Genomic DNA, 55,866 nt, shown 5'->3' with positions numbered 1-55,866 from the left:
CTGGCGCGAGCACTCTCAGCTCCTGTTCGACATCCATTCAGGGCGGGCGACGATGCTATGAAGCTTCGCCGCCCTTTGAGCGATCAGCTGGCGGCGTGGATCGCGTTCCAGACCTTCTCCGGCGTTGCGGGCATCGACAGATCGTTATTGCCGATGGCGTCGGTGATGGCGTTGATGACCGCCGGCGGCGAACCGATGGCCCCGGCCTCGCCACAGCCCTTGATGCCGAGTGGGTTGGTGGTGCAGGCCGTCACCAGGGTCTCGACCTTGAACATCGGCAGGTCCCAGGCGCGCGGCATAGCGTAGTCCATATAGGAGGCGGTCACGAGCTGCCCGGCCTCGTCGTAATGGGTGCCTTCCAAAAGCGCCTGACCGATACCTTGGGCAAGACCGCCATGGACCTGGCCCTCGACGATCATCGGATTAATGATGTTGCCGAAGTCGTCGGCCGCAACGAACTGGATGATCTCGGTCGTGCCCGTCTCGGGATCGACTTCCACCTCGCAGATGTAGCAGCCGGCCGGGAAGGTGAAGTTCTGCGGATCGTAGAACGCGCCTTCCTTCAGCCCAGGCTCCATGCCGTCCGGCAGGTTGTGGCCGGTATAGGCGCCGAGACAGACCTCGTGCCAGCCGAGCTTCTTGTCCGTGCCGACGACCTTCACCTCGCCATTCTCGATGACGATGTCGCCCTCGTCGGCTTCCAATACATGGGCGGCGATCTTCTTGGCCTTGGCCTCGACCTTATCGAGCGCCTTGACGATGGCGCTCATACCGACGGCGCCCGAGCGCGAGCCGTAGGTGCCCATGCCGAACTGCACCTTGTCGGTGTCACCATGGACGATCTGGACATTGTCGATGGGCAGGCCGAAGCGCTCGGCGACCAGCTGGGCGAAGGTCGTCTCATGGCCCTGGCCGTGGCTGTGCGAGCCGGTGAGGATCTCGACCGTGCCGACCGGATTGACCCGGACCTCGGCCGATTCCCAGAGACCGACGCCCGCGCCGAGCGAGCCGACCGCCTTGGACGGCGCGATGCCGCAGGCCTCGATATAGCAGCTCATGCCGAGACCGCGCAGCTTGCCGCGTCCCTTGGCTTCCTCGCGCCGCGCCTCGAAGCCGGCGACGTCGGCGGCCTTCATGCCGGCCTCCAGCGTCGCTTCGAAATCGCCGGTGTCGTAATTCATGATGACCGGCGTCTGATGCGGGAAGGAACGGATGAAGTTCTTGCGCCGCAATTCGGCCGGCGAAAGGCCGAGCTCGCGCGCCGCCGTCTCGATGGTCCGCTCGACCACGTAAGTGGCTTCCGGACGCCCGGCGCCGCGATAGGCATCGACGGGCGCGGTGTTGGTATAGACGCCCTTCACATTGGCGTAGATCGCGGGGATGTCGTACTGGCCCGACAGAAGCGTGGCGTAGAGATAGGTCGGGGTCGCCGAGGAGAAGAGCGACATATAGGCCCCGAGATTGGCCTTGGTGTCGACCTTGAGACCAACGATCTTGTGGTCGGCGTCGAAGGCCATTTCCACATGGGTGACATGGTCGCGGCCATGGGCGTCCGTCAGGAAGGCCTCGGTGCGGTCCGACGTCCACTTGACCGGCACCTCGGTCCGCTTGGAGGCCCAGAGGCAGACGATCTCTTCGGGATAGATATAGATCTTCGAGCCGAAACCGCCGCCGACATCCGGGGCGATGACACGCAGCTTATGCTCGGGCGCCACATTGTAGAAGGCGCTCATGACGAGGCGCGCCACATGGGGGTTCTGGGACGTGGTCCAACAGGTGTAATGATCCTCGGCCGGATCGTAATGGCCGAGCGCCGCGCGCGGCTCCATCGGATTGGGCACGAGCCGGTTGTTGATGATCTTCATGCGCGTGATATGCGCCGCGCCGCTGATCGCGGAGGTCGCCGCCGCCTCGTCGCCGATCTCCCAATCGAAGCATAGATTGCCTTCCGCCTCGGGATGAAGCTGGGGCGCACCGTCGGCAAGGGCCGCTTCGGAGCCGACCACGGCGGGCATTTCCTCGTAATCGACCATCACGACTTCGGCCGCATCGCGGGCCTGCGCCCGCGTCTCGGCAACGACGATCGCCACCGGCTGGCCGACATAGCGAACCGTCTCGTCGGCGAGCGCGGGATAGGCGCCCATCTTCATCGGCGAGCCGTCCTTCGACGAGACCGCCCAGCCGCAGATGAGATTGCCGATCCGATCGGCCTTCAGCTGCTGCCCATCGAGGATGTCGATGACGCCGGGCATCTCCCGTGCCGCAGACGTGTCGATCCCCTTGATCTTCGCATGAGCATGGGGCGAGCGCACGAAGGCGCCATGCTTCATGCCCGGCACGCTCATGTCGTCCACATAGCGGCCGCGGCCCGTAATGAACCGCCGATCTTCCTTGCGCAGAACCTTTGCGCCGATACCTTCCACACCCATCGGGTGAACCTCCCTTTTGGCAAGACCCGCCGCCATTCGCGTGTCGGCAGCCAAGGCCCGTCCGTCAAATCATGAGATGAAGAGCGCCGGATCGTCGGCGACGATCACTCCGCCGCGATCGGCTGCTCGGCCTGGCTGCCGGACGACTTGGCGGCCGACAGGATGGCTGCGACGATGTTGTGATAGCCCGTGCAACGGCAGATATTGCCGTCGAGCTCCTCGCGGACCGTCTCCTCGTCAAGCGAGGCGCCATGGCGCCCGATCATGTCCACCGCGGTCATGATCATGCCCGGCGTGCAATAGCCGCACTGCAGCCCATGATGCTCCTTGAACGCGGCTTGGACCGGATGAAGCTCCTGGCCCTTGGCCAGACCCTCGATCGTCGTCACGCTCGAGCCCGAGGCCTGAGCGGCGAGCATGGTGCAGGATTTCACGGCCTTGCCGTCCACATGGACGACACAGGCGCCGCATTGGGACGTGTCGCAGCCAACATGGGTGCCCGTCAGGCCGAGCGTATCACGCAGAAAATGCACCAGAAGCGTGCGATCCTCGACATCGCCGGTCATGGTGCGACCATTGACGGTCATCGAAACTTTGCTCACGTCGTTCCTCCCCGAAATTCCTCAATTCGACGAGCCTGGCGAGGCATTTGCTCGCCCAACAATGCCGCTCGTCCTCCTTGCCGTCCCAGCGAAGGTGCAAGCTTTGACGGCCCTTCGCAAGCGCCCGGCTCGCCGAAAAGCGGCCGCACGATCAAGCGCTTCGCTCAACATATTGGAACAGTTCGAACTTTTCGCGGTATTGGACCTTCGACCACCCCGCTGCTCATCCAGACTGAAACACGGTCGGAAGCTGCCCCTTTCGCGCCACGCCGCGCCTCATGGTCGCTGTGGCGCGTACGGCACAAGCTCACCGGGAATCGGTTCCGACACGAAGGAAACGACGCGACTGTGATCACCAAGCGGTTGTCTTATTAAGCGTTGCGCTTTTTGCTAAGGCGAAGCGACGAGTATCGCGGGACCGGGGGCATGTGCCGAGGATGGCGCAAGGTTCCGCGCGAGTTTTCAAAGAGGCCGGCCATGAGAGCCGGCAACAAGTGGCGACGCCCCGAGCCGGGGCCGGCGCCGCGTTTTGGGGGTAGCTGTACGTGTTGACGACAAAACGTCGCCAGATGGCCGGATTCGCCGCAGCCCTCACACTGTCGATCGCCCTTGCCTGCTCCCCCGCCACCGCCTTCGAACTCTTCGGCTTCAAATTCTTCGAGAGCGAGGACGACAACGAACTCGCCGTCATCAATCCCATCAACTACACGGTGAATGTGGAGATGACGCCGGCGCCGGACGATGACGGGAGTCTGGCCGACAATCTCGAGAGCGCCTCGGTGCTCGTTTCCGACGAGGACGAGCCGGTCTCAGGTTCGCTCGGCCTGATCGCCAAGGCCAAGCAGGATCGCAAGCGCCTCGTCGCCGCCCTTTACGAAAACGCCCGCTATGACGGGCTCGTCTATATCTTCATCGAAGGTCGGAACATTTCCGACATCGCCCCGGACGCGACCTTCGACACGTCCCGTCCCGTTCCGGTGCTGATTCGCATTCTGCCCGGCCCGAAATACGCGCTCGGCGCGGTGTCCGTTGATACGGGCGGCGTCCCGGTCGATCCGTCCGAATACGGCTTGGTAACCGGCGGCTCGGCGGCCTCGACGGATGTCCTGGACGCGGAAGCCAAACTCTTTCGAGACCTTCGAAACGATGGGCGTCCCTTCGTAGCGGTCACCGATCGAGACATCCTTGCAGATGCCGCCGACGATCGCCTCGACTATGCGATCGACATATCCCCTGGCGATCGCGTTCCCTTCGGCGAGACTTGGGTGACGGGTACCGAAACCGTCGATCCGGGCTTTGTCGCCTATATGGCGGGAATCTATGCGGACGAGACCTTCTCGCCGGAAGAATTGGACCGCGCCCGCCAGCGCCTTGTCGATCTCGGCGTTTTTTCCTCGGTGACGGTGCGCGAGGCCAAAGCGCAATCGGAGGATGGACGTCTACCGGTTCAGGTCGAAGTGGCCGAACGTCAGAAATTCGGCTTCTACGGCGTCGGCGCGACCTATTCGAACACGGAAGGCGCCGGTTTTTCCGGCTATGTCGGCCATCGCAACCTTTTCGGCCGTGCCGAGAATATCCGCTTCGACGCCTCGGTCTCCCGCATCGGGGCGACAGCCGTCTCGGGCAATGCGCGCGAGATCGACGGCATCGATTTCGACACTTCTCTCGTCTTCAAGAAGCCGGGCGTGCTGGGTCCTGATTCGGTCTATGTCGGCTCGATCGCGGCCGGTCGCCAGCAGCCGCTCGGCTATGACCGCCTGTTCCTGACCGCCACCAGCGGCGTCGAATACAAGATCGACGACGCGCAGACGCTGAAGGTCGATCTCCAGGGCGAATATGAGGAGATCACCGACTATCTCGGCACGCGCGAATACATCATCGGCGCGGTGCCAATCCTCTATACCTTCGACAACCGCGACAACGAGCTGAATCCGACGGACGGCTTCTACGCCCAGGCGGCGCTTGAGCCATCCTATGGCATCGAGAATTCAGCCTTCTTCCTCAGATCGCGGCTCGATGGCCGAGCCTATTATTCGCCCCTCGAAAGCAACCGACTGATCCTTGCCGGCCGGCTCGGATATGGCACGATCTTCGGCACCGACGTTCTCGATATTCCGAACAATCGTCGCTTCTATGCTGGTGGCGGCGGCTCCGTGCGCGGCTACGAGTTCCAGTCGATCGGACCCTATTTCCCCTCGACCACGCCGCCGGGATCGGGCTTCAACGAGCGCTTCGAGGACACGCCAATCGGTGGTCTGGCCCTGTTCGAAGGATCGGTCGAGGCTCGCGTCAGCATTACGGAGAACATTCAGATCGTGCCCTTCCTCGACTTCGGCACGGTCTCGGACGAGCTCGTTCCGAATTTCTCCAACTTCAAGCTCGGGGCAGGCGTCGGCGCACGATATCTGACGAGCTTCGGCCCCTTGCGCCTCGACGTGGCGGTTCCGCTCGATCCGGGTCCGCGCGACGCCGACTTCCAGATCTATGCCGGCATCGGACAGGCCTTCTGATGACTTTTCTTGCCCGCCTCTTCCTGCTCCTTGCCGGCCTTCTCACCGCCGCGCCGCTGGTGATGCCGCGACCGGCTGCCGCCCAGGACTTCGTCGCGAGCCAGATCGAGAATCTGATCAATTCCGATACGCTCAAAGTCGACATTCAAGGCCTTTCCGGTGCCCTGACCGGCAATATCCGCATCGAAAGCATAACGGTCTCCGATCCGCAGGGCGTCTTCCTGACGGCGAGCGATCTCGCCATGGATTGGTCGCCGCTTTCGCTCGTGCGCTCCAACGTCAATATCGAGCAGCTGACGGCGGGCCAGATCGTCCTCGAACGTCTGCCGACCGGCCAGCCGGCCTCGGCGCCGAGCGAGGAGAGCAGTGGCTTCTCGCTTCCCTCGATCACCGCCAATATCGACACGTTCCGCATCGACGAGTTCATTCTCGGCGAGGCGATCGCCGGGACCAGAGCGCGGCTGTCGGCCAATGCCTCACTTTCTCTGTCGGACGATCCGGTGAACCTGGCCGTCAAAGCCGACATTCAGCGCCTCGACCAGCCGGGCCAGATCGCTCTCGACATCGCCTTCGCGCCCGCCGACAACCGGCTGACCCTCGACGTTCAGGCGAGCGAGCCGCAGGGCGGCCTCGTCGCGACGCTTCTCGACATTCCAGACCGCCCGGCAGTCGATCTGACCATCAACGGCTCGGGGCCGCTCTCGAACTTCATGGCCAATGGTGGTCTCACGGTCGGCGGCGAGCAGGCCGCGAGCCTAACGGCGCGGGTCGACGATGTGGATGCCGGCCGGCGCGTCGCGGCCTCGCTCCAGGTCGCTGCCCAGCGTTTCGTCCCGGAAGCCTATCAGCGCTATGTGGAAGGCGGCGCCGATCTCGACGTCCAGGTCGTCATACGCAATGACGGGCTCTATGCGATCGAGCAGGCCCAACTCTCTTCCGACGCGTTGCAACTCGACGCGCGCGGCACGGTCGATCCGAGCGGATCCGGCAACGATCTCTCCGTCGATCTGTCCGCGCCCGGCGGCGGCGCCCTGGAGCTTAATCTCGGCGGCGCCAACCTCACCATTGCCTCGCTTCAGGCCGGGCTTCGGGGCGCCATCTCGAACGCGGCCCTCGACATTGCCGGCACATTGCCGGCCGCCGGCTGGCAAGCCTATCAGGCGTCGAATGTTCAGGCCTCCGTCAAGAGCTCCGGCTTCGATCTGACGGCCTTCCAGGGACCGGTCCAGATCGTTGCGACCGCCGACGACGTCGCCGGTCCCGAGGGTATTCAGGACCGGCTCCTGACCGGCCCGGTGCGCATTGAGGCCAATGGCGCCCTGACCGAGAACGGCCTGCGATTCGATCCGTCGACGGCGACGACGAAGACGGTGACAGCCAATATCCAGGGCACGGCCGCGCTCAACTTCGCCATCTTCGACCTGACGCTCGATTCCACCTTCCAGACATCTGCGATTTCCGCCGCGCTGGTGCCCATCGCCGGCAACGAGTTGTCGCTCGCGGGCAATGTGACACGCACGCCGGACGATGCGATCTCGGTGTCGAATCTCGCGGTCAACAGTTCCGGCCTCACCGTTCGCGGCAATGCGCGCCTTGCCGGCGAGACGGTCACGGCGGATATCAACGGCACACTCTCCGAGGCGTCCAACGTCAATGCGGCCCTCTCCGGCGCGGCCCAGTTCTCGCTTCAGGCGAGCGGCCCCGTCGCCAATCCGAATGTCGATCTGACGCTCGACGGCAACCAGCTTTCCATCAACGGCCAGGAGCTCGCCAATCTCTCGGTCCAGGCGCGCGGCAATTTTGCCGGCGACACGCCGGAGGGGACGGTGACGATCACCGGGCTCCTGGACGGCTCCGAGCTTGAGGGCCGGGCCAATCTGCGTACCATGCCCAATGGCGAGCGCCAGGTGGCCGATCTCCTGATCCGCCAGGGCGACAACCGCGTCACCGGCGATCTGCGCCTCACCACGGCGCTTGCGCCGCTCGGCACGATCGACCTCGATATCCAGGATATCGGCCCCTTGGCCGCGCTTGGCGGTCTTGAGGCCTCCGGCGACGTGACCGGAACGATCGCTCTTGACCAAAGCGCCGACGGCACGCCGATCGCTCAGCCCGAGATTACGGCCGATTCTCTCTCGATCGCCGGTACCACCTTAAGCGGCGCCAAAATCGATCTCGACGTCTCCGACTATCTCGGCACCCCTTTCGCGACCGGCTCGGTAACAGCGAACGCGATCGACACTGGCGCCGTCGCAGTCACCGATCTCGATGTCATGCTGTCGCGCGAGAACGATTTCAACGCACTCAATGCGAATGCCCGCCTCGACGGCGTTCCGGTCGAACTCGCAGCGCTCGCGCGTTTTGCACCGGATGAGACGATGCTCAGCCTGCGAAAGCTGACCATGGCGATCGATCAGGCGCCGGTCGCTCTGCAAGACAATGCGACGCTGCGGATAGCCGATGGCGTCACCCGGCTCGACGGGTTCACCCTATCAGTCGGTGAGGGCTCGCTTTCGGCCTCCGGTTCCGCCGGCGAGACGCTCGACCTCGCCCTCGATATGAACGCCGTGCCGGCGGCCGTCGCCGGCCCCTTCATCGAAGGCGTCGAGCCGTCGGGGACGCTGAACGGCCAAGCGCGCGTGACGGGGGCGGCCAGCGATCCGAGCGCCACATTCGAACTGACCGGCGAGGCTCTGACGACGGACGATCTGACCGCGACCAACGTGCCGCCTGTCGATCTGTCAGCGGCCGGCTCTTACGCAAGCGGCGTTCTGACCCTTGCCCGCGCCAATGCGTCGATCGGCGACGGCTCGCTCTCGGCTTCCGGTACGATCGGCGAGACTTATGACCTCACCTTGCGCCTCGATGCCCTTCCCGTGGGCCTTGCCAACGGTTTCGTCGAGGGTCTGAACGCCAGCGGCACGATCTCCGGCAATGCCGAAGTGACCGGCCCGCGCGACGATCCCAATGCACGTTTCGACCTTGAAGGTTCGGGCATCACCACGCCGGAAATCGCCGATGCCGGCATCGAGCCCCTGCGGCTCAACGCGGCCGGCTCCTATGAAGGCGGCACCGCGACAATCCAGACGGCGGACATTCGAACCGGCAATGCGTCGCTGACGGCGGAAGGCACGATCGGCGAGACGCTGGACGTGTCGGCAAACCTCACCGAGTTCCCGGTCGGGATCGCCAATGGCTTCGTCGAGGGTCTCAGCCTGACCGGCACCCTATCGGGGACCGCGAGCGCCACTGGCCCCCTCGCCGATCCCGATGCCCGCTTTGACATTTCCGGCTCCGGAATCACCACGGATGAGATCGCCCGCTCGGGCATCGCGCCGCTTTCCCTGCGCCTCGCCGGCACATTCTCCGAGGGCACGGCAGCGATCGAGACCGGCGTGGTCAATGTCGGCGACGGGTCTTTGAGAGCGAGCGGCACGGTCGGACGGGCCCTTGATCTCGACGTCGATGTCAACGCTTTCCCCGTCGGCCTTGCCAATGGTTTCGTCGAGAACCTTAACGCCTCCGGCACTCTGTCGGGAACGGCGACCGCCACTGGTTCGCTCGACAACCCACAAGCCGAATTCGACCTGTCCGGCCAGGGTCTCACCACGACGGAAATCGCAGAGAGCGGGATCGAGCCTCTGACGCTCGATCTCGAAGGCTCTTACGCAAACGGCACCCTGCGCCTTGCCACAGCCGAGATCGATGTCGGCACAGGCTCGCTGTCGGCCTCGGGCACGGTCGGCGAGACGCTCGATCTCAACTTGTCGATCGACCAGTTGCCGGTCGGTCTCGCCAATGGCTTCGTCCCCAATCTGAACGCTTCTGGCACGATTTCAGGCACGGGCCGTGCGACAGGCTCCCTATCCGATCCGCAAGCCGAAGTGTCGCTGACGGGCAGCGGCATCACCACCGAGGATATCGCGCGATCGGGCATTGACCCGCTCAGCCTCGATCTTTCCGGCTCTTATGCGAACGGCACAGCCAGGATCGGCAATGCGCGTGTCACGGTCGGCGATGGCTCGTTGACCGCCACCGGAACGGTTGGAGACAATCTCGATCTCGACATCGCGCTCGACCGGCTCCCGGTGGGGCTCGCCAACGGATTCGTCGAAGGGCTCGGCGCGGAGGGCACACTGTCCGGCTCGGCCACCGCCACGGGTTCGCTTCAGGACCCGCAAGCCGAATTCACCCTGACTGGCACCGGCATCACGACGCGGCAGCTCGCCGGCGGCGACGTCCCGCCCCTCACCCTCGATGCAGCGGGCTCCTACCGCAATGCCACATTGACCCTCGCCAATGCCGAACTTGATGTGGGGTCCGGTTCCCTCACCGCGTCAGGTACCGTCGGCGAACGGCTCGACATCTCCGCCAATCTCGATGCGCTTCCCGTCGCTCTCGCCAATGGCTTCGTGGACGGGCTGGGCGCTCGGGGCACGATTTCCGGAACGGCTCAGGCGAGCGGCCCGATTGCCGATCCGAACGTCACCTTCGATCTTCAGGGTTCAAGCATCACCACCAGCCAGATCGCCCGCTCCGGCGTCGCGCCGATCGCCTTCGACGCTTCCGGTACCTATTCGGGGGGCACGGTTCAGATCGAGACCGCGCAGGCCGATGTGGGTGACGGCTCATTGAGCGTGACGGGCAGTGTCGGCCAGAGGCTCGACGTTTCGGCCCAGATCGACCGCCTTCCGGTCGGCCTTGCCAATGGCTTCGTCGATGGGCTCGGCGCGCAAGGGACCATCTCTGGCACGGCCGAGGCTACGGGGTCTCTCTCCGATCCGAATGCGACATTCGAGATCTCGGCGTCCAATGTCTCCGTCGCCCAGAGCCGCGCGGCTGGTGCGCCCTCGCTCGATGCCAATCTCGCGGGCAGCTATCGGGGCAACGCGCTCGACCTGTCGCAAGGCGTCGTGCGGGTCGGCGGCGGAACCATCACCATCTCCGGCACCGCGAGCCAGAACGCCTTGAACCTCGATGCGCGGATCCAGAACCTCCCGGCCTCGATCGCCAGCGCGGCGGCCTCCGGCCTCAATCCGCAAGGGACGATCAACGGCACGGTCTCCGCCAGTGGTTCGCCGGCGAGCCCGAACGTCACCTATGACATCCAGGCCAGCGGCGTCTCGGTTCAGCAAACGCGCGATGCCGGTGTCGGAGCCCTCGCTATCGAGACTTCGGGACGCTTCGCGAACAACACCCTCACCACCGACACCAGTCTGTCGGGGAGCGGTATCGGCCTGACGGCGAATGGCACGGTCAATATCGCCGGTACGCCGACACTCAATCTGTCCGTCGACGGCACGGCGCCATTGTCGCTCGCCAATCGCACTCTCGCCGAAGGCGGGCGCTCGGTACAGGGAACGGTCGCCGTGAATGCCCGGATCACCGGCCCGGTCAGCCAGCCGAGCATCAATGGCACAGTCTCGACGAGCGGGGCGAGCTTCGTCGATACCGGCGCAAACGTCGCTTTGAACGGGATCAACGCCTCGATCGCGTTGAATGGCCAGAGCGCGACCATCACCAATCTTTCGGCCAATCTCGTCGGCGGCGGCCAGATCCTTGTGGACGGCACGGTCGGGCTGCAACCGCCCTTCCCCGCCGATCTGTCGGTGCGGCTCATCGATGGGCGCTACAATGACGGGGAGATCGTCACGGCCCGGCTCTCGGCCGATCTGTCGATCACCGGGCCGCTGGCTGCGACGCCCACCATCTCGGGCGATGTCCGGGCGCAGGAAATCAACATCCTCGTGCCGGAAAACCTGCCTTCCTCGCTCGCCCGTATCGATGTCACCCATGTGAACGCATCGCCGGCCGTCTATAAGCAGGCGCGTGAACTCTTCCCCGAACAGGCCGCGGGCGCCGGGGCGAGTGGCGGTGTCAATTTCGACATCACCTTCTCCGCGCCGGGCCGCGTCTTCGTGCGTGGACGCGGGCTCGATCTGGAGCTCGGCGGTGAAATCCAGATCACCGGCAATGCGGCTTCGCCTTCCATTACCGGTGGCTTCGATTTGCGGCGGGGACGCTTCGGCATTCTCGGCCGCCGGCTCGACTTCACCGAGGGCACGCTCACTTTCACCGGCAATCTGATCCCGACCCTCGATCTCCTCGCGCGCTCGGACGCCGGTGACTATACGGTCTTCATCTCGGTGACGGGACCGGCCAACGATCCGAGTTTCACCTTCTCGGCCAATCCCGCCCTTCCCCAGGACGAAGTGCTCGCCCGGCTGATCTTCCAGCAGGGCACGACCGATCTGTCGCCGCTCCAGATCGCGCAGCTTGCCGAAGCGGCCGCAAGCCTTGCCGGCGTCGGCGGCTCGACCGGTCTTCTGGAGAATCTTCGCTCGCAGATCGGCGTCGACGATATCGACATCAAGACGACGGCCGATGGTCAGACGGCGGTGGGCGTCGGCAAATATATCAACGACAACATCTATCTCGGCGTCGACTCGACGGGCCGTGTGTCTGTCGATCTGAAGCTTGGTGGGGGGCTGAAGGCGCGCGGCGCGGTGACAACCGAGGGCGGCGGCGAAGTGGGCGTCTTCTACGAAGGCGAGTTCTGATCGAAACGCTGCGAGGACGGGTGCTGGATCGGTTTGCAGCTACCGATCCAGCCTGTCGCTGTTTGAAACAAAGGCGCGCGCCCTGCGTTTTGTCTTTCAATCAAATCAGAGGACTGGCGCCGGCGTGGCTGTCCAGGGACAGCGAACCCTCAGCGAAAGCCTTCGTTATGCAGCGCGGGTCACGGTCCTCGCACAAAGACGAAAGGCAAAAACCGATGGCGACCGAATCCTTGAAACATGCGAGCTTCGACCATCCGACCCATGGGCGTTTCGAAGACCCTGCGGAGGTCGTGCGCCATTCCAGCCTGACGCGCGAGGAAAAAGAAGAGATTCTCGCACGCTGGAAGGACGAAGTCGGGCAAGGCAACGAAGAGACCGGCCGCAAACCCGGCGACGCCCATACCGATCTCGATAAGGCCGTTAGCGATCTCGCGGCTTTGAAGATCTGAGATCCGGCCTATAAAGAAACCCCGACGAAGGCCATCCGTCGGGGTTTTTGCATGATGTACGGGCCACGTTTCAGCTTCGCACCATGAGAGCCGAAGGAATGTCTCGCTACGCTTTTCGCCTTACCGCTTGAACTCCCAGCTGGTGATGCGCTCGCCGGTCTCAGGGTCCTTGCCGTCCTTCAACTGAACACCTTGAGCGGCCAGCTCGTCACGAATGCGGTCGGCTTCAGCCCAGTTCTTTTTGCGGATGAAGGCGAGGCGCTGATCGACCATTGTCTGAAGCGCCGTTTCGTCAATCCGCGATGACCCGGCGCGTTCACGCATGAAAGCGTCCACATCGACACCAAGAAGATCGAGGCCGGCGCGGAGTGCGGCCGGATCGCTGCGTCGAAGACTGTGCAATTCCGCGATCGCGGCCGAGCCGGCGAGATCGTCGCAGAGGGCTGCGACGAATGCCTCTCCTGGCTTTGCCGCTGCCTCTACGCCTTTTAGCGCACGGCCCCACCCTTCGAGCATATCCTCGGCCTCTTCCAACCGCTTCACCGAAAAGTCGATCGGCTCGCGATAGTGCGTCATCAGCATGGCGAGGCGCAGTACCGGCCCTGGCCAACGCCGACCGCCAAACGTCTCGGTGTGGAGAAGGTCATGGATGGTGACGAAATTGCCGTCCGATTTCGCCATCTTACGCCCCTCGACCCGGACGAAGCCATTGTGCATCCAGACGTCCGCCATGGCTTCGGTGCCATGGGCGCAGCAGGACTGGGCGATCTCGTTCTCATGATGAGGGAAGATCAAGTCGAGCCCGCCGCCATGGATATCGAATGTCTGTCCGAGAAGCGCGGCGCTCATGACCGAGCATTCGATATGCCAGCCCGGCCGCCCCCGCCCCCAGGGACTTTCCCAGCCCGGCTCGGTCTCGTCCGAAAGCTTCCAGAGGACGAAATCGGCCGGATTTTTCTTATGGCTCTCGACCGCCACACGCGCGCCGGCCTGCTGTTCGTCGAGCTTGCGGTTCGAGAGCCGGCCATAGGCCGGCATCGAGGTGACGTCGAACAGCACCTCGCCGCCCGCCTCATAGGCATGGCCCTTGGCGATCAGCGTCTCGATCATCGACACCATATCGTGGCCGTCGGCGCGGCCCGTCACGAACTCAGTCGCCCTCGGCTCGAAGGTCGGCTCCAACGCGCCCAGCGCGGCGATATCGGCATGGAACTGGTCGGCGGTCGCCGTCGTCACCTTGCGGATTGCCTCGTTGAGCGGAAGACCCGGATAGTCGCGCGCCGCCCGAGCGTTGATCTTGTCGTCGACGTCGGTGATGTTGCGGGCATAGACGACATGCGCCTCGCCATAGAGATGGCGCAGCAGCCGAAACAAGACGTCGAAGACGATCACCGGCCTCGCATTGCCGATATGGGCAAAATCGTAGACGGTCGGTCCGCAGACATACATGCGCACGCAACGATCCGCCTCGGCGACGGTCCCTTCGCGCCAGTCGCGAGGCCGGAAGGCCTCCTTCCGGCGGGTCATGGTGTTGGTGAGCGTCAGTCCGCGAAAGCCGTCATCCATCTCCGGTCCTCGATCAAGCCTGTCCTGCGGTGGCCTTTCCACCAGCGGCAAAATGCCGGTCGAAACGCTCCCTGGCGTTAAGGAGTGTGGTCGAAAACCGGCGACGGCTTGGCTAGCGGACATCAGGCGGCTTGGCCAGAGGCGAACGATATTCATCCGCATCTTCGAGCCGAATGACCGCTTCCGCCTGTTTCGTTCTTCCGATTGCCCGAACCGAGGAACATTGTGCTCATTTGCCGAGAGGTCGCCGTGGCGTGATTGTCACGGCAAACCACTGCTGGTCACGTTCGAATCAAGGAAAGGTCAAATGCGCGTAATTGCCCCGAAAGCGGCATATTCCGTACCCATATCCAGATCGCAACGCAGCCAAAGCAGCCAGAAGGCCATGAAGCACAACGAACCCCAATTCCGCTCGAAGACCGAACGCGAGAACGAGGTCCGCCTCGAGAACAATTATCGCACGATCGGCATCTCCGCGATCAGCGCGGCGGCCCATGCGATGAAGACGCGCTCCGGCACGATCAAGCCTAAGCCGGCCGGCATCCAGCCGCTGGTTGCTGCTGAGTGACGGCAACTTCGCGGGACCGGTCTCCTGCGGCGAGCGGTCCCGCTGCTCCAAACCTGCCGACGATCGTTGGCGGAATGTGATGTGTGACTGCGGTTCATGACAGCTGAACTATCGGTCGCAGCCCCACTTCAAAGAAGCTTGAGCTGATCCGCTTCGCCGGCCTGCTCGCCTTTCGGCGTCTGTGCGCTCGCGCCCTTTCGGCCTGACAGATCTTGAATCCCCGGCTTTCGAGCGTCAAAGTCGCCAATCGGCGCCTGCACTTCGGGTCCGGCGTGGGCGACCTTGTTCACGGCCGTTCCGATCGACACGATCGAAAAATCCTTCGCGGCCGATGTGGCAACGATGTCGGCGACCGCTCCCGGCGCATTCGTCCGGCAATCGAGCCAACGCTCGTAATCGGGCTCCTCGACCACCACCGGCATGCGGTTATGGATCTCCGTCAGCGCGCCCTCAGCGCTCGTCGTGACGATCGCGGCGGTGTCGAGTTCGCCTCCGTCCGGCCCATGGGCTGTCTCCAACAGACCGGCAAAAGCGAAAGGCTGTGCGGAGGCGGGCCGAAACAGAAAGGGCTTTGCCGGCCCACTTCCCGTGCGCCTCCACTCGTAAAATTCCGTCGCCGGGATCAGGCAGCGCCGATAGGTCATGGCTGCCCGAAAGGAATTCTTGGTCGCGGCCGTTTCGGCGCGCGCATTGATCAGAAGCGGGAATTTCGAGGCGTCCTTCACCCAGGATGGGATCAGACCCCAACGGGCAAGCAGCGCCGTTCGCCCGGCCCGGTTCGCCTCCGGGCGGGCCTCTGCGCCACCGATGACCAGGAGGATCGGCTGTGTCGGCGCGATGTTGTAGCGAGGCGGAAAATCCTCGATCTCGTCGAGCGATAGAAGCTCGGCGACGCGTTCGGGACTGGCATGAAGGGCAAAGCGACCGCACATGGCTGCATGGGAGCCCGACCAGCGCATCCCGTCAAGGGCGTGTGCCGCCTTTTGCGGGCTATAGCGACATACCAATTTGCGCCGTTGCGCCATCATACGAGTCCTTCGCCATAGGCTGCGAACGACAAGCGAGGTGAGCCAGTGACCGACGAACATTCCGAACCGCGCCGCCCGCTTCTCGGTGTCTCGACCGCTGTCTTTCGGGAGGCCTCATCCGGGATCGAGGTCCTCTTGGTGGAGCGCGGGGCGCAAGGCGCTTTGGCCGGTCGTCTGAGCCTCCCGGGCGGAAAGGTCCGGCTGGGCGAACGCCTCGCCGAAGCCGCCGCTCGCGAACTCTTCGAAGAGACCGGCCTTTCCTTCGCGGCCGAAGCCCTTTCGCGTGTGCGCTTGCATGAGGCGATCGGAGAGGGTTATCACGCGGTCATCGCGGTTCACGGCGTTCGATGTTCGCACGACCGCCCTCCACGCGCGGGGGACGACGCGGCAAGCGCAGCCTTCCATCCTCTGCACGCCGTCCAAGACCTTGAAGTCGCGGATCGCACGACGCCAGGCCTTCCCGAAATCGTTGCAAAGGCCGCAAGCGTCCTCGGATTGAAAGGCTGATCGCCCGCCTCTTCTAGGCGCAAGCGCCTGTTGCCGAAACGACGCAAGGGTCGGCAAAGTCAATTCGGCGAAAGCTCCGTCTTGAAAAGGCCTAATGAAAGGTGAAACTCGCTTTCATGCATTTGGATGGATCGATTCTGCGCGTTTGCGGTCTGGCGCTGCTCCTTGCCTTGCCACTCGGCGGGCCGAGCCTTGGACAAACCGCAAATGGCGATGGCGCGGCGTCCGAAGGCGCAGGCGAGCCGGATCAAGCGGGCGAGACAAGCGAAGCACCGCCGAGCGACGGTCCGTTTATCGAGGCTTTGAGCCGCCTTGCGACGGTCCTCGGTTCCATGCATTTTCTGCGCACGCTCTGCGCGACGGAAGACCCATCGATCTGGCGCGACGAGATGGGCCGTTTCATCGCGGCGCAAAAGCCAGGCGAAGCGGACAAGCGCCGACTCATCGCCAGCTTCAACAATGGCTACAGGGCGTATGAATCGACCTATCGCAGCTGCACCGACGCGGCTCGGCTCGCCCACAACCGCTATCAAAGCGAAGGCGAAAAGCTGGCCCAGGACATCGTGACGCGATACGGAAATTAACGACGTGTAAACGCTCTTGCGAAATCGCGCAGGAATCCTGCCCGGAGCGTGCTAGGTAAATCTTAAGAGGACGTGAAGTCCGAAACGAAAAATGAGGGGTTTCCGGATGTTCGATCTGCCGAGCGTCGAATTGGACGAGATGATCCAGGCCGAAAAGAAGCAGGTGGCCCTCGAATATCACAGCGAGGCGTGGGCCGACGGCATCTCCGACGGCATCGAATCCGATATTCTGGCTGAGACCGCGATCACCACGGCTCTCCTCGAGCTTGTGCGCCTGCATGGCGAGGATCAGGTGGTGGAGATGATGGACGATCTGCGCCAGCGCGTTCGATTCGGTGAATTTCGCGCCGACCGCACCGTTCAGTAACGGCCGCGCAAGTCTACGCCCAAGCTCGGCGACGAGGGGGACGTTGCCGGGGATAGGTCACCGAGCGTGATGTAGCCTTCGGCACGTTTCGATGGCCCGACCGCGCGCCGCCTGAGAGCGGCGCGTCATCACGATCGACTGATCGAGGCGATCGTCATCTGCCTTCGTCTCGACATGCTGGGATGCTTTCGGGCGACGTTCAAAGGCTCGGCGCGGTCGCTTCTCCCGGTCGGCGCCGCGTCGCCGAGCATGATGCCGCCCCATCCGAAACCTTGCGTGAGGACGACATGAGCGTTGCCACTCATCGCTACCGCCAACACTGGCCGCTAAACGCATTCGCGCTGTCCTTTGCGCTGATCGCTGGGCTTGCGCCGGTGACGGCCTTTGCCTTTTCTCAGATCGTCACCGAAGAGACCGGCCAGCCGACCGAGACCCGCGAGGGTATCGTCGCGGTTCCGCTGCCGCCGCTGCCTGGCACTGCAGCCGAGTCAACCGAAGGCGACGCATCCTCGGCAACGATCGATGGTGAGACCCTGGCGCCCGGCCAGCCCACTGATCAGGAAGGCCCCCTTCCCGTCCCGCCCGCCACCGCGACCGGCGAACCGGGCCCTGCCGCCCCAACGGGCGAGCAGAACGCGCCAGCCACGCCGCTTCCGGCCAGCGATGCACCGGCCCCGAAGACGCAACCTCTTCCGGCTGACACGGCTCCAGTCAAAGCGGAGACACACGCCACCACCGGCCTCGGCGCGGACGAGAGCCCAACGACCGCTATGGCCGAGCCGCTTGCGTCCTCCGGTGTGCGCTACGAGGAACAGGGGCTTCCCGCTCCGGTGCGGGATCTTCGGCGCAAACTGATGGAGATCGCCCGCTCGGGCGATGTGGAGGCGCTGCGCCCCTATATCGACACTGGCGAAGACGGGACGGTGCTCTCATTCGGCGGACCGATCGCCGATCCGATCGCCCATCTGAAGTCGCTGTCCGGCGACGGCGAAGGTCTCGAAACGCTCGCCATCATGCTGGAGCTTCTGGAATCCGGTCACATGGAAATGGAGCCGGGCAGCGAGAATGCGATCTTCGTCTGGCCTTATTTCGCCCAGACCCGAATCGATTCCCTGACCAAGCCGCAGCTCGTCGAATTGTTCGAAATCGTGACGAGCGGCGATTATCAGGCGATGCTCGATTTCGGCGCTTACAACTTTTTCCGCCTCGGGATCACCCCGGAAGGGCGCCTCGCTTATTTCGTCTCCGGTGACTGACGGCTGTCGGCCGCCATCCGGCCGGCCAAGGATCTCTCACGCGCCACGGACCCCATCCAGCAGACCAGGGGCCATGTCCGAGCCATGAATGACGCTGATGTCGCCGGTGGTCTCCAGCACCACGGCGCGAACCTCTTCGAAATGCATGACATTGGCCCCACGCAACTTCGCCAAAACGTCGTCGCGTGAGACCCGGCTCTTCTCCATCGCCTCGTCAATGAAGACCCCGTCGCGCATGAGAAGAAGCGGCGCGTTCTCCAGGACCGAATTCGAAGGCCCTGTCGCCTTGCGGATGAAGGCGAGCGCCACCTGCAGCCCCATCAGAACGGCGATCGCGACCAGCGCCTGCAAGAGGCTCGGCCAACTCGACACGCTTCCGGCGCCGGTCGCCAGAAGCGAGCCGGTCGCCAGAGTGATGACGAAGTCGAAAGCGGTCATTTTGGAGAAAGAACGCAGGCCAACGACACGCACCAGAGCGACGATCACGCCGAGTGTCAATCCACCGAGGACGAGACCCCGAACCACGGCGTCCAACCAATCGGGCAATCCGAACATATGCTTCCCCTCGCCTTTGCATCACAGAAGCGAAGCGGATTCTCAAGAGCATTGACGGCGACCCGTTTCGCTACGCGTTCAACTCCGAAGTAAGGCGGAAGGCGCGGGCGTCAGGCCTTGGGTGGCCCAAGAACTTCTCAGCCGGCCAAAGGCGCCAAGGCTTCAACGAACTCGGCGGGCTCGCCACGCGCGCTCTCGTCGAGCTGGCCCTCCCACATGACACGGGCGCCGCGAACGAAGGTACCGACCGGCCAGCCGGTCACCTCGCGCCCGTCATAAGGCGTCCATTGGGACTTCGACCCGATCCAGCCATCACGGATGGTCTCGCGCCGCTTCAGATCGACGATGGTGAAGTCGGCATCGTAGCCAAGCGCGATCCGACCCTTCCGCGACAGGCCGAAAATGCGCTGAGGACCAGCCGATGTCAGATCGACGAAACGGGCAAGCGACAAGCGGCCATGAGCCACATGATCGAGCATGATCGGAACCAGCGTCTGAACGCCCGTCATGCCGGAAGGCGACTTCGGATAGGTTTGCGCCTTTTCCTCCAACGTATGGGGCGCGTGGTCGGAGCCGAGAACGTCGACGACGCCATCGGCGATGCCTCGCCAGATGCCGGCCTTGTGCCGTGCCTCGCGCACCGGCGGGTTCATCTGCAGCTTGGTGCCGAGCCGGCCATAGTCGTCGGCCGTCATGGTCAGGTGATGGGGCGTCGCCTCGCAGGTCACGTTGCGCTTGTGGCCTGCCAGAAAGCCGATCTCCTCCTCGGTGGAGATATGGAGAACATGGATGCGCGCGCCGGTCTCTTCTGCGATCCGTACGAGCCGCTCGGTGCAGGTCAGCGCGGCGATCTCGTCGCGCCAGACGGGATGCGAGGTCGGATCGTTCTCGACACGTTCACTCTGGCGCTCACGAAGCCGATACTCGTCTTCCGAATGAAAGGCCGCGCGGCGGCGCGTATTCGTCAAAATGGCGCGGACGCCCTCGTCGTCCTCGACGAGAAGCGAGCCGGTGGAGGAGCCCATGAAGACCTTGATGCCCGCCGCGCCGGGCAAGCGTTCGAGCTCGGCGACGTCGCCGGCATTCTCGCGCGTTCCGCCGACCCAGAAGGCGAAGTCGCAATGCATGCGATGACGACCGCGCTTCACCTTGTCGGCCAGCGCTGCTTCGGTGACGGTCAAGGGATTGGTGTTGGGCATTTCGAAGACGCAAGTCACGCCGCCGAGAACAGCGGCTCGGGAGCCCGATTCGAGGTCTTCCTTGTGTTCGGCGCCCGGCTCGCGGAAATGGACCTGGCTGTCGATGACTCCGGGCAGGATGGTGAGGCCGGTACAGTCGATCACCTCGCCGGCCGACTGCGCCGAGAGTTCGCCGATCGCCGCGATGCGTCCGTCGATGATACCGATATCGCGCGCCCCGGCCCCATCCTGATTGACGACCGTGCCGCCTTTGAGGATCCTGTCATAGGTCGTCGTCATGGCTTGAGCGCCCCTGTCGCTTCGTGACTTGTCTTCGTGTTGTCCTCCGATAGCCTAAGGGTGGATCAGCGAACAAGGATTCGGCGTTTCCAGACGAGACGCCAGAGGATGCCATCATGCCCATCAGTCGACTGACCGACCGCGCCTGCCTCCTGGTCGAGGGGGCCGAGGCCGAACATTTCCTGCAAAATCTGGTCACGGCCGACATTCCCTCGATCGCGCCGGGCCATATGCGCCCCTCCGCGCTTCTGACGCCTCAGGGCAAGATCCTCTTCGATTTCCTCGTCGGGCGGACCGATACCGGTTTTCGTCTCGAATGCGCGGCGAGCGTCAGGGATACGCTCGTCAAACGCCTGACGCTCTACAAGCTGAGAGCCAAGGTCACGATCACGTCCGTCGACGATGCGGTTCACGCGATCTTCGACCAGGCGTCGGCCGATGAGGCCAAGGCGACCTATGTGGACGAACGTTTCGCGGACGGAGCCGTTCTGCGGCTCTATGGCGACCTGCCTGAAGGCACCGAAACCGTGGCCGCCGGCGCCTATCACGACCGGCGGATCCGCGCCGGGGTCGCGGAGGCCGAAACCGATTATCCGGCATCCGATCTCTTTCCCCACGATGTCCTTCTCGACCAAAATGGCGGGGTGTCTTTCAAGAAGGGCTGCTTCGTCGGCCAGGAGGTCGTCTCGCGAATGCAGCATCGCGGCACGGCGCGTCGGCGGCTGATGCTGATCGACGGCGAAGGCCATCTGACCCCCGGCGCCAACGTCTCGGCCGGCGGGCTCGCTGCCATCGGCACGCTCTATGCGGCGACCGGGAGCGCCGGCTTCGCCGTTCTGCGCATCGACAAGCTCGCCAAGGCCCTGACCGACGGCCAGTCGGTCTCGGTGGACGGGGTGCCGGTGGAAGCAACCGTGCCGCCATGGGCAGGCTTTTCCCTCGCCGCGGCGCCAAAGGACAGCGAAGACGAGAGCGCATTGTGAGAGCCCCAAGCCGAAGCCCAAAGCCCATTCGGGCCTGGCAGCGCATGCTCTCGGGGCGAAGGCTCGATCTCCTCGACCCGTCGCCGCTCGATATCGAGATCGGCGATATCGCCCATGGGCTGGCACGCGTTGCCCGATGGAACGGACAGACCATCGGCGATCATGCCTTTTCCGTCGCCCAGCATTCCCTCATCGTCGAGGCGATCGTGGCAAAGGAGACGGACGATCCGCGCTGGCGCCTCGCAGCTCTCCTCCATGACGGCCCGGAATATGTCATCGGCGACATGATCTCGCCCTTCAAGGCGATCCTCGGTGGCGACTACAAGAGCGTCGAAGCCCGGCTGCAGCGGGCGATCCATATCCGCTTCGGACTGCCCTCCGATCTGCCGGAGACCGTAACCAAGGCGATCAAGGCGGCCGATCGCCTCTCGGCCCATGCCGAGGCCGTGACCCTTGCCGGCTTCACACCGGACGAGGCGAACACCTTTTTCGGCCGCCCGAAACGCCATCGCGTCAATCCGGCCGACCTTGCGCCCTTGCCTGCGAAGGATGCCCAGGCGCGCTTTCTGGAGCGTTTCGCGGCCATCGACGGCGAGTGCCTTCAGGCAGCTCGCCGGGCGAGCGAGACGATCCCGAACCGGGACGCCCTTGCCGAAACCGACCTTCGAGCCCAAGAAGGGTGACATGAGCTATCTCGTCGTCTCGTCTCTCGCCGATCTTCCCGAAACGGTCGCCCGCCATGGCGCGCTCGATCTCGTGACCCTGATCAATGCCGATACGCCGGTCCCACGCCCGGCGACGATCGAGGCGTCCCGCCACCTCTTTCTCGGCTTCAACGACATCGTCGAGCCGACCGAAGGCCTGACCGCGCCCGGCGCCCAGCATGTGGACGAGTTGATCGCCTTCGGCGCCCGCTGGAACCGCGAAACACCCTTGGCGATCCACTGCTTTGCCGGGATCAGCCGCTCGACGGCGGCGGCCTATATCCTGGCCTTATCGATCAATCCCGAACTCGACGCAATGCGGCTCGCCGACGAGCTGCGCAAACGGGCCCCCTCGGCAACGCCCAATCTGCGTCTCGTGACCTTTGCCGACGAGAAGCTGAAGCGCGAGGGCAAGATGATCGAGGCGATCCGCTCGATCGGCCGGGGCGAGGACGCCTATGCGGGAACGCCGTTCGTGCTGCCGCTGCAATTCGAAGACTGACCCGGTAGCCGTCAGCCGCGCGGTTTGTAGACATTGCCGGGCCCTGGAAAGCGCCGCTCCTTGACGGCACTCGCATAGGCACTGGCAGCCTCGTCGACGGCACCGGCCAGAGCGCCAAAGGTATGGACGAACCGGGGCACGCGTGGTGTCAGGCCCAGCATATCCTCCAGGACGAGAATCTGACCGTCGCAGGATACGGACGCGCCGATGCCGATCGTCGGGACACCGATTTGAGCCGTGATCTCGTCGGCCAGAGGTTCGACGACGCCTTCGACGACGACGGCGAACGCTCCGGCCTCAGCGACGGCTTGCCCGTCCTCCAAAATCCTCCTTCGCGCGGCCTCGTCATGGCCCTGGCTGCGAAAGCCGCCAAGCGCGTTCACGGCTTGGGGCGTCAGGCCCACATGGGCCATGACCGGAATGCCGCGATCGCTTAAGAAACGGATCGTCGGCGCCATGGCTTGGCCGCCTTCGAGCTTGACCGCGCCAGCCCCCGTGCCGGCCATGACCGCCGAGGCCGTGGCGAAAGCCTGCTCGGGGCTCGCCTCATAAGAGCCGAAGGGCAGATCGATGACGACGAGTGGCAGGCTTGTCGCTGAGACCACGGCGGCGCCATGGCGGATCATCATGTCGGGCGTCGCGGCAAGGGTCGAGTCCATGCCATATTCGACCATTGCGAGACTGTCGCCGACGAGAAGGAAATCCACATGCGGTTCGACGAGCCGCGCCATGACGGCGCTATAGGCCGTCAGCGAAACGATCGGCTCGCCGCCCTTGCGGCCTCGGATGTCGACAGCCGTCCGGCGCTTCGTTGCGGCCCCGGTACTCATGAGGCCATCTTGCGGTTGATACCGGCATGAGGCGCGGCGGCTTCTCGCTGGTCGATGAGAAGAACCTTGCCGAAGCGCGCCGTGATCAGCATGACGACCGGCTCTTGTCCGATCGTCTCGATCGGTGCCAGTCCGTTGCTACTGCGAATATCCAAAGAGGCAAGATCTGCGCGCGGCTCTTGGGCAATCAGGCCGCGCATTGCGGAGAGAACCGCTTCGACATCGCCCTCCCCGCCTTCGATCATCCTGGCGCCGAGATCCAAGGCCTGCGACAGGACGCGCGCGGCGACGCGGTCTTCCGGTGTCAGGCGGACATTGCGCGAGGACATGGCAAGGCCGTCCTCTTCGCGAACCGTCGCAACACCGACAATACGCACCGGGCTTGCCAGATCTTCGACCATCCGCCGAATGACCGTCAGCTGCTGGAAATCCTTCTCGCCGAAATAGGCGCGATGGGGGCCAACGATATTGAAGAGTTTGGAGACGACGGTCGCGACGCCGCGAAAATGCCCAGGACGCACCGCCCCGATCAGATCGCTCCCGAGCGGCTCGACCGAGACGACGGTCTCCATGGGGCGGGGGTACATCTCGTTGACCGGCGGGGCGAAGACGATGTCGGCGCCGGAGCGCTCGCACAAGGCGCTATCACGCTCTAGATCACGCGGATAGAGCGCGAAATCCTCGCTCTCACCGAACTGCGTCGGATTGACGAAGATCGAGACGACGACGATGTCGCATTCGGCCCGCGCTCGTTCGATCAAGGACAGATGCCCATCGTGAAGCGCGCCCATGGTCGGCACGAAACCGATTGTCCGGCCAGCCCGGCGGCTGCGTTCGAGGGCTGATCTCAGATCGGCGATACGGTCGAAAATCTGCATGTTTCTCGGCCCGCTGGTCGGCGTGAGGGTTGAGCAACCGCCTTCTACATGAGTTCGGGGCGCTTCGATACAGGAGCTTGAGGCTTCGATTTTCATCGGCGCCAACGGGCCGTCGTGAGACCAGTCCGGCTACTCTGCGGGCTGATTTCGCCCGAATTTCGAGCAGGGCGATCGTTGACGCCCGTTAAGATATCCTGCTGAGCCCCGTATTGAGCGCCTCCGCCAATCAACAGACATTCCGGTATCCAAGGCTGCGGCGGACTGCGTCTAGCAATCGCCATCCCCTTAGACCAGAAGAACACGAATTGCTATTATTGGTAATAAATCGCGGCCAGAGCAGCCTCGAATGCGAGGGAATTCCTTCGGGAGGCTTGCGAATGTTGCTCAAATATGGCTTCTTCTAGGCGGGGCTACAAAACGGTGTATACGATGCTGATCCAGTTTCCTGGACGCCCCGATCGATTCCGTGCGTTGCTGGCAGAAGCTTCCCTCGATCGTCTCGAGTGGACGATGTTCTTGCGCCATCTGGAGCACGCCTTTCCCGGCCTTCTCGTTTCGACAGAAGAGGTTACGCTGGCGCCCGGCTCGCAGATTCCGGTCCTCGCCATGGTCGGATCAGGCGTCGGGTCTCACGCGGGCGATCGCTATTGGCATCTGGGTCTCGGCAATCCGGAACGCGGGACGCTTCTCAGCGAGCCCAATTTCATCGAAGGCGACCGAACCGGGATTCGGGCTCTTCTTCTCGACTGCGACGACAAACGTCTGCAATTTCTGATTGCAAGAATGCCCGAAGATCGGCAGGAGATGTATCGCCGTCCGCTGGAGGTTCTCCTCGCCATGCTGGCCGACGATATCTCCGATGCCTATCGCACAGCCGCGTTTCGCGGGCTGGATGACGTGTCCCTCGATCGCACTCGCCTCGAAACCCAGTGGGACCGAGTCCAACGACCCGTCGCCCTGATTTCGAGCGATTTACGCATTCACGGCCTGAACGCCGCAATGATCGACATGCTCGACGATCGCAAGCTTTTCAGACCGTCCAAGGCCCATGATCGCCTGCGCCCGGCGGCGGCTCTAGACCATGATCGCCTGCACGAAACGGTCAGTGACCTGGCAAGGGGTCGACGTCAATCCGCCTCCGTGACGATCGGCAAGCGCTGCCGCGAGATCGCCATCGATCTCAGAACCGCGTCGGACTCGGCGAAGTCCTCCCCGCAAAGACGTGGGCGCATCATTGCAACGATCGCGATCTAAGGGAAAGGCGTCGCTCGACCTGCAGCGATAGGAGAGCGACCAACCTCATTCGATGGGCTGGCCTCATCGCCGACTATGCCGGCCGATCGGTCGCGAAGGTGATTTGTCAGGCGAGGGTCATTGGTCAAGCAACCCGCCCACCGCTTTTCGGACGGCGAGTATTCCCTGGCTCAGCCTTCGAATATGGGAACCATGCGCGAGCGGCGCACATCAAGCGTCAGTCACGTCGGATCAAGATCGATATGCTCTCGCGGACCGAGACTGATCTTGGGGCGGCGCAATTCGTGCCGCCGCCCGTCATCATTAAAAATCGGCCGAAACGGCCTGACCTTTCAGCCGCGCGGCGCCAGAACCATCATCATCTGACGGCCTTCCAACTTTGGCTCGGCTTCGACCTTCGAAATCTCGCTGGTCTCCTCGCGAACGCGATTTAGCAACTGCATTCCGAGTTCCTGGTGAGCCATTTCGCGACCACGAAACCGCAAGGTGACCTTCACCTTGTCGCCGTCGTCGAAGAAGCGGCGCACGGCCTTCATCTTCGTCTCATAGTCGTGATCGTCGATATTCGGCCGCATCTTCACCTCTTTGACCTCGATGGTCTTCTGGCGCTTGCGGGCTTCGGCGGCCTTTTTCTGGTTCTCGTATTTCAGCTTGCCGAGATCGAGAATCTTGCAGACGGGAGGCGATGCATTCGGCACGATCTCCACGAGATCGAGCCCAGCCTCCTCCGCCATGGCGAGAGCCTCTGACGTCGGAATCTCACCGCGATTCTGACCCTCCGAATCGATCAGCTGGATGGTCGGGACGCGAATTTCCCTATTGGAGCGCGGCCCCTCCTTTTGAGCCGGCGGTGCACGAAATGGTCTGCGAATGGTCGTTGTCTCCGGTTGTTGACGACTTTGATGGGCAATGCTCAGATAGTTCCGGTGGTTCCGGCATCCAAGCTCTGTCGATCTCGCACCGTGGCGAGGCGATATTGGGGGCACTATAACATGAGCGCCGAAAAAAGACACCCGCCGCGAACCGGATGTCTTTCCGGCACGTTTCGTGACGGCCGATCAAGCCTCACGCATCCTTCAGCGCCATTGCCTCAAATTCGCACTTGACGAACGGCGCGAAAACGGAGAGACAGCGCCCATCGACGACGCGCCGTTCCAGCGGCGTTCTCTCGAAGTGTCGTTCGCCTTCGCGGATCGCGACGATACGCCAAATTTCGACCCTTTTGCGGTTTCGGGATCGGTTTGATCCTCCGCCAACGAGTTGGGTCAGAGCGCTGCTGTAGCTCAGTGGTAGAGCACTCCCTTGGTAAGGGAGAGGTCGCGAGTTCAATCCTCGCCAGCAGCACCATTAATCTCAGGGATTTCCAGCACTTTGGCTCAATTGGGCTTGCAGGTTTTAGCGCGTTCCAACGTGAACAGACGCCGAACTCGCAACGGTTCGTGGGGGAAAGCTGGGGGAATAGGTTCTCTGGCCGTTCACGTCATATCGCTCATGACTTGCCGCTCGGCGCCGGCGACTCTACCTCGCCAGAATGACCCGCACCGCCCTCCTCTTCCCCGCAGCCGCCCAAGCCATCCCCGTCTGCGAAGGTGGTGATCGGGCGGCGCGCAAGCTTACCTGCATCGTCGACGGCGATACCGGATGGGAGCGCGGCGTGAAGTGGCGCATGGCGGGCGTCAATACGCCCGAGATGGCCGGCCATGCCGAGTGTTCGCGAGAGGCCGACCTTGCTATCCAGGCACGCGATCGGCTGCGCGAATTGATGGACGGCGGCTATCGGATTGAGGATAGTGGCGAGACCGGCCGATATGGGCGGGATCTGGTGAAGGTCCGGCTCAGTGACGGGCGAGACGCCGGGCAGGTGCTGATCAACGAAGGCCTGAGCCAGCCTTGGCCGAATGAAGGCAACAAATGGTGCGGACGCTGAGATGGCAGAGAAGACCTATTTCGTCGTCCAGGCGTTCGAGAAGAAGGGCAAGCGCCTTCTCGCGGTCCAGCCGACCCAATGCCGGTCCGATGACGATGCGATTGGCCGGGCCGAGCGTGATGCGAAGCGTTTCGCGGGCGTGGTCGCCTTCCGGCAAGTCGCGGACGACGAGACCGGCGAGGTTCTCGACGAACCGGTGGTGCTCGCACGCCACGGTGAGTTGCCGGCGAACATGGCCGACGAATGATGTGTTGCCCTCAGCGAGCCGGTTGACCATTCTGAGATCGTAGGGATCACAGAACAGCGGGATGGCGGCATGTCCGACCAAACCTTCATGCTCGTCGGCATCTGCGTCGTCGTCCTCGGTTCAGCCGCCATGCTTTCGCTGCTGTGAACGCCACCTATCCAGACGACACGCTTGGCCATCTCCGATCCCTCGGAATGGGTTTGATCGCGCACTGTGACGGCTGCGGTCACTCCGAGCTTGTGCTGGACGCGCTGATCAAGCGGTACGGCCCGGAGGCGGTTTATATCCAACGGAAGTGGCCTTTGCGATGCAAGCGTTGTGGCTCTCGCGAGATCGTTGTGATGGTGAAGGCCAAGTTGTTGGGTTAGTTCTAAGAATGTTCCACTACCATAACGGTTGATAAGGAATGGAACGCAAATAGAACGCCCGCCGTCACGGGAAATGCGACGACGGGCGCTTACGCATCACACAATGTCGGCGATCGAGGGATTGGGGAACGATTGCCTACGGAGATTGTCGGCGGAAAGGGTTAAGGTTTCGTCACGCTATCCCGGTGGGCGATATCCGGCCCCGCGAGCGCTCGCCACATCGACAAAGCACCTCTCGGCAATCGTCCGGTGATAGTCGATCGAGCTAGGCTCGTGATAGATTTTCCCTCGGTTGGTCCTGTTGCCTTTCACCGGCCGGTCGATCGGGCATATCGGATAGCTCTGGCCGTAAATGTGAGGCGCATAGGCTTCTTCCCGGTCGGCGCCCGCCCATTGCGTCCCTAGAAGAAACGCGACGATCGCGAGGGCCGAACCGCCGGCAATGATGTAATACCAGTGTGGCGGCTGGAACCCCTCCTTCGTCACGTCTGGCGAGACGGCCAAGAGAATAAGGCCGCCGGTCAGCCAGAAGTTGCCGAAGTTGGAATAGAGCGTCCCTAGCCATTCCATCGGCCTCCCCGCCACCACCCAGGCAATTCCGAAGGTGCCGCTATAGACGACGCCGAGGGAAATCAGGACAATGCCAAGAAGCGCATAGTGGCGCCCTTCGACCTTGCCGTATTTGCTCCGCAGCACGCCCCAGGCGTCCGGCCCCCATCCGAAAAAGACGACGACGCCGAAGACTAGCTTTGCCGCCGCGACAACGGCCGTCAGCCAAGGTCCTTCGGCCAGCATCCCGACGACCCAATAGAGGGCGAAGCCGGTGAGGATGAGCATGAACAGTTCGTTCTTAGCTAGCCTCTTCATGGCCGTGCCCCCTCATTTCCATCACGCCGGCCATGAGGGTCAGCCGCCTCGAATGCGAGTGAATAGTCTGCACTGTGTTACGCAAGTCGCCCCGCTCCTGTTCAAGGCACGTTTCAACCTCGCGCCTTGCAACCTCGTCTTTGTCATTTCGCCGTGTCAGGAAGCCGAGAAGGTTCATCGCCGGTCCCTCTCGTTGATCAAAAGCTCCAGCACTTTGAGCTGATCCCTGACCGATTCCCCGAGGCTGCCTAGCATCCGAACGTCCTTCAGGTGCTCCTCTCTCGTCCGCTGGTGGGCGTCTCGCTCGTCCTTGATTTCCGCCCTCAAGGTCCGCACGACCCACACCAGGGCGCCCATGAGCAGGATGCAGACGGCGCCGATGACGCCATTGTCGATGAGAGCCTGGCTTGCGGTGCCGATCACTGCCTCAGGCATGGCCTACCTTGGCCCGCCGGAGTGCATTCGGCGCCAAACGAGGCACCCGTCCTTGTCGCGGGTCAGCGCTTCGATTTGCCCTCCTCGATTGCGGATGCTGTTCTCGGCGCCGATCCGCTGACAGTCACGCATGAGGCCCGCGAGAGAGCGGCCGGGGGCGGGCTTGGAGTGAGCGGGCGTGAACAGCATCCACGCCAGCGCGAGGAAGGCCGCGATAGTCAGGGCGGCGGCAAGTGTGCGGCCCATGAGCTATGTCCCATCGTGGATGCGTTTGACCGCTTCGCCGACGGCTGGCGACACCTTGGACTTTGGGTCTGCGGCCGCGATCTCAACGAGCGCGTCATCCATGCGCGCAATCACGTCGCGCGCTGCCGGCGGCAACAGGTAAGAAACGGCATAGCCGATTGCGGTAGGCAGGATCGCCTGCCACTCGGCGGGGATGTCGGCACCGGCAGCGGACGCGATTTGGATCAGCAAGAACGCCACGATAGCGGACATGCCGCCGCCGAGAACCTTGCGGTCTGGGAACCACTTGCTCATGATCACGCCTCGTTGGTGCTGATGGCGCCCTCGGCGGCCATCTGTTGCGATTGGGTGTGGGTGGCGTCGGTCTTCGGCCAGCGGGCGCCGAGAAGGCGCGACTTGGCGATACGCGTGATCGTCACTGCGTTCGACTGGTTGCCGCCGAGAATGTGATAGGTCGAAGCGTCTTCGCCCACGTAGAAGGCGACATGGCCGCTGACGCCGTTGCGCGAGCCTCGCCAGAATACCATCACGGCGCCGAGGCGCGGCTTGGTCTCAGTGCCGAATTTCAGCCAGTTGCGCGCGAGATAAGGGTTCGCCGGAATATCCTCGCCCGGCAGCGCCCGCTTGATCGCGGTCTGTACGAAGTCACCGCACCAAGGCAGCTTGCGAGGGTCGCCGAGCGTCAAGCCATCCGAGCGCAGCCAAGCGGACAGCTCGGAATAGTTCTTTGCCTCGTGTAGCCCCTTCACCGATCGGGCCTCGATCATCCAGGCGGGTTCGCCGCCTTCGACCGCGATCGGTTTTGCCCGAGGTTTGGCGTCCTCGTCATAGAGGAGATGCATCGTCTGGATGACAGGATACGGCCTCGCCGTCAGGCCATTCGCGCGCTTGAAGTCAGTCAGCGCCGCTTCTGTCTTCGCCCCGGCATCGCCGTCGATCGCGCCATCGTAATAGTTCAGGTCTGCAAGGCGCGTCTGCACCGCCTTGACGATCTCTTTCGACATGGTTCACCTCAAAGAAAAAGGCCCGCCTGAGCGAGCCCTGTGGATTGCTTGTTGATGGGGTGGGGAGGTCAGCCTGCGGCGCGCTGGCCGCTTTGGCTCTCGCCGTCCAGCGACGTGGTGTAGCCGCTCTTCGAATAGTCGTGGTTGGCCGTGGCGATGATGAAGGGCAGACCGTCGACACCTGGGCGGCATCCGGCAAACGTCAGCGGAGCGCCAGCACGTGCGGCCGGGTTGCCAACGATCGTGCATGAGAACGTCGCTTGGCGCCGCAGGAGATCGCCGGCCTTGGCCTTCGCCGCGCGCTTGGCTTCCGCTTCGTCTGCGAATTGCTCGTTCAACCGATAGACCGCAGCCCCTTCAGGGTCGCTCTGTTCCTCGACGTCGAGCTTCTTGGCCTTCTTGCGATCCGTGTAGGAGGCCTTCACTGCCTTGTATTGCGTGCGGTCAGAGAACCGGACGCGGGCCGATCCGGGCTGAAGAATGGACGGCGTGACGATGACCGGCGTCAGCGCGGAGCCTGACGGGCTTTTGCCGCTGGCTTTCGAGGCGAAGATCAGCTTGCCATCCTTGACCGAGACGATAGCCCCGTGGCGATCGGCCAGCCGCTCTACAAAGTGAATGTCGCTTTCGCCTTGCTGGGCGAACCATTCATAGACATGCGAGCCGGCCTCGTCGTCTATGACCGGCTGAAGGCCGTTCTCGCTAGCGACTTGGGAGACGATATCCTTCACGGACTTCTGGTCCCAATGACGTTCCTTATTCTGCTTGCTTGATCCGCGCATCTCGGCCGCCTTGCCAGTGATCGACATTGAGAATGGGAACATCTCGACCTCGATTTCCTCGGCAGTGAAGGCGCCCATGTAGGCCATACCGGCAACGCCGTAACCCATCCAGATACGGATGATCGCGCCCTTGCGGGGGATCGCTGCGACGGGGAAATCGTTAAGCTGGATGGAGCACGTATCCGAGGACACGCCCTCCTTATCCGTCACCTTGCACGAGATGATGCGCGAGGCGAAGACGCCGCTGACAAGCTGGCCGTCGATCGTGATCTTGCAGGATGGCGTCATGGCTCAGTCCCAGAGCGTCACGACCGGGACAACCTCAATCGCTGTCGGGATGTCAGGTAGGAGAATGGACGTACCGACAGGCAGGATCGGGCCGAGCGCGGCAAGGCCAGGATTGGCGTCAAGGACGGCTTCGACGTAGCCGCTTTCGTCGCCATAGGTTCGCCGGCAGATCACGTCCAGCATCTCCTTCGTTTCGGTCACGATGGTGTCTGCCATGATTGCCTCAGAAGTAGCTCAGAACGGACGCCGGGTTGAACGCAATCGAGCCCGACCCCTGATAGGCTTTCAGGTCGATCGCATAGGCGTTCTTGCGCGGGCGGCCGAACTCGTCGACGAACTCGGGATCGTCGTTGATGGCTTCGATGACGAACATGTCGAAGATGTTCTGCGTCGTGCCGTTGAGCGCGACGAGTGGCAGGATCTGCCCGCCCTTCGCCGCCTCATAGAGCCCGAATAGATTTCGCTCGCCGCCGAACTCCACGGGGAACAAGACGCCGCTGATCTGTTCGATATAGCCGTCGCCGCCGGTCCATTGCGACGGGTTCATGCCGCCGGCAACTTGGACCTCCGCCCAGCGTGTGCCCTGGCTGCGGCGCCGTTTGTCGAAGCCGAAGCCGTGCGCCTCGAAGGCGAAAGGCCCGAGTGCCATAATGACGGGGCCGGCCATTAGTATATCCCATCCGTAAAATGAGACCTGAGAAGAATGCCAGCTTCACGGCTGAACTCTCGGCGAATATCCGCAGCGCTCGCGTTCGAGCCGCCCTGAACGATGATGTTGCCGAAAGTGACGCTCACTGGCCCGCCGCCGCCCTGTCCTGCGCCACTTTGCCGTGACGACCGAACCAAAGCGTTCGTGTCTCGCGCGTTGATGATGTGACCGTTGACCGGCGGGACGAAGATTTCGCGTCCGCGCTCGCCAACCGTGAACGGCATGCCAGCGGTGACCGGGCCGCCTGTGGCGCGGCCTTCCATCCGAGCGGCACCGGAGCCAAGAAGAGCAGCGGAAGAGTCGCCCGGCATTATCGGCTTCATGGGGTCGTTGCCAGCGTGACCTTTCCCGACAGCCTGTGACCCCATCCAGCCCGGCATGCTGGGCCATTTGACCAGACTTGCCAAATCGATGGTCCCGATCGCACTCATGATCCGAGAACCGAGACCTTGGAACCAAGCAAGAATACGTTCAACCGGGTTCTGGAACCGTTCGAAGAAGTCAATGATGCCAATTTGGCCGACGATAAGGGAAGCCAGGTTTTGAAAGTTCGCCGCGATCTTGCTTGGAACGGCGGTAACCATATTCAAGAAGGCCGTTGCGGCGCGCTGACCAGCCGATCGGAATTCGCTTTCTGCCGCACCTGAGAAATCTTCAACAGCCCAGATGTTTGCGAAAACATCGCTAATCCAAGTTCCAACAGCCCGGAAAGCATCCATCACCATAGCGCCGAATTCGTTGATTGCGTTCAACGCCGGCTGGACAAACTGTTCAACGCCAAGGGCCTCCGCGACCTTCATCCCAAAATTGCCCACCTCAGTGGCGGCATTGGATAGAGCGGCGCCAATTACCTCGCCGAAGCCCTCGAAGAAGTTAGAGATTGGCTCCCAATATCGGCGGATAAGGATTGCAGCGACGCCGAGAGCCGCGCCAATCGCCAAGATCGGCCACGATAGGCCGGCCAGAATGGGCGCGGCAGCCGCGCCCGCCGCCGACATGCCCTGGATCATCCGAGTGGCCGCCGTCGCGTTTGCCGCTGCGGCTGCGATCTGGGAAGCCGACTGCGACCGCGACATGCCGGCGATCATGGCTTGGCTCGCCTGAGACGCCTTCTTGGCCGTGTCAGTGACCTGATCGAGCTTCGAAAATACCTGATAGGTCTGCTTGCCCTTGAAGCCCATGAAGGCCATGGCTGAGGCAAGCGACTTCAGACCTCGAAGGGCGGCGCCGAGATAAGCGCCTCGCATCCAGAAGAACGAGAACTGCGCAGCCATCGCCGCAACGCGGAGGCCGACGAAGCCAGCCGTGAGAGCGATGATCGATTGCGTCAGCTTCGGGTTGGCCTCCGCGAACCGCGCCACTGCCATGACGATTGGGCCAAGGCGATCCATCAGGTCGTTGAGGGCCGGCAAGAGCGCCGAGCCGATCGCAATGCCGGCTGCCGTCGCCTTATTCTGGAAGAGCTGCATTGCGTTTGCCGTGGTGGCCGCGCGCGCCTCGAACTCCTTCTGAGCGGACCCGAGATAGGATGCTTGGTCCGCAACGGACTTCAGGGCGTTGTCATAAAGCTCGATGTTCGTGACCAGCGGTGCTAGAGCGCGCGCCTCGTCGCCAAAAATCTCCGAGAGCGCGTTCGCTTTCATGTGGTCGGGAAGTTTGTTGATGCGCGTTATCACATCGCGCAGCGTGCCGACGGCATCCTTGTTGAAGCGCTTTGCGACATCAACCGCGTCGAGCCCCAGAGATTCGAAAGCTTCGCTCAGCCGGTCAGTCGCGGTTTCTCCCTTGGCGAGCGCCCGACCCACGTTCCTGAATGAAGTCGCTGCAACTTCTGCCTCGGCGCCAGCGGCGATCATCGCCGAGCCAATCGCTGCGGTCTGCGTTGAGGTGAACCCGAACTGTTCGCCGGTCGCCGCGACCCTCTTCATGAAGTTGACGATGTCGGGGGCCGAAGACGCCGAAGTGTTCGAGAGATGATTGATCGCATCGGCCAGCGCGCCGGTATCGGCAACCGAGAGCTGGAGTTGCGTCTTGATCTTCGCCAGGGCTTCGCCAACGTCAGCCGACGTCATGTCGAAGGCCACACCGACCTTGGCGGCGATCTCCGTGAACTGCAAAAGCTCGTTGCCCGCCATGGCAGCCTGACCGGCCGCCGCAACGATGTCTGCGATACCCGTGGCGGCGATCGGAATGCGGGTGGACATGGCGACGATATCGGCCGACATCTGCTTGAAAGCGTCGGGCGTCGGAAAATCGACGACCTTTCGCACATCAGCCATTGCGCTTTCGAACTCCACCGCCGCCATGACGGGCGCTTTGATCGCGCGGTAAAGCCCGTAGCCAACTGCGGCAGTTTCGACCATCCGGCCGCGCATTTCGTCGAGCCGCTGGTTGTTTGCGCGCAACCGATCCTGCATGGTCGAGATCGCACCCGCGACACCTTTCGCGGGGCCGGTCACTTTGTCGACCAGCGACAGCACAAGTTCTGAAGTGAGGCGAGCCATGAAAACCTTATTTGCAGCCGCAGCCGCAATCCTCTTCACTTCGCCCGCCATTGCGGGGGGCATCGACGACGGGGCGAGTGCGATCGAACTTCATTTTGTGAAGACTAGCGGGTGGTCTGCCGTTGTCTGTGACACCGAGGAATTGAATGACCGCAGCTTCGTTTATTGCCATCCGGTACTCAACACTTCGGTTGGCGGATTATTCGAGGTCACAGAGCGAGACGGAAAGCCGGTGGTTCATCCGGTTACGGGCAAAGCTAAACAATATGTGAATGCTGAAAGCATCGAGGCTATGGACGGTGGGCGGATAGCTGTCGAGGAATGGGGCGGAAACCCCGCTGAAATCTCCGCCCTGATTGACGTCTTCCAATCCTAGTCGCTCTCGGGGTTTTCCATCTTCAAAAGCTCCTGCGCCCGATCGTAGTAGGCCAGGAACTTCTCGACTTCCCATTCTTCGACTTGGTCGATCGGCTGATGGAGATACCGGCCGATCGCCGCAATCATCAGGTGGTAGTCGGTGTCTCGCCGCTTGCTTCTTGTTTTTCCAGATGGCGCCTCATGTGCGCCTGCATCGACTTTCCCAGGAGCGGGATTGTCTCCTCCTGGACCTTCTCCCATTCGTCGATGGAAAGCTCTTGGATGACGGGCAGAGGAACGCCGGCCATGCTGGCGTACATCGCCATCGGCTTGACGCTCTCGCCCTTCACCAGATCCATGGCAGCAAGGTGCTTGGCCTTAAGCTTTCCGAAAGTCAGCTCGGTGTAGGTCTTCTTGTCGAACTCGACCGGGTCTTCGAGCTTCACGGTGATGGTTTTCTGGTCGGTCATGGGTCACCTCAAATCATGCGCAAGGCACCGGCCATGCCGGGCTGCTGCTTCACGCCACCGATGGTGATCCCGAAATCGTCATAGGCGTAGACCTCGGTTCCATCGATAACGAGTCGGCCTTCGTGGACGGCGATCTCGTATTCGGTCTCAGCTTTCTCGCCGGGAGACCAGTCGCCTCCGTCGACCTTCTTAAAGTCGCAGACCATCTCGAACCGAGCTTCATGCTCCCGGCCGTCCTCGCTTTCGAGATATCCATAGGCGATGATGTTGCGGTTCGAGCCGTTGACGATCCCGAACAGCGCCATAACGGCCGGGTCGAAAGCGGTCTCCGTGAAGGTCGCGGTCGTGACCTCATAGCCCATCGCCACTTCGCGCGGCTTAATCATGCCGGCGTTGCGAAACTCTTCCATGGTCCGTTCGAGGACCGGGATGGTGATGGACTGGCACTGTCCAATGCGAACGTCGCCCTCAACAGACAGGCTGACGTTCTTCAAGATATATGCGGGCTTACGCGCCATAGGTCGGCTCCTTTAGCCAAAAGAAAAGGCGGCCCGCGAGGGACCGCCGCAGATCATCAGAGAATATTGCCGACTTCGACCTCGCCTGAGACGGCCGAATACAGAAGCTCGTAGCCAATCGTAAAGTTTCTATATGCTGAGATGCGAATATCAACCATTGGAGATGGCGGTTCGAAACGCATCCCGAACTTAACAATACCCTGTACGCCATCATCTGCGGTCTGATCGTCAAGCAGCCAGAACCTGGAACCAGGGAGAAGGAAGCCTTCGCCTTCGAGGCGCTTCAGGACGTTGTTGCCAGTCATCACCATAAGGTCGAGTTGGGCAAGCGTCTGCGGTCGATCAACGAAAGGAAGGAATCCTTCCTCAACGCTCTCGTTGACAAGGTCCATTACCCGGACGACCGGGATGAACTGATCAATCGTGTTATCCGAGCACGTCCAAACGCCCCACGCCCGGAAGCTGCCGGCACCATCGATGTTCGAGCGATTAATGACCGTGTTGACCCGATTGAAATTCAGGTCGTTCGCATCCTCGCCGTATTCTACGGGGCGATTTGTGCCGCTGATGCCGTTGATGACCATGTTCGAGCCGGCGAACACAGCGCCCTTTTCCTTGTCCATCTTGGCCTGCAAGCCGGCATAGACGGTCGAGAGCGCGCGGGGATAGTTGATACCGCCGATGTTCTTGAGGATGCGGGGATCGCAGTAGGCGACCCGCTTCGAGCCGATAAGCTGACGGGCCTGCACCGCCGCCTGGTTTGTGCTGTCCGGGCCATCGGTGTAGATCATGGCGCGGAGCTTGTCGGCGACGCCAATCATCTCGGCGAGGATCGGGTTGAGGACAGAGCCGATTGTGCCGGACAGAGCCGCGCCGGAACCTGTGCCCGCCGGGTCGGTGATCGTGAAAGCCAGCGTACCCGTATAGCCATAGCCCGGCTTCACGACTGCAATGGCGGTGATCGCCCCATCCGTCCCGATGACAGGCTGAAGGACGGCGCCCTGCCCGGTCGTGCCAGCGACGGTGACGGTGGTGTCGGCCGAATAGCCCGAGCCCTGCGTCGTGACAGCAACGGACGCCACGCCATCGGCCGCAGCCGTATTGGCGTAGCCGGCCATCGCGATCAGCTTCGGCCGAGGCAGGCTCTGCGACGTCGCCTTGAGAAGCGCATGGACGCCAGTCTTGGTCGCGAAGTCGCCGACCATGTTCGCGGTCGTCTCGGTCGCGTCCTCGCCCTTGTCCACCATGACGACAACGATCTGATTGACCGTCTGGTCATAGAAGCTGTCGATCTCCTCCTTGACCGCGTCCGGCAGGTTTGCGGCATCGGAAGGCTTGGCGACGAGGAAAGGTTTGTTGAAGGCATAGCCGGTCGGCAGGTCATCCGTCTCGATCGGAATGACAAGGCCGCCCGTAGACGTGTTTCGGAGCCGGATCACGACCGGCTCGTCGCCGGACTGGAAAACCCGGACGCCGTGGTGATTTTCGACAGAGGCCATCCGGCCCTCCTATGTGGGTGATACTGCCTTGCCGAAGGGCGTCAGTCGGCGAACCGGGCGCGAATGGCCGGCATGAAAAAGGCCGCTTGTGGCGGCCGGTTGGGTGTGGGGTTGCGGGTGATTAGGCCTTCGGCGGCCTGCGCTTTTGTGCCCGCCAGCGAAACCACCAGCCGAACAAGACAACACCGCCGAACATAATCGCAGCCATCACCGGCCCGCCGCTCGTCGCCGCGACGCATTGCGCGAGCGCCCAATCGGCTGACAGGCGGCCGATCGCCGGATCGGCATAGGCAAGATCATGAGCCGCGCAGCACGAGGCCCAGGAGCCCTCGAACCAGCCGGTGCAATAGTCGGGGACAGCGGCCATCAGAATTCGAACGGCGGCGCGTCGATGCGGATGTCTTCCTTCTCACGCTCGGTTTCGAGGATGAGTTCGAAGATCTCGGTCAGCTGCCCGTTGGTCTGCGGCTCGCCCAAAATGCGAAGCGCCCGACGGTGGACATTGCCGTCTGTTGCGACCTCGGTAATGGCGATCTCGCGAACTTGCGTGATGAGGACCGAGCGATGCCGGTCGGTAATGGTGGATTGCGCCATAGGTCGCCCGATCGTTTGATGTGGAAGAGGCGAAGCCGGAGGCCTTAAGGCCAGCCAACTTCGAGATCGACGGCTTCGATCGCGGAGATCCGCTCATCCGCCGTCCGGCCGTCATCGGCCGCAGCGGCATAGAGCGCCGCGCCGAGCGCGCCTTCGCGCGCGAAACACGCTGAGACATAAGCCCAGGCGTCCGCTGCGAAGGCTTCGACGTCGGCATTCGCCATCGGCTCCCAGACAATCCGGCCGGTCGCCGCGTCGAGGCATTTCCAGCCGGCGCCATCGGTCCGAAGACCGTCGCGCGCCGCCGATCGCTCGGCCTGCATTTTCGCTTGGCTTTCCCGGTCGGTCGCGATGCCGAAGACGCGGCTATCGCTTGGACGGACCCAGGCAATGCCGGCCTCCTCCCGGCGCCATCGATACTCGGCGAGCGTCGCAAGGCGTTTTGTCAGGAGCGCACCCGCCTCTTCGGATCGACGAAGCTCGATAGCGTCGAGGATCGCCTGATTGACGACGGCCCAATCCGAACCATCCCAGGCATAGGCGCCGCCAACCCATGGCGACGGTACGTCTTCGACCTCAATCGCTTCATGCGTTTCGGGTCGGATATCCAGCGCGCGGACTGGCCCGTGCAGCCCGCGCTCGTCAATCGTCAGGTCCGGCGATCCATCGAAGAGATAGAGCACCAGACCGTCATCCTTACGGACGATAGCGGTCGCGGTCATGGGTTGGTCTCCGTGATGAGCAAGTCTGTCGGCGAAATCGCAAAGCCGATCTTGCGGCCCGATGCGCTATCCGTCGTCAGAGAGCCGTCGTCGGCGATGTAATAGACGGAGCCAATTGTCAGGCCAGATTGCGCTTGTGATACGCTTCCGGCGACGAGAATGTCTGCGGGATCGGCATCGTCATAATCAGCGTCGGAAATGCCGAGCCAATTTCCTGCGTCGGTCGTCTCCATTTGGTAGAAAGCCGTCTCCCCAAATCCGCTCACGTTGTTTCGGTAGTGGAAATACAGCCGGCCTCTTGTTGTGGCTGTGACCATCGAATTTTGTGTGCTGAAACTTGCTACAGCGATTTTACCCGAGACGTTCACGGCATCCCCGGATACCGCTGCCGAAACAAAAAACGTATATCCGCCCGCTGTTCCATCCCTATAGGCTATAATGAACGAGTCACTTTCGTCGTCATGCGTAAGCATGATCGAATATATGTTCGTTTGATCAAATGCTATTTGGCTAATCGATGAAATCGAGCTTCCATTAATCTTTCCTAGAAAAAGTTTCCCTGTCCACGGTGATGTGGATGTATCAACATAAGCAATTAATATTTTATCCGGGCTGACAAATGCGACGTCAATATAAGAGCAGCTATTGGTATCAAAATTAAGCCCTGAAACTACGGAGATTGTGTTTCCAGCAATCGTGCAAAACGCAACATGCCCTAGTCCGTTGGAGTTATCGGCTCTTGTTGCAAAAACAAAACGATCTTGATCAATTACTGCAACTGACGGGTTTGATGTTTGCCCACTCCTGATAGTTTTGAAGCTAGGAAAGGAAATCTCAGTTCCAGAAACTGTCCCTATATTGCATTCTCCGGAATATGGTGAATTAGTCAGAACCCATCCAACAACAATTCTATTATTGCCTAGATAAGCAACATCATTCCGCCCTATCGCAGCCCCGCCACCACGAAAGATTGCGCTCGATCCGAAGCTTATAGATGCCCCAGATATTTGGCCAACCATGGCGCTACCGTAATTGCTTACGGCCTCATCGCGGTAACAGACGACAAATCTGTTATCACCAATAGCGGCAACGCTCAAAAAATTGACGCCAGTATTAAGGAATGTGATCGGTGGGCTAAATATTATCTGGTTTCCAGATATAGAGCCAATAACAGCCCTTCCGCGCCCAGCGTTGCCTTCGTCACGATAGCAGAGAACAATTGTATTATCATTGATTTTTGCGCCCGCTAACCAACTAAGGTTTTCGCTTGAAAAGGTTTCAGTTGGACCAAGGCCCTCGGGCGTTAGCGTTACAACACTGACTGTCCCGTCTGGATTCAGAACGACCACGTCACCATTGCCAATAGCGCCGGATGCCACAGCGGTGATGACGCCCGAGGATTTCGGGAACACGATTGCATCGATCGCATCGGAGACCCGTTGCGCCGCCTCGGCCTTCGTGTCGCGATCGGTGAGAGCGGCCGTCGTCGCGGCGGCATCTGCCTTCGAGGCAAGCGCCGTCGCGGTCGCATCCGCATCGGCCTTCTTGTCGAGCAGCAGGTCAGCAGCCGTCTTCGTGTAATAATTCGCCGGGTCGAAGGTCTGGGCCGCCTGCGCCGCCTCTTCCGCGTCGATCCGGTTTTGATTGATCTGGCCGGCGAGCGTCGCAATCTCCTGGCGGTCCGCCTCGATCGCGGCGACATAGTCTGCGATCGGGCCGGTGGCCGTCAGCACGGCATCGCGGGCGCCCTTCACCTGCGCAAGGTAATCCAGCATGGCGAGCGTCGGGCCGGCGAGCGCACCGATTTCCCACCCGCCATGCGGCCCCGGCGAACCGTTGAAGGTCACGACCTCGGCGAAATACGTACCGCTATCGCGATCATAGGAGATCGTGCGCAGCACCGCATAGTTCGTCGGCTCGGACGTGTTCGCCAGAATGGTGAAGGTCGAGGGCGTGAAGAGATCACGGGAGTCGCCTTCCGAGATGATCCAGCCGAGTTCGGCGCCTTCGGCAAGCGTCACGCTCGTTGTGGATCGCGCGACGAGGAAGCCCTTCTCCTGGATCTTCTGGATCGTCTGAACAGCCGGGTCGAGAACGCCTTGCAGGGTGTCCCGCGCCTCCTTGATAAGGCCGCCGAGATAGCCGTCGCCAAGGACCAGCTCTCGAAATTCCTCGATCACATGGATGCGGATATCCACATCCTCGCGGAAATCGTTCCAGAATTCAGGCGTGTAGTCCTCGTTGCCCTGGACGGCGTAAGGGATCGGGTATTTGCGCATAGGAGATTACGCCTTTGCATAGTGCTTGACGTTGTCGACCGTGAAGCGTTCCAGGCGGCCGGTCGCCATTGCCCCCGTCAGAACCGCCGCATAGGTCTGCGTCGGCGTGCCGAGTTCGAAGATCGCCGTGCGCGAGACAAGCGTCGAGTCGCGCAAGTGGACGTCCTTCACGCTGGCCGGATTGATGATCGAGCCGCCGACATCGAGTTGCATGTCGAAGGAATAGTCGTCGTCATCGGTGTCGAAGAAGTCGAGGACGGCGTTCAGCTTCACATAGCTGACGGTCTCACCCGCCCCGGCATCGATCTCGTTCGATGCGTGCTTGAAGGTCGACTCGTTGCGGAACGGCTTGATGGCCGTCCGCGCGCCGCCGACCACAAGGCTGGGCATCTTTTCGGACGTGCCGTTGAAAACGGCGCGAAATTGGATGCTGTCCGGCCGGTCCGTAAAATCGGCCTGGAGCCGCTGACCGCCGGTGATGCCAATCGTCTGCCATTGACCCCCGGCCTTCTGGATCTCGAAATAGATGTCCGTGCCAGACGGCTCGTCGACCACACCGTCGATGACGACGCCGTCCATCCCGCCCGCGAAGGTGATCGCCCCGAGATCGACGATGCACTGCGGCTGCTCATAGGTCTGATAGGTCAGCCGGAACGCGATGTCGTAAGCGTCCTGATCGCCCTTGATGTAACTGCTCGACCCGTTCAACGCCCAATGTTGACCCTGTGTCGTTGAGCGCGGCTTGGCCGACGTATAGAGCGCGTGGTCCCCGGCAGACAGAATGACGAGGCCGTAGCGCTGACCGGCCACGAGCGATTCCGGCGGCAGCGGGATCTTCGTGCCAACGGCTCCGACGATGATATCCGCAGGCGTGATCGTCACCTCAACGATCGCGTTGGCGATGTTCGGGTAGCCACCGTCCGTGTGGCAGATCACGGCCACGACGTTGCCGACGCTGGCCTTGGATTGAAAGTAGAGCGTCAGATCCTTGAGGCGGCCGCCGGATGCCGCGATGAAGGTTTGAGCCCGGCCTTGTGCAGTATGCGTTGCCATGGGTGCTTCCCCGCCTTTCCGAGCTTATTTTTTGACGACGTAGTAGGACGCGACGCCGAACTGATTGGGCGGCGATTTGACCGTGACGGTGTAGCCAGACCCCAGGGACGCCTGGACCTGCGAGAGCGACTGCGTCGATGGTAGCCAGGTCTTCGCCGGCTCCTGCGTCTGGGCGACGGTCTTGGTCGGCTGGTTGACGACCGGGGCCTGATAGCCGCTTGGCGAACTCGGCGGTGTGTAGCTCACGGGCTGCTCAGCGATGGTGTAGGATTGGAGACGGACGGACGGGCCGAGGCTGCCCGAATTGTCGATGACCGTGCGCGCCGACGATTTCGGCGTGATCACATCGCCGACCTTGTCGACCTTCGGATCGATCGCATTGGCAAGCTGGATGCCGCCCTGGATGTTCCCCTCGGTGCGCGGGAAGCGCAGCCGCCCATCCTTGATGCGCGCCGAGTATCCGGCATAGCCCGTGTCGCTTGCCTCTTCCGACGCGAATTCTTCGATGAAATCGAGTAGGAATGGCTCGTCGCTGGCGAGCGCCAGGGCATCGTTCGCCGTCTTCTCAGTTGCGGAAAGCCGCTGAAGAACCTCCTGCAGAAGCGCGAGCGACGCATAATTTTCGAGCGAGCGCGACAGCGCAAAGAGGTCGGTTCGCAGGCGGCCGACAGACACTTCCGTCTGCTCGCGCCAGTCTTCGAGCACGTCGACCGACATCAGGATGTCAGTGACGTTCGGCAGCTCGGTCTCAAGCGACATGCGGATGCCGTCGGTTGATGGGATGCCGCCCGAGGTCAGCTCCACCTCGCCGATCTTCACATAGCCGGCGGGCGCGGCGGGGGCGACGGGCTGGGCCGCGGGCGGGCCGACGATGGCCTCAAGGAAAACCGTCCAGGTCTTCAGCATCGAGACCGTGTTGACCTGCGTCTCGCGGGTGTTCACGTCCTTCAAGAACTTGCGCGGCTGGTCGTCGCTATCGACTGGCTCGCCCCGCGCAACGATGGTCGCGATCTTCCGCTGCCCTTCGAGCGGGCGCTGATTGTAGAGATTGATCGGTGCCGGCGAGCGCTCCGAATAGGCCTGCCCCGAGACGTAGAGCCGCCCTTCGGTGAACTGGATTTCCCAGACATCGCGCCGGGAGATCTGGAAGCCGGAATAATAGCCGGTCGATCCGAAGGCATCCTGAATGAGCCGGGCGATGCCAGCGCGCAGGAACTCTTGAATGTTCTGCCCGTCGCCAGCCGTCATTTGCTGGTTCGGCCGAACGTTTACCGCACGGTCCATTGCAGTCCTCGATTGTGAAGGAAGATCAGAAGAAGTCGGGGACGAAGTCGCCGACGCGGGATTTGCCCATGATGATCGGATCGCCGACCCGGCGCGGGCGGTAGATGGCAGTGTCGACGAGGATTTGATCGCGCGCTGCGCGGGCGAGATCGGCCGCGTCGAGAACGTCCTCATATTTGCGCAGGTCAGGGTCGGGCAGGCATTCGCCCCAGAATCCGTCACCAAACGCGAAGACCGGCTGGGTGTCGGTCACATCGACCTTCGCGATCGCCTGAAACTCCGGCATGCCGAGCCGAGCGTGATCCCAGAACGTGCCGCCGAAGCCGCCCGGCCCGCTCGGAGCGCGATCGGGCTCGAAGAGGAACGTGCGCTCATAGACGAAGCGCCAGGAATCGTTCTCCGGCAGATAGCAGTCGTCCCAGAAGCTGTCGGCGTCATAGCAGTCGTCACCTGGCCGCAATGGCGCCGTTTCCGAGACGAGCTCGGGGTCGATGTTGATCGGATCGAGCGAGGGCGCGACCGTGTTGATCTGCGCCCGGTTGCGCGCCCACATCGCCGAGCGATCCGTCGCCACCCGATAGACGAGCCGGTCAGCCGAGCCGTCGGCGTCGAGGAAATAGGCGCCGAGGCAGTCGTCCCAGAAGAAGCCTTCGGACGGCTTCGACGGCAAGACCACTTCGTCATAAGTGACATAGGTCTCGCGGGTGACCAGCTCCGTCGTCGTGCGGAAGGTCAGCTCCGTCATCGACCCATCGGCTGGATCGTAAAGATAGGCCGCCCGGCGGAAGATGTTGTCCGCCCCCTCGTCGAGCAGGACCATGTCATCCCAATAGGCATCGGCATCGGCGACAAGGTCCGACGACGGGAAGCAATCCTCGGTGTGCTTGATCTCCGGAAAGAACGGATAGACCCGGAGCTGGCGAAACCGCTCAAGGAAAGCCCGGTGCTCTTCGAGCGTCAAATCCTCTTCCCAGAACGCGTCCTGCGGCGGGATGATGACGTGAACCACCGCCGCATCGACGAGGCCGACAAAGTCTTCGAGACCGCCAAGCGTGCCCTTGGCCGCTTCGAATTTGTACCAGTTGTCGACGACCCAGCGCTGCTTTTCCTCGGGCCATTCCTCGCGCCAAAGGTCGACCGACTGCCCATGAGCGAGGATTGGCAGAAATTCTGCCGGCGTCGTGAGCGGGTCGAGCGTCTCGCGAAACGGGACCGGCAGATCGAGCAACCGATGCGAAGTCGCCGAGATGACGCGTTCCAGCGCCGTCGAAGACGACAGCGGCAGGAGGTGCCTCTCGAACGGGATCATCGGGCGACCTCTGTTCGAATGCGGACGCCACCGAACACGGGCGCCGCGTTAACCGATCGCGGGATCTCCACGAACGGCTCGTCGAGGCGAACCGAAAGGACGTTCGGCACCCGGGCGGCGGCATAGATGGCGTCAAGCGGCACGCCCATCCCGATCGCATAGGTGATCGCGGCAAGATCAGCGAATTGCTTCTCGGCGGCTGCGACTATGCCGGAGGGCGCCGGGCCGGGCGGCACGACAAGCGTGACGGCCGCCGTCCATACCGGTAGCGATGCTTCGCCGATGGTAATCATATCGCGGTCGGTCAGCGGCACTGCATACCGCCCGCGCAGCCTTTCGCGGATAGCGTCGAAAGCACCTTCCGGCACCCGCTCGCCGGGCTTCGCCAGCAAGGTGATTGCCACTTGGCCACGCCCGGCGTGCCGCACGGCCACGTCATAGGCGTCCGGCCAAGCCTCGACGCAATGGATGATGTAGGCGTCTTCCGACCCGGCAGAGGGTCGAGCGAAATTGGCGAGATAGGCCTGGAGCAGCGTCTTGTCCGACCAGCCGGGCTGGCGAACGACGCCCGATTTTAAGGCGACATGATCGAGATCCGCACCCTTAGCGAAGGCAGGCAGAACTGCGCGGATGCCGTCATTGATGCGGGCTCGAACAAGAGTTTCCCGATATGAGTCGACTTCTTCGACGATGACGACTGGATCCGTCTCCAGTCCTCCGACATCATAATCAAGCCCTTCCGATGCGGCGCGCTGTACGAAGTCGGTAATACGATCAGATCGGATGCTCTCGAAATCAACCTCTTCGATCGCATCCGGTGCCGGAAGGAGAGAAGGATTGATCTGGGGGGCAACAAACGTCTTCATGCCGCCCTCCCCAGGCTAACGACGCTGGTCATCTCAGACCGATCTGGTGTGAAATCGCCGAGATGGCCGCTCGGGTAATACGTGCCGAACAGCGCGATCGATAATTCGCCGGTCAGCGAAGCCTGCTGGAGTTGGCACCGCGTCAGCCGGAAGCGCGGCTCCCATCGGCGCAGAGCATTGGCCGTTGCCGCATAGACGGCCAGGATCACCCTGTTCGTCATTGGCCTGTCGATCAAAGCTGGAACCTCGGAGCCAAACTCACGGCGCATCACGCGGGAACCGATCGGCGTTGTGAGGATGACGGCAATGCTTTGCTCGACGTGCTCCCATCCGGTCAGAGGGCGCCCGACCTGTCGGTTGATCCCGACGGACGCTGGCAACGGCTCAGTCCTTCGTGTCCGTTTTGGCCGGCGCAGGCGCCTTCTTGGGCTCTTCAGCCTTCGGTAGAGCGATCCGGCCCTCGTCGACGAAGCGACGCGCCTGCTTTTCGTTCAGCTCGATCTTGGCGCCCTTGGGATAGTGATCGCCGAACAGGAAGCCGGGCTCCATGACGGTGTAAGTCTTGGTCTGCATCTCAAACCTCTGGGGATATTGCGGAGGCGACGATCACGGCGCCGCATGCGCAGATGGAGCCATGCCGAGCGGCCATCTGGCCTTCGACTTGAACCTTCGGCGAGACGTTGCCGAGGATGGGGTTTTCGCCGTGCCACTCGCACGTAAAAGTGTCGCCCTGTCTTGCGATCAGGCGACCATTGTTCGCGTAATGACGGGAACATGAACTTGTGATTTTGCCGGGATGGCTCGCGCCGTCGCCTAGCGTGGCGACGGGATCTGACATTGCGTCACGCTGGCAATCTGAACGATGGCCGCGAGCTTTGCCAAAGAGCCGGCCACGCTTCTTTCGAAGTCCGTTGCGCTGACTGGCATCATTTCCATGGCGCTTGCTTCGATTTCCTGCGGGGTCGTCTCAGCCACCGTGTTATCGACGGCCATCAACAGCGCGTTCTCAGCGGTCTCTGCGGCAACCGTAAGCGGATGGGCATAGCCGATAGACATCGGCAAACCAGAGAATTCATCTCTGAACTTGCGAATGAAAATGACGCCGGGCAAAAGCATGAAACCTCACGCGGTTAGTTGAAACGGACTATGCCGCCAGTATTGAAGTCGATGTCGCCGTCCGTGTTGTGCGTCCGGCTTACCGCCTTGGTGGTCTCGGAACCGTTCTGAGCGATGGTCTGGCGATACGCTCCATCCGACACGCTCACGGCCAGCTCGCCGTTCTTGTCGTGCGGGCGCGGATCGTCGTCGTTGAAGCCGCTCATCTCGATCCACCCGTCGATCATCTCGCCGCTTTCGGACACGACCTCGACCCACTGGCCGATGGTCGGCTCCGCCTGGATTTTGAGACCGCCAGTCGAGACGGCCCGAACCGGGAGCCATGGGCTATCAAAGGCAGGCGTCTCACCGTCTTCATCGCGGAACCGAACCCGATAGAGCCCTTCCGCCGGCTTGGCTTCGATGATCCGTCCCGCCCGGCGCCGGTTGCGATTGCGCCTTTGCTCTTCCGCCTTCTGGCGAACGAGCCAGGGGATCATCTGCAAAATGTCGTCAGGAGGCAGGCTCATCGCGCGCATCCTTGATGGTAAAGCCGGAGATCGGCGCGTCGCTCGCAAGAGCGTAGCCGAGGGCCTTGGCCTCGGAAGCGGTCTGGCCGAAGGCCGCACGGATCATGGCAACCGGGTCGCCTTCGACTTCCATGCCCATCATCAGAGCGACGGTGCCGGCATGTTGCGGAATGCGATCTTCGACCAAAGCCTTGAACCGCATGAATGGTGACGTCTCAACAAGCTCTTGCCCCCAGGTCGGATCGGCTTTTGCCTTGAGCGTGATGCGAAGCTGCCGGGCCGCGCGGCGCACGCCATCATCCTGCGAGGAGATGCGGCGACGCTCGATCTTCGCCACCCCGCCCGACAGCTTGCGCCAGAGTTCGGCCCATTCGTTCTCGGGATCGGTCAGCGCTCGGACTATTTGATTGTCGAGAATGTCCAAGGTCGCTTCGAAAGCATCATCTGTCGCCGGTATGCCAACGCCTACAATCACGCTCTCGGCTGTCTGCTCATCGGTCTCGACCATTGTGGTGGTGATGCCGGTCTCGAAGTTCATCGCCAGCATGCCGTTCTCGCGGAGATCGCGGGTGTCGATGTTCTCGTCGGCCGTGCTGTCGTCGGTGAAGACGTCCACGAAGCCGCGCTCTTCGTTGATGCGCAGCGTGCCGTCGGCGGCGATGTCGATTGCGCCGATCCGGCTGTTGCGGACGTTCTCGCCAACGAGGGTGCGCCCCTTCAGCGCCTCGACGGCGCAAAGGCGGAGAGCATAGCGAACGAGGCTCATCAGGCTTCCGTCAGCTTGAGGATGATGTCGCCCGCGTCCCGGTCATTGACCGAGGCGATCTCGTAGAAAGGCTGCCCGGCGCGATCCATGCGGCGCAGCTTGTCGCCTTCCTTGATCTGCGGGCCGGTATAGGTGGAGCGGGTGATGTAGGCTTCCGCCTCACCTGCTGCGATGCGCGTCGACCATGCCTGAGCGCCGCCGCCCGAAGCATTGGCTTCCTTCTCATTGCCCTGCCGGACAGAGCCTGTGCAGGAATGCAGGGGCCGGCTTTGATCAACGACGCCGTTCTTTAGCGGGTAGAGGCGCAGTGCCTCATCCCAGATGCTCGCGCGCCCACTCTTGGCGAGCGCGCGATATTTTTCGTCAGGGGCCGGCATGTCAGCCCGACTTCTTCTCGTCGGACTTCTTGGCCTTGGACTTCTCCGCCTTCGGCTTTCCGTCTTCGTCGAGGTTGACGATCGTATGGGTCCCTGCTTCGACGGCAGCCATAGCGGGGCCATAGCGCATTGTCTCGACCTCGCCCTTCGAGTTCTTCACTTGCATCGGTCAGCCTCCTCAGTTGCTCGACGTCAGCTTGACGAGGAGCTTTGGCCGCTTCACGAGCGGAAGCGGGTTCGACTGGGAGTGGATCTTCACCCAGCGCTGGAACTCAGGATCGACGGCTTGGCGAACGTAGATCTGCTCGCCAAGGGTGTTGACCGTGTCCATGAAGTCGGCGGGCGCGAAGTAGGTTCGGAAGACGTCCATCGTTCCGAGCGGGAACGCGATCGCCTCGCCAGCCGGCACAAAGCGCCGAGTGGCATAGGTGCCGTCTTCCTGCAGATACTGCGCAGATCCGCGATACTCTTCGATCGTGAGGCCGTGGAACGGGAAGCCGCGCCGCACATCCTGGCGGAGCGGATTGTTCTGCCCGTCGTAATATTTGTAGATTTCCTCGACCTTCGCATGGCCGATAAACTTCTCGTACCACTCCGGCGACGCGAGGACATGGACGCCGGTCATCACCTCGCCTTCAAGGTTGTCCTCCATGTAGGAAACGACCGAACGGGCCTTCGCCTTCACATCAGTCGTGGCCGTGCCGAGCACGAAGTCGACGCTTTGCTGCGTGACACCGAAGGTCGTGAACAGGTTGAGCAGAGACGAGCCGTCGCTGTCGAGGATTTCCCCGCGCAGCGCACCCATCCGCATATGCTCCAGCGTGATCGCGTGCTTGCGGCGCATGGTGATCTGCTTGCGGTTCACGAGCGTCTGAACCGACTCCAGGACCCCGGCTGATCCAACGCGAGCCAGAATGTTCTGGACATCGTCGGCGCGCACGAAATCATCGTGCGGGACGTGAAATGCCTCAAACGAACGAACCTGACGCTTCTCGGGCATGCCGAGAGAAGACGGAGCGCCACGCTCGCGGGTCGGGAGTAGATTGAGCGTGCCGTTCGCATACTCAACCGCAACAGTGGTGGTCGGGATCGGCTCCTCGGGGAACAGGTTCAGCTCCCGAAGACGGCCGTAGTCATTCGGAACGACATTGATGGCGGCAGTCAGCGACGTGGCGCTGAAGGCGTCGTCGTTGAAGATGTCAACGATGCTGGGCATGGGTTACGCTCCTTCGCGCACGAGGATCGGCGGGTTGAGAGCGCCGAGAGCAGCATGGATGGCGGCGCGCTCGGCCGAGGTATCGACATCGGCGCCGTACTTGAGGCCCTGGTGAACGACCTTGGCCTTACGAGCCACGATGACGGCAGTGGCGTCGGCGGATGTCGCATCAACCAGACGCATGACGATGCCGGCGGCATTTTCGCTGCCATCGCTCGCAGCAACCGTGACGGGCTTGTATTTGCCGGACGCGGTGATCTTGCCGACCACGGTCCCGCTATCGACCACGCCGGCGCCGGAAACGATCGTCACTTCCTCGACCGAATAGTCGTGCTCGTATTCCTTCAGCCAGTCGCTTGCGTACCGGCCTTCGGTCAAAATCGCAGGCATCTGATTAGGCCCCCTTACCGATAAGCTTGTTCATGTTGGCGAGCATTGCGGCCTGTCCGGCAGCGGCTTTCGGCATACCGCCGGCGCCAATACCGAGACCGGCGCCATTCGGCTGTCGATCGTCGTTCGCGCTGGCTTCGGCCTTCGGCGTAGCCTTCATGATGGCGTCGGCCGCAGCGACGGGCGTCTTCTGCTCGGCGAGAGCCTTCGCCAGCGCGGGATGATCCTTGGCGCTTTCGAGCTTCATGATGGCGTCGGCGTTCTCGCGATCCGCCTTTTCCTTGCGATGGCTTTCGAGTTCGGCCTCCATCGATGCGATCTTCTCGGCATCCTTCGACGCTGACATCTGCGCCTTCAGGGCTTCGAGTTCGGCGGCAAGCTGATCCGCCCGTTCCTTGTCCGTCATAGGGGTCTCCTTGTTTTCGGACGATGCGGCGGAGCCGCGTTCTTGGTCGTCCGAGGGACGCCAATTCGAAGCCTTGGCGAGCGCGACAAACCGCTCAGGAGCCTTGGCGTAAATCTGGTATGGGAAAGCCGCGACGGCTGGCGCGGAATTGCCAAGAACGGCATCTGCAAAGCCATCGGCAACCGCCTTATCAGGCGTGAACCACGTCTCGGCCTTCATGACGGCGCGGCATTCTTCCGGGGTCTTCCCGGTCTTTCTCGCATAGATCGCCGCATACCCGGTCGCGAGGGCTTCCAATGCCTCAACGGTTTTCGTGTGCGCGTCGCTGTTGCCGAACGTCATGCCGGCAGGATCGTGAACCATCAGCGTCGAACCGGCACTCATCGTGACAGTCTCGCCGGCCATTGCGATCAAAGAGGCTGCGCTTGCAGCAATGCCGTCGATCCGAACATCAGTGCGGCCAGATCGCTGAGAGAGAAGCGAGTGAATTGCGGCGCCCTCAGTCGCCACGCCGCCGCCGCTGTTCAGGATGACTGTGAGATCTGCGTCATCATCATACGATGCAAGAGCGGCGAACACATCGGCATAGTTGAAGGCATCACCTCCCCACAGATCACCGACATCGCCGGTCAGCGTCAGCCGATCGCCGTCAAGAATGGCTGCCATAGTGTCCTCGGATCAGTGGGGGCGCATCCGCGCGGCCATGGCGTAGCGGGTCCGCTTTGGTGTTTCGCCCTTCGAAATGGCGCATTCGCGCTCATAATGGGCGATCAGCTTTTTCAGCTCTGTCACGTCGGCCTTGGCGAACTTTGCCTCATCGTTTCCAAAGCGCGACGATGAGACAGCCTCGCCCGTCGCGATTTCAGAAAGCTTCTGCCGAAGGCGCACCGCCTCTGCGCAGGGGTCAATGTCGTCTGCCATGAATAGCCTCAGAAGCTCGCGACATGGCCGGATGGCATCGAAATTATGCGTGTGCATACGGGCTTGATCAGCCGCAAGCATGAAAACTGAAAGCGCTCGTTTGCAATCACGACGACTTTGCCGCCGCAATAACTGTCTACTCGCTTCATACAGAGATCGACCAAATCTCCCTCCGTCGAATCCTGGGCTTGCGTGGTCCAATCCTCGATGAAGATCGTCTTGCATGGACGCGCAATCGGAGCGCCAGAAACGTCGAATGTCGCACCATGAAACTGGCCGGCTAACTTTTCGGCGGCGTTCGCCGCGCTCATGGTCGGGTAAAGACAAACGGCGGGGCCACTGAGTGCCGCCAGCCGGCTTAAATGCATCATCAAAGTGCTTTTGCCGGTGCCCGCATCGCCAGTGATAATGATCATTCGAACGCCGAGATCGAACAGCGCCTCCTCTGCCGCAGGATAAGCAGGGGTGCGCTTTGGGTTAAGGAAATCCGCCAGCGAGCATTTATTCCCATCGTTGTCGCCACAAGGGCGCAGGAGGTTTTCAGCCTCCGTCAGATCAATCAGATCGCCGCCCTCTTTCTTGATCTGAAGCTCCAAAAGAGCGGCTTCCGCCTCAACCTTACGAAGTTGTGCTCTTTCCAAAAGCGTCAGGCCATCGCGTTGATCGTCCATTTCCAGTCTCCATCGGCTTCCGGCCCGCAAAGCCCGGAACGCACAGGGGGTTGTTTTCACAACCGCCGGAGCCGATGAAGCTTTGGCGATTGCGTTCTGTCCACGTTTGCGACCGTGGAATTTCAGTTGTTAGACGCTGGCGTTCGCCGGCTCACGGTTGCCATCTGCGGCCGACCCAAGAGGGCCAGCGCCGCCACCCGTTGAACGGCCATACGGAGAGGGTATCCCTCGCTCCGTGAACCACTGATGCCCGCGCTCGATTGCAGCGAGGGTCTCGGAATGGTTCTGCCCGGCCGCCGCGTGGATCTCTTCAAGCGAAGCCTGTCCGGTTTCGAGCTTCACCTTCGCAGCCATCGCGCTCTTATAGTCGTCGGCCGTCGGCTGAGACGGCCCTTGAAACTCGGCCTGAAACACTGCTTCACGGTTGGCAGCAAAGGCTTGATAGCCACCCCGAAAATCAATGCGCCCCTCGGCGATCTCGTCCTCCAGCCATCGTTCATAAACCGACTGGACGAAGGGAACGGCGATCCGCTCGCGCCGCCGCATGACGACCGGCCAGATCGAAGCCCAAGCCATGCGAACGCTCGAATAGGTCGCGTTGGAATGGTCGCCCGCGAAGCTCTCGAAGGTGAGCCCCAGGCACCGGGCCATCTCGCGCGCCAGCGTCTCCCACAGCGCCTTGTAATTGTCGGCCCGATTATCGGCCGTGACCATCTCCAGCGTCTCGCCAGGACCGAGATGCGCGACGCGCGCCGGGTCGTTGAGCGCCAGGCTTCCATTCTTGAGCGCGTCGATGCGCTGAGCCCAGACCTCAAGGAGATCGGCACGCAACCCGCCGAGATATTCGCCCCAGCCGAGTGGATCTTCACCCATCGGGGCTTCCAGACCCTCAAGGGTTTGCAACGCCTGAAAAGCGGTCTCCGATGGCTCTGGCGATCGAACAACGGCAGCGAAGGCCGATTGCATCAGCGCCACGGCCAGCGTCGCATCGGCCAGTTGGTCGCCCTGAGCAGCGGCCCTCAGAATGGGCGCCATCGGCGAGATGCCGCGTGGACTGCCGAGATTGTCTCCGCGATCCATCACATGGATGACGTCGGACGCCGGCACATCATGATCAACGTCGATGCCGCTCTCACGACGGCGAAAACGATAGAACCGAGCCCGGTCCCAGGCGTCGTGAAAGATGCCGCCGTTGAAGCCTTCGAACTCGCGCGAGACATTCGGGCACCGATGCGCCGGGACCAACGTCACCTTCAGCCCGGTCGAGCATTTCAACATGCGCCGCTGGCGAACGGTCAGACTGTCGAGGATGGCGAACCCTTCACCCGTCGCGAGATAGGAGCGCAACATGGCGTCCGTCATCTCGGCGATCGTCATCTTGCCTGCGAGATCGCACTCCTTGGCGTCATAGGACCAGCGGCGCCACCGGCGTTCGACGTCCCTCTGCCATTTACCTTCGTCCTCTGCCGAGTAGCCAAGGGCCTGGAGCTGCGCACGGCAGTTGAGCTTAAGCTCTTCGCCGATCGTGTCGCACAGAACCTGGTTCACAGCCCCGGCCAGATAGCCGCTGTTGCGAATGAAGTCGTAGGCGAGAGACGACGCGCGTTGCGCCGCCTCGGCCACGTCCCATTTCGCGTCTCGCGTCACCGCCCGCCGCATGGAGAGCATCCCGGTTCGGGTGTCGCGAAGGTAGCGGGCCGTGATCGTAGGCGCTTTCGAAGCCGCAGGCGCGGCAGGAAACGCGACCGCCCCCGCTTTGACGCGAACGCGCGGCTTCAGGTCTTGCATGAGTAGTCCCTATCGGTAGCTGTTCCAGCGTCCGCGCCCAACACGCGCGGGACGCGCAATCGGTCGAACTGGTTCGGCGGTGACACGCTCGGCCTGCGGCTCCGCCGTTTTCTGTTCAGGCTCGGCACGTTCGGGCGTCGTTTCAGGCAAGGCAATCAATGACGGCTTCGACAAGCGAATTGGGAGCGACAACATCGCGGCCTGGGCGAGATTGAAACAATCCAGCGCTTCGTTTCTGGCGCCCTCTTGTTTCGGCTTCCAGCGCCGGACTTTCCGGCCGTCCTTGTTGAACTCCGTTACCGCGTGTTCGGCCGTAAGCTGTTCGAAGTAATCGACGCTCAAAACATCCGGCAGTGGAAAATGGACAGCACGAGGCGCCCTCTCTCCCGCTTTCGGTAGAATCCGCAGCCGAGCTGCTAGGTCATCCTTGGCGCTATCAACACCCACTGCCCAAAGGCGATCGGCAGAATTCTTGGATCGCAGGAGCGAATTGCCCCAGATCGGCTTCGACCCCCGATGATCGTTGCCGATACCCTTCGTCGCGTAGATCTTCCGCGATGGCCGAGCCCGGCAAAACGCATGGACCATGGCGCCAAAGTGACCACCGCTATCAATGCAAACCGCCCGACACAAAAGCCTATGCCCGGTCTCTGAAGTGAAGGTCCGCTTCAATAGCGGGTCCAATTCCTTGTTCCAAAGCTCAGGTTCGCCAACAACGCCGGGCAGGACGTAGTGTCGGAGCACCCATGCCTCTTCGCCGTCGCCCCATCCGACAAACGTGACCTCAAGGCGGTCGTCCTGCGTATCGACGCCGGCAGTAATGACGCGCACCGCTTCGGGCACATTGTCATCGTTGTAGGGCTCGGCGCGTTGTCGAAGCTGGTTCGGGTCCGACGCCTCGCCTCGTTCTTCCCATGGCTCGCCGAGAACCGTGTTGACCCACGTCTTGAGCTTGGTCGGCCAAGACTTTGAGGCGATGAAGTCCTCAACGATATCTTGGAGCGTCAGCCAAGGGGACAGGAACCCAGGAACATGAAAGCCGGCCACGCCGGCAAACGGCCGTTCCGCGATCCAACGACCTTTCGCAATGGCGCGCCAGCGCTGTCCGTCAGTCCAAAGCGATCCGCACTCTTCGCAAGCATACATCGCCGTTTCCGGTCGATGCTCGCCGCGCTCGTCTTTGTCCCAATGAACCTGCGCCCATTTCAAATGCTGCTCATGCCCGCAATCGGGGCATGGAACGTGAAAGCGCCGCCTGTCCGAGGCCAGCCACTCGCGATAGACAACCGAGCTTTCCTTGTCGACCGGCGTCGATCCTACCAGGGATTTTCTGTTCCAGTAATTTGTCTGGCGTTTGGCCGCGAGCGTCAGCGGATCACCTTCCGACCCAGCCGACAAGGGATAGCGATCAACCTCGTCGGCAAGAACAATCCGAACAGGTCGAGACGCAAGATCGGATGGTGCGTTCGCCCCCACGATCGCAAGATAGCCGCCTGGGAAACCCTTCTCTCGGATGGTGTTGTCGCTGTCGCGGCTTTTCGGGTCTTTCACCTTTCCGGCGAGACAGGGCGTGTCTCGAAGCATCGGCGCCAAGCGCTTCTTCGACCACTGCTCCGCCATGTGGACGGTCGGCTGCAAGACGAGAATGCTCGCGGGATCACGGTCGATATAATAGCCGACCGTGTTGTTGATGATCTCCGTCCAGCCGACTTGCGCGGCCTTGATGCAGACAACTTTCTTAACGCGATCCTCGGCGAGAGCATCCATG

60 protein-coding genes and 1 tRNA gene (1 of these 61 cut by a window edge) are annotated in these 55,866 nt (G+C 62.2%); 16 read left to right on the top strand and 45 right to left on the bottom strand.

Annotated elements, in window-relative coordinates; all coding sequences use genetic code 11:
* Positions 1-83: 83 nt before the first annotated feature.
* Together B9A15_RS03460 and B9A15_RS03455 are read right to left on the bottom strand one after the other, a co-directional pair.
* Complete coding sequence (locus tag B9A15_RS03460) at positions 84-2,429, bottom strand: xanthine dehydrogenase family protein molybdopterin-binding subunit (protein WP_084408640.1); 2,346 nt, start codon at positions 2,427-2,429, stop codon at positions 84-86.
* Positions 2,430-2,533: 104 nt separating this feature from the next.
* Positions 2,534-3,031, bottom strand: coding sequence for a (2Fe-2S)-binding protein (locus B9A15_RS03455; protein ID WP_084408639.1), 498 nt, complete (start codon positions 3,029-3,031; stop codon positions 2,534-2,536).
* A gap of 569 nt (positions 3,032-3,600) precedes the next feature.
* On the opposite strand from B9A15_RS03455, the gene B9A15_RS03450 reads away from it, so the two are divergent.
* The 3 genes from B9A15_RS03450 to B9A15_RS03440 all read left to right on the top strand — a co-directional run bounded on the left by B9A15_RS03450 (position 3,601) and on the right by B9A15_RS03440 (position 12,550).
* Positions 3,601-5,541 (top strand): autotransporter assembly complex protein TamA, encoded by a 1,941-nt coding sequence (locus B9A15_RS03450; protein WP_084408638.1) that lies wholly within the window; start codon positions 3,601-3,603, stop codon positions 5,539-5,541.
* Entirely contained in the window at positions 5,541-12,101 is a 6,561-nt protein-coding gene (locus B9A15_RS03445; protein ID WP_084408637.1) for a translocation/assembly module TamB domain-containing protein, read from the top strand. The genes B9A15_RS03450 and B9A15_RS03445 overlap by 1 nt, the downstream gene beginning before the upstream one ends.
* Before the next feature lie 215 nt (positions 12,102-12,316).
* A complete protein-coding gene (locus B9A15_RS03440; RefSeq protein ID WP_084408636.1) occupies positions 12,317-12,550 on the top strand; it encodes a hypothetical protein in 234 nt (77 codons plus the stop codon).
* A 120-nt stretch (positions 12,551-12,670) separates the two neighbouring features.
* Here the strand turns inward: B9A15_RS03440 and cysS are convergent, their stop codons facing one another.
* On the bottom strand, positions 12,671-14,116 hold the full coding sequence (cysS, locus tag B9A15_RS03435) for a cysteine--tRNA ligase (protein ID WP_084408635.1): 1,446 nt from the start codon (positions 14,114-14,116) through the stop codon (positions 12,671-12,673).
* Between the two features lie 385 nt (positions 14,117-14,501).
* Between cysS and B9A15_RS03430 the strand changes: the two genes are divergently transcribed.
* Positions 14,502-14,684 (top strand): hypothetical protein, encoded by a 183-nt coding sequence (locus tag B9A15_RS03430; protein WP_084408634.1) that lies wholly within the window; start codon positions 14,502-14,504, stop codon positions 14,682-14,684.
* A gap of 128 nt (positions 14,685-14,812) precedes the next feature.
* On the opposite strand, the gene B9A15_RS03425 is transcribed toward B9A15_RS03430, so the two are convergent.
* On the bottom strand, positions 14,813-15,712 hold the full coding sequence (locus B9A15_RS03425; RefSeq protein WP_244556773.1) for an SOS response-associated peptidase: 900 nt from the start codon (positions 15,710-15,712) through the stop codon (positions 14,813-14,815).
* Positions 15,713-15,757: 45 nt separating this feature from the next.
* Between B9A15_RS03425 and B9A15_RS03420 the strand changes: the two genes are divergently transcribed.
* The 4 genes from B9A15_RS03420 (at position 15,758) to B9A15_RS03405 (ending at position 18,426) form a co-directional block, all read left to right on the top strand.
* A complete protein-coding gene (locus B9A15_RS03420; RefSeq protein WP_084408633.1) occupies positions 15,758-16,219 on the top strand; it encodes an NUDIX domain-containing protein in 462 nt (153 codons plus the stop codon).
* Between the two features lie 101 nt (positions 16,220-16,320).
* Positions 16,321-16,803 (top strand): TIGR02301 family protein, encoded by a 483-nt coding sequence (locus B9A15_RS03415; protein ID WP_139798179.1) that lies wholly within the window; start codon positions 16,321-16,323, stop codon positions 16,801-16,803.
* A gap of 91 nt (positions 16,804-16,894) precedes the next feature.
* Positions 16,895-17,170: a hypothetical protein gene (locus tag B9A15_RS03410; protein ID WP_084408631.1), complete on the top strand. Its 276-nt coding sequence runs from the start codon at positions 16,895-16,897 to the stop codon at positions 17,168-17,170.
* 287 nt (positions 17,171-17,457) lie between these two features.
* Positions 17,458-18,426, top strand: a complete 969-nt coding sequence (locus B9A15_RS03405; RefSeq protein ID WP_139798178.1) for a hypothetical protein — start codon at positions 17,458-17,460, stop codon at positions 18,424-18,426.
* Positions 18,427-18,462: 36 nt separating this feature from the next.
* Here B9A15_RS03405 and B9A15_RS03400 read toward each other — a convergent pair whose 3' ends face one another.
* Together B9A15_RS03400 and B9A15_RS03395 are read right to left on the bottom strand one after the other, a co-directional pair.
* Entirely contained in the window at positions 18,463-18,981 is a 519-nt protein-coding gene (locus B9A15_RS03400; protein WP_084408629.1) for a DUF421 domain-containing protein, read from the bottom strand.
* Between the two features lie 137 nt (positions 18,982-19,118).
* The gene (locus B9A15_RS03395) at positions 19,119-20,459 is read right to left on the bottom strand and encodes a dihydroorotase (RefSeq protein WP_084408628.1); all 1,341 of its coding nucleotides are present in this window, start codon (positions 20,457-20,459) and stop codon (positions 19,119-19,121) included.
* 116 nt (positions 20,460-20,575) lie between these two features.
* Here B9A15_RS03395 and ygfZ point away from each other — a divergent pair, with 116 nt between their 5' ends.
* The 3 genes from ygfZ to B9A15_RS03380 are packed head-to-tail and all read left to right on the top strand — an operon-like array spanning position 20,576 to position 22,648.
* Complete coding sequence (ygfZ, locus tag B9A15_RS03390) at positions 20,576-21,442, top strand: CAF17-like 4Fe-4S cluster assembly/insertion protein YgfZ (protein ID WP_084408627.1); 867 nt, start codon at positions 20,576-20,578, stop codon at positions 21,440-21,442.
* 44 nt (positions 21,443-21,486) lie between these two features.
* Positions 21,487-22,125, top strand: coding sequence for a YfbR-like 5'-deoxynucleotidase (locus tag B9A15_RS03385; RefSeq protein WP_084408626.1), 639 nt, complete (start codon positions 21,487-21,489; stop codon positions 22,123-22,125).
* A complete protein-coding gene (locus B9A15_RS03380) occupies positions 22,091-22,648 on the top strand; it encodes a tyrosine phosphatase family protein (protein WP_425292945.1) in 558 nt (185 codons plus the stop codon). The genes B9A15_RS03385 and B9A15_RS03380 overlap by 35 nt, the downstream gene beginning before the upstream one ends.
* 11 nt (positions 22,649-22,659) lie before the next feature.
* On the opposite strand, the gene panB is transcribed toward B9A15_RS03380, so the two are convergent.
* Both panB and panC read right to left on the bottom strand, forming a co-directional pair.
* A complete protein-coding gene (gene panB, locus B9A15_RS03375) occupies positions 22,660-23,478 on the bottom strand; it encodes a 3-methyl-2-oxobutanoate hydroxymethyltransferase (RefSeq protein WP_084408624.1) in 819 nt (272 codons plus the stop codon).
* A complete protein-coding gene (panC, locus tag B9A15_RS03370) occupies positions 23,475-24,356 on the bottom strand; it encodes a pantoate--beta-alanine ligase (RefSeq protein WP_084408623.1) in 882 nt (293 codons plus the stop codon). Before panC ends, panB begins: the two co-directional genes overlap by 4 nt.
* A 516-nt stretch (positions 24,357-24,872) precedes the next feature.
* Between panC and B9A15_RS03365 the strand changes: the two genes are divergently transcribed.
* On the top strand, positions 24,873-25,610 hold the full coding sequence (locus B9A15_RS03365) for a hypothetical protein (protein ID WP_139798177.1): 738 nt from the start codon (positions 24,873-24,875) through the stop codon (positions 25,608-25,610).
* Positions 25,611-25,942: 332 nt separating this feature from the next.
* Here the strand turns inward: B9A15_RS03365 and infC are convergent, their stop codons facing one another.
* Positions 25,943-26,482: a translation initiation factor IF-3 gene (gene infC / locus B9A15_RS03360; protein ID WP_084408823.1), complete on the bottom strand. Its 540-nt coding sequence runs from the start codon at positions 26,480-26,482 to the stop codon at positions 25,943-25,945.
* Between the two features lie 400 nt (positions 26,483-26,882).
* Here infC and B9A15_RS03350 point away from each other — a divergent pair.
* The 3 genes from B9A15_RS03350 (at position 26,883) to B9A15_RS03340 (ending at position 27,784) form a co-directional block, all read left to right on the top strand.
* Positions 26,883-26,957, top strand: a tRNA-Thr gene (locus B9A15_RS03350).
* A gap of 184 nt (positions 26,958-27,141) precedes the next feature.
* Positions 27,142-27,537 (top strand): thermonuclease family protein, encoded by a 396-nt coding sequence (locus B9A15_RS03345; protein ID WP_244556772.1) that lies wholly within the window; start codon positions 27,142-27,144, stop codon positions 27,535-27,537.
* A gap of 1 nt (position 27,538) precedes the next feature.
* Positions 27,539-27,784 carry a hypothetical protein gene (locus B9A15_RS03340; RefSeq protein ID WP_084408620.1) on the top strand — a complete coding sequence of 82 codons (246 nt, stop codon included), beginning with the start codon at positions 27,539-27,541 and terminating at the stop codon, positions 27,782-27,784.
* A 545-nt stretch (positions 27,785-28,329) separates the two neighbouring features.
* On the opposite strand, the gene B9A15_RS03335 is transcribed toward B9A15_RS03340, so the two are convergent.
* From B9A15_RS03335 to B9A15_RS03290, 9 genes are all read right to left on the bottom strand, one after another.
* On the bottom strand, positions 28,330-28,989 hold the full coding sequence (locus B9A15_RS03335; RefSeq protein ID WP_084408619.1) for a sunset domain-containing protein: 660 nt from the start codon (positions 28,987-28,989) through the stop codon (positions 28,330-28,332).
* 204 nt (positions 28,990-29,193) lie between these two features.
* Entirely contained in the window at positions 29,194-29,454 is a 261-nt protein-coding gene (locus tag B9A15_RS03325) for a hypothetical protein (RefSeq protein ID WP_084408617.1), read from the bottom strand.
* A gap of 3 nt (positions 29,455-29,457) precedes the next feature.
* Positions 29,458-29,700 (bottom strand): hypothetical protein, encoded by a 243-nt coding sequence (locus tag B9A15_RS03320; protein WP_084408616.1) that lies wholly within the window; start codon positions 29,698-29,700, stop codon positions 29,458-29,460.
* Between the two features lie 3 nt (positions 29,701-29,703).
* Positions 29,704-29,994 carry a hypothetical protein gene (locus tag B9A15_RS03315; protein WP_084408615.1) on the bottom strand — a complete coding sequence of 97 codons (291 nt, stop codon included), beginning with the start codon at positions 29,992-29,994 and terminating at the stop codon, positions 29,704-29,706.
* Positions 29,995-29,996: 2 nt separating this feature from the next.
* Positions 29,997-30,704: an NlpC/P60 family protein gene (locus B9A15_RS03310; RefSeq protein WP_084408614.1), complete on the bottom strand. Its 708-nt coding sequence runs from the start codon at positions 30,702-30,704 to the stop codon at positions 29,997-29,999.
* A gap of 68 nt (positions 30,705-30,772) precedes the next feature.
* On the bottom strand, positions 30,773-31,774 hold the full coding sequence (locus B9A15_RS03305; RefSeq protein ID WP_084408613.1) for a phage late control D family protein: 1,002 nt from the start codon (positions 31,772-31,774) through the stop codon (positions 30,773-30,775).
* Between the two features lie 3 nt (positions 31,775-31,777).
* Positions 31,778-31,990: a tail protein X gene (locus tag B9A15_RS03300; protein ID WP_084408612.1), complete on the bottom strand. Its 213-nt coding sequence runs from the start codon at positions 31,988-31,990 to the stop codon at positions 31,778-31,780.
* 7 nt (positions 31,991-31,997) lie between these two features.
* Positions 31,998-32,441 carry a phage tail protein gene (locus tag B9A15_RS03295; protein ID WP_084408611.1) on the bottom strand — a complete coding sequence of 148 codons (444 nt, stop codon included), beginning with the start codon at positions 32,439-32,441 and terminating at the stop codon, positions 31,998-32,000.
* Positions 32,441-34,987, bottom strand: a complete 2,547-nt coding sequence (locus tag B9A15_RS03290; protein ID WP_170923157.1) for a phage tail tape measure protein — start codon at positions 34,985-34,987, stop codon at positions 32,441-32,443. The genes B9A15_RS03295 and B9A15_RS03290 overlap by 1 nt, the downstream gene beginning before the upstream one ends.
* On the opposite strand from B9A15_RS03290, the gene B9A15_RS22840 reads away from it, so the two are divergent.
* Positions 34,986-35,363, top strand: a complete 378-nt coding sequence (locus B9A15_RS22840; protein WP_170923156.1) for a hypothetical protein — start codon at positions 34,986-34,988, stop codon at positions 35,361-35,363. The genes B9A15_RS03290 and B9A15_RS22840 overlap by 2 nt on opposite strands.
* On the opposite strand, the gene B9A15_RS23600 is transcribed toward B9A15_RS22840, so the two are convergent.
* The 27 genes from B9A15_RS23600 to B9A15_RS03160 form a co-directional block, all read right to left on the bottom strand.
* Positions 35,360-35,491 carry a hypothetical protein gene (locus B9A15_RS23600; RefSeq protein WP_280173777.1) on the bottom strand — a complete coding sequence of 44 codons (132 nt, stop codon included), beginning with the start codon at positions 35,489-35,491 and terminating at the stop codon, positions 35,360-35,362. The genes B9A15_RS22840 and B9A15_RS23600 overlap by 4 nt on opposite strands.
* Positions 35,491-35,814 (bottom strand): phage tail assembly protein, encoded by a 324-nt coding sequence (locus B9A15_RS03280; protein WP_084408608.1) that lies wholly within the window; start codon positions 35,812-35,814, stop codon positions 35,491-35,493. Before B9A15_RS03280 ends, B9A15_RS23600 begins: the two co-directional genes overlap by 1 nt.
* Before the next feature lie 8 nt (positions 35,815-35,822).
* Complete coding sequence (locus tag B9A15_RS03275) at positions 35,823-36,332, bottom strand: phage major tail tube protein (RefSeq protein WP_084408607.1); 510 nt, start codon at positions 36,330-36,332, stop codon at positions 35,823-35,825.
* A 56-nt stretch (positions 36,333-36,388) separates the two neighbouring features.
* Complete coding sequence (locus tag B9A15_RS03270) at positions 36,389-37,579, bottom strand: phage tail sheath family protein (RefSeq protein WP_170923155.1); 1,191 nt, start codon at positions 37,577-37,579, stop codon at positions 36,389-36,391.
* A gap of 373 nt (positions 37,580-37,952) precedes the next feature.
* Complete coding sequence (locus B9A15_RS03265; RefSeq protein ID WP_084408605.1) at positions 37,953-38,198, bottom strand: hypothetical protein; 246 nt, start codon at positions 38,196-38,198, stop codon at positions 37,953-37,955.
* Positions 38,198-38,425: a hypothetical protein gene (locus B9A15_RS03260; protein ID WP_084408604.1), complete on the bottom strand. Its 228-nt coding sequence runs from the start codon at positions 38,423-38,425 to the stop codon at positions 38,198-38,200. The genes B9A15_RS03265 and B9A15_RS03260 overlap by 1 nt, the downstream gene beginning before the upstream one ends.
* Positions 38,426-38,469: 44 nt before the next feature.
* Positions 38,470-39,147 carry a DUF4376 domain-containing protein gene (locus B9A15_RS03255; RefSeq protein ID WP_084408603.1) on the bottom strand — a complete coding sequence of 226 codons (678 nt, stop codon included), beginning with the start codon at positions 39,145-39,147 and terminating at the stop codon, positions 38,470-38,472.
* Positions 39,144-41,426 carry a hypothetical protein gene (locus B9A15_RS03250; RefSeq protein WP_084408602.1) on the bottom strand — a complete coding sequence of 761 codons (2,283 nt, stop codon included), beginning with the start codon at positions 41,424-41,426 and terminating at the stop codon, positions 39,144-39,146. The genes B9A15_RS03255 and B9A15_RS03250 overlap by 4 nt, the downstream gene beginning before the upstream one ends.
* 6 nt (positions 41,427-41,432) lie before the next feature.
* Complete coding sequence (locus tag B9A15_RS03245) at positions 41,433-42,479, bottom strand: hypothetical protein (RefSeq protein WP_084408601.1); 1,047 nt, start codon at positions 42,477-42,479, stop codon at positions 41,433-41,435.
* Positions 42,480-42,503: 24 nt separating this feature from the next.
* Positions 42,504-43,763 carry a hypothetical protein gene (locus B9A15_RS03240; RefSeq protein WP_139798176.1) on the bottom strand — a complete coding sequence of 420 codons (1,260 nt, stop codon included), beginning with the start codon at positions 43,761-43,763 and terminating at the stop codon, positions 42,504-42,506.
* 25 nt (positions 43,764-43,788) lie between these two features.
* Positions 43,789-45,072 (bottom strand): phage tail protein I, encoded by a 1,284-nt coding sequence (locus B9A15_RS03235; protein WP_084408599.1) that lies wholly within the window; start codon positions 45,070-45,072, stop codon positions 43,789-43,791.
* A complete protein-coding gene (locus B9A15_RS03230) occupies positions 45,069-45,938 on the bottom strand; it encodes a baseplate J/gp47 family protein (protein WP_084408598.1) in 870 nt (289 codons plus the stop codon). Before B9A15_RS03230 ends, B9A15_RS03235 begins: the two co-directional genes overlap by 4 nt.
* On the bottom strand, positions 45,935-46,318 hold the full coding sequence (locus B9A15_RS03225) for a GPW/gp25 family protein (protein ID WP_210190470.1): 384 nt from the start codon (positions 46,316-46,318) through the stop codon (positions 45,935-45,937). The genes B9A15_RS03230 and B9A15_RS03225 overlap by 4 nt, the downstream gene beginning before the upstream one ends.
* A 4-nt stretch (positions 46,319-46,322) precedes the next feature.
* Complete coding sequence (locus B9A15_RS03220; RefSeq protein ID WP_084408597.1) at positions 46,323-46,511, bottom strand: hypothetical protein; 189 nt, start codon at positions 46,509-46,511, stop codon at positions 46,323-46,325.
* A 1-nt stretch (position 46,512) separates the two neighbouring features.
* Positions 46,513-46,776, bottom strand: a complete 264-nt coding sequence (locus B9A15_RS23745) for a PAAR domain-containing protein (protein WP_084408596.1) — start codon at positions 46,774-46,776, stop codon at positions 46,513-46,515.
* Positions 46,752-47,054, bottom strand: a complete 303-nt coding sequence (locus B9A15_RS03210) for a hypothetical protein (RefSeq protein ID WP_084408595.1) — start codon at positions 47,052-47,054, stop codon at positions 46,752-46,754. Before B9A15_RS03210 ends, B9A15_RS23745 begins: the two co-directional genes overlap by 25 nt.
* Before the next feature lie 14 nt (positions 47,055-47,068).
* Complete coding sequence (locus tag B9A15_RS03205) at positions 47,069-47,563, bottom strand: phage baseplate assembly protein V (protein ID WP_170923154.1); 495 nt, start codon at positions 47,561-47,563, stop codon at positions 47,069-47,071.
* The gene (locus B9A15_RS03200) at positions 47,547-48,329 is read right to left on the bottom strand and encodes a hypothetical protein (protein ID WP_084408593.1); all 783 of its coding nucleotides are present in this window, start codon (positions 48,327-48,329) and stop codon (positions 47,547-47,549) included. The genes B9A15_RS03205 and B9A15_RS03200 overlap by 17 nt, the downstream gene beginning before the upstream one ends.
* A complete protein-coding gene (locus tag B9A15_RS03195; RefSeq protein ID WP_084408592.1) occupies positions 48,329-48,706 on the bottom strand; it encodes a hypothetical protein in 378 nt (125 codons plus the stop codon). The genes B9A15_RS03200 and B9A15_RS03195 overlap by 1 nt, the downstream gene beginning before the upstream one ends.
* A 1-nt stretch (position 48,707) precedes the next feature.
* Entirely contained in the window at positions 48,708-48,872 is a 165-nt protein-coding gene (locus tag B9A15_RS22835; RefSeq protein WP_170923153.1) for a hypothetical protein, read from the bottom strand.
* Between the two features lie 12 nt (positions 48,873-48,884).
* Positions 48,885-49,922: a major capsid protein gene (locus tag B9A15_RS03190; RefSeq protein WP_170923152.1), complete on the bottom strand. Its 1,038-nt coding sequence runs from the start codon at positions 49,920-49,922 to the stop codon at positions 48,885-48,887.
* Positions 49,923-49,925: 3 nt separating this feature from the next.
* Complete coding sequence (locus B9A15_RS03185; protein WP_084408591.1) at positions 49,926-50,312, bottom strand: head decoration protein; 387 nt, start codon at positions 50,310-50,312, stop codon at positions 49,926-49,928.
* A 4-nt stretch (positions 50,313-50,316) separates the two neighbouring features.
* A complete protein-coding gene (locus B9A15_RS03180; RefSeq protein WP_084408590.1) occupies positions 50,317-51,384 on the bottom strand; it encodes a head maturation protease, ClpP-related in 1,068 nt (355 codons plus the stop codon).
* A gap of 12 nt (positions 51,385-51,396) precedes the next feature.
* The gene (locus B9A15_RS03175) at positions 51,397-51,639 is read right to left on the bottom strand and encodes a hypothetical protein (protein WP_084408589.1); all 243 of its coding nucleotides are present in this window, start codon (positions 51,637-51,639) and stop codon (positions 51,397-51,399) included.
* Between the two features lie 8 nt (positions 51,640-51,647).
* Complete coding sequence (locus B9A15_RS03170) at positions 51,648-52,310, bottom strand: ATP-binding protein (protein WP_084408588.1); 663 nt, start codon at positions 52,308-52,310, stop codon at positions 51,648-51,650.
* A gap of 129 nt (positions 52,311-52,439) precedes the next feature.
* Positions 52,440-54,098 carry a phage portal protein gene (locus B9A15_RS03165; protein ID WP_084408587.1) on the bottom strand — a complete coding sequence of 553 codons (1,659 nt, stop codon included), beginning with the start codon at positions 54,096-54,098 and terminating at the stop codon, positions 52,440-52,442.
* Positions 54,099-54,107: 9 nt separating this feature from the next.
* Positions 54,108-55,866 carry the 3' portion of a phage terminase large subunit family protein gene (locus B9A15_RS03160; RefSeq protein WP_170923151.1) on the bottom strand. The gene runs 161 nt beyond the window's last position, so only the last 1,759 of its 1,920 coding nucleotides appear in the window; its start codon lies off the right edge, out of view; its stop codon occupies positions 54,108-54,110.

The organism is Fulvimarina manganoxydans (genome assembly GCF_900176465.1).
Classification (GTDB): Bacteria; Pseudomonadota; Alphaproteobacteria; order Rhizobiales; family Rhizobiaceae; genus Fulvimarina; species Fulvimarina manganoxydans.
Note: the sequence above shows the minus strand (reverse complement) of the source record. Positions and strands in the feature narration are given on the sequence as shown.

Coding starts and splice junctions, on each gene's coding strand:
- B9A15_RS03460 (WP_084408640.1), bottom strand. CDS start 2,429: ATGGGTGTGGAAGGTATCGGCGCAAAGGTTCTGCGCAAGGAAGATCGG.
- B9A15_RS03430 (WP_084408634.1), top strand. CDS start 14,502: ATGAAGCACAACGAACCCCAATTCCGCTCGAAGACCGAACGCGAGAAC.
- B9A15_RS03165 (WP_084408587.1), bottom strand. CDS start 54,098: ATGCAAGACCTGAAGCCGCGCGTTCGCGTCAAAGCGGGGGCGGTCGCG.
- B9A15_RS03385 (WP_084408626.1), top strand. CDS start 21,487: ATGCTCTCGGGGCGAAGGCTCGATCTCCTCGACCCGTCGCCGCTCGAT.
- B9A15_RS03300 (WP_084408612.1), bottom strand. CDS start 31,990: ATGGCAGACACCATCGTGACCGAAACGAAGGAGATGCTGGACGTGATC.
- B9A15_RS22835 (WP_170923153.1), bottom strand. CDS start 48,872: ATGCAAGTGAAGAACTCGAAGGGCGAGGTCGAGACAATGCGCTATGGC.
- B9A15_RS03250 (WP_084408602.1), bottom strand. CDS start 41,426: ATGCGCAAATACCCGATCCCTTACGCCGTCCAGGGCAACGAGGACTAC.
- B9A15_RS22840 (WP_170923156.1), top strand. CDS start 34,986: ATGAAAACCTTATTTGCAGCCGCAGCCGCAATCCTCTTCACTTCGCCC.
- B9A15_RS03290 (WP_170923157.1), bottom strand. CDS start 34,987: ATGGCTCGCCTCACTTCAGAACTTGTGCTGTCGCTGGTCGACAAAGTG.
- B9A15_RS03305 (WP_084408613.1), bottom strand. CDS start 31,774: ATGACGCCATCCTGCAAGATCACGATCGACGGCCAGCTTGTCAGCGGC.
- B9A15_RS03255 (WP_084408603.1), bottom strand. CDS start 39,147: ATGACCGCGACCGCTATCGTCCGTAAGGATGACGGTCTGGTGCTCTAT.
- B9A15_RS03245 (WP_084408601.1), bottom strand. CDS start 42,479: ATGGCAACGCATACTGCACAAGGCCGGGCTCAAACCTTCATCGCGGCA.
- ygfZ (WP_084408627.1), top strand. CDS start 20,576: ATGCCCATCAGTCGACTGACCGACCGCGCCTGCCTCCTGGTCGAGGGG.
- B9A15_RS03210 (WP_084408595.1), bottom strand. CDS start 47,054: ATGCTTTTGCCCGGCGTCATTTTCATTCGCAAGTTCAGAGATGAATTC.
- cysS (WP_084408635.1), bottom strand. CDS start 14,116: ATGGATGACGGCTTTCGCGGACTGACGCTCACCAACACCATGACCCGC.
- B9A15_RS03265 (WP_084408605.1), bottom strand. CDS start 38,198: ATGGCCGCTGTCCCCGACTATTGCACCGGCTGGTTCGAGGGCTCCTGG.
- B9A15_RS03175 (WP_084408589.1), bottom strand. CDS start 51,639: ATGGCAGACGACATTGACCCCTGCGCAGAGGCGGTGCGCCTTCGGCAG.
- B9A15_RS03295 (WP_084408611.1), bottom strand. CDS start 32,441: ATGGCCGGCCCCGTCATTATGGCACTCGGGCCTTTCGCCTTCGAGGCG.
- B9A15_RS03450 (WP_084408638.1), top strand. CDS start 3,601: ATGGCCGGATTCGCCGCAGCCCTCACACTGTCGATCGCCCTTGCCTGC.
- B9A15_RS03440 (WP_084408636.1), top strand. CDS start 12,317: ATGGCGACCGAATCCTTGAAACATGCGAGCTTCGACCATCCGACCCAT.
- B9A15_RS03345 (WP_244556772.1), top strand. CDS start 27,142: ATGACCCGCACCGCCCTCCTCTTCCCCGCAGCCGCCCAAGCCATCCCC.
- B9A15_RS03410 (WP_084408631.1), top strand. CDS start 16,895: ATGAGGGGTTTCCGGATGTTCGATCTGCCGAGCGTCGAATTGGACGAG.
- B9A15_RS03170 (WP_084408588.1), bottom strand. CDS start 52,310: ATGGACGATCAACGCGATGGCCTGACGCTTTTGGAAAGAGCACAACTT.
- B9A15_RS23745 (WP_084408596.1), bottom strand. CDS start 46,776: ATGTCAGATCCCGTCGCCACGCTAGGCGACGGCGCGAGCCATCCCGGC.
- B9A15_RS23600 (WP_280173777.1), bottom strand. CDS start 35,491: ATGATTGCGGCGATCGGCCGGTATCTCCATCAGCCGATCGACCAAGTC.
- B9A15_RS03195 (WP_084408592.1), bottom strand. CDS start 48,706: ATGCCGGCCCCTGACGAAAAATATCGCGCGCTCGCCAAGAGTGGGCGC.
- panB (WP_084408624.1), bottom strand. CDS start 23,478: ATGAGTACCGGGGCCGCAACGAAGCGCCGGACGGCTGTCGACATCCGA.
- B9A15_RS03340 (WP_084408620.1), top strand. CDS start 27,539: ATGGCAGAGAAGACCTATTTCGTCGTCCAGGCGTTCGAGAAGAAGGGC.
- B9A15_RS03400 (WP_084408629.1), bottom strand. CDS start 18,981: ATGTTCGGATTGCCCGATTGGTTGGACGCCGTGGTTCGGGGTCTCGTC.
- B9A15_RS03270 (WP_170923155.1), bottom strand. CDS start 37,579: ATGGTGGACAAGGGCGAGGACGCGACCGAGACGACCGCGAACATGGTC.
- B9A15_RS03325 (WP_084408617.1), bottom strand. CDS start 29,454: ATGCCTGAGGCAGTGATCGGCACCGCAAGCCAGGCTCTCATCGACAAT.
- B9A15_RS03335 (WP_084408619.1), bottom strand. CDS start 28,989: ATGCTCATCCTCACCGGCTTCGCCCTCTATTGGGTCGTCGGGATGCTG.
- B9A15_RS03315 (WP_084408615.1), bottom strand. CDS start 29,994: ATGAGCAAGTGGTTCCCAGACCGCAAGGTTCTCGGCGGCGGCATGTCC.
- B9A15_RS03235 (WP_084408599.1), bottom strand. CDS start 45,072: ATGATCCCGTTCGAGAGGCACCTCCTGCCGCTGTCGTCTTCGACGGCG.
- B9A15_RS03185 (WP_084408591.1), bottom strand. CDS start 50,312: ATGCCTGCGATTTTGACCGAAGGCCGGTACGCAAGCGACTGGCTGAAG.
- B9A15_RS03240 (WP_139798176.1), bottom strand. CDS start 43,763: ATGGACCGTGCGGTAAACGTTCGGCCGAACCAGCAAATGACGGCTGGC.
- B9A15_RS03405 (WP_139798178.1), top strand. CDS start 17,458: ATGAGCGTTGCCACTCATCGCTACCGCCAACACTGGCCGCTAAACGCA.
- B9A15_RS03320 (WP_084408616.1), bottom strand. CDS start 29,700: ATGGGCCGCACACTTGCCGCCGCCCTGACTATCGCGGCCTTCCTCGCG.
- B9A15_RS03395 (WP_084408628.1), bottom strand. CDS start 20,459: ATGACGACGACCTATGACAGGATCCTCAAAGGCGGCACGGTCGTCAAT.
- B9A15_RS03425 (WP_244556773.1), bottom strand. CDS start 15,712: ATGATGGCGCAACGGCGCAAATTGGTATGTCGCTATAGCCCGCAAAAG.
- B9A15_RS03445 (WP_084408637.1), top strand. CDS start 5,541: ATGACTTTTCTTGCCCGCCTCTTCCTGCTCCTTGCCGGCCTTCTCACC.
- panC (WP_084408623.1), bottom strand. CDS start 24,356: ATGCAGATTTTCGACCGTATCGCCGATCTGAGATCAGCCCTCGAACGC.
- B9A15_RS03280 (WP_084408608.1), bottom strand. CDS start 35,814: ATGACCGACCAGAAAACCATCACCGTGAAGCTCGAAGACCCGGTCGAG.
- B9A15_RS03190 (WP_170923152.1), bottom strand. CDS start 49,922: ATGCCCAGCATCGTTGACATCTTCAACGACGACGCCTTCAGCGCCACG.
- B9A15_RS03310 (WP_084408614.1), bottom strand. CDS start 30,704: ATGTCGAAAGAGATCGTCAAGGCGGTGCAGACGCGCCTTGCAGACCTG.
- B9A15_RS03230 (WP_084408598.1), bottom strand. CDS start 45,938: ATGAAGACGTTTGTTGCCCCCCAGATCAATCCTTCTCTCCTTCCGGCA.
- B9A15_RS03200 (WP_084408593.1), bottom strand. CDS start 48,329: ATGAGCCTCGTTCGCTATGCTCTCCGCCTTTGCGCCGTCGAGGCGCTG.
- B9A15_RS03260 (WP_084408604.1), bottom strand. CDS start 38,425: ATGGCGCAATCCACCATTACCGACCGGCATCGCTCGGTCCTCATCACG.
- B9A15_RS03275 (WP_084408607.1), bottom strand. CDS start 36,332: ATGGCGCGTAAGCCCGCATATATCTTGAAGAACGTCAGCCTGTCTGTT.
- B9A15_RS03180 (WP_084408590.1), bottom strand. CDS start 51,384: ATGGCAGCCATTCTTGACGGCGATCGGCTGACGCTGACCGGCGATGTC.
- B9A15_RS03205 (WP_170923154.1), bottom strand. CDS start 47,563: ATGAGCCTGCCTCCTGACGACATTTTGCAGATGATCCCCTGGCTCGTT.
- B9A15_RS03220 (WP_084408597.1), bottom strand. CDS start 46,511: ATGCAGACCAAGACTTACACCGTCATGGAGCCCGGCTTCCTGTTCGGC.